This is a genomic window from Streptomyces sp. NPDC101227 (assembly GCF_044767545.1).
GTDB lineage: Bacteria > Actinomycetota > Actinomycetes > Streptomycetales > Streptomycetaceae > Streptomyces.
This window is the reverse complement of record NZ_JBIWOD010000016.1, coordinates 1-57545: the sequence shown is the minus strand read 5'-3', so window position 1 is coordinate 57545 and position 57545 is coordinate 1. Positions and strand designations below refer to the sequence as shown.

The 57545-nt window shown below is 71.5% G+C and carries 44 protein-coding genes and 1 tRNA gene (1 of these 45 running past the window's edge); 22 read left to right on the top strand and 23 right to left on the bottom strand.

Annotation, left to right across the window (positions count from 1 at the left end; all coding sequences use genetic code 11):
- Together ACIRPT_RS30500 and ACIRPT_RS30495 are read right to left on the bottom strand one after the other, a co-directional pair.
- Nucleotides 1–842: the 5' portion of an SWIM zinc finger family protein gene (locus ACIRPT_RS30500; RefSeq protein ID WP_403832868.1), read on the bottom strand. 568 nt of this gene lie to the left of the window's left edge; 842 of the gene's 1410 nt are visible here — the first part of the coding sequence; it begins with the start codon at nt 840–842; the stop codon falls past the left edge of the window.
- Entirely contained in the window at nt 839–3778 is a 2940-nt protein-coding gene (locus tag ACIRPT_RS30495; RefSeq protein ID WP_403832865.1) for a DEAD/DEAH box helicase, read from the bottom strand. Before ACIRPT_RS30495 ends, ACIRPT_RS30500 begins: the two co-directional genes overlap by 4 nt.
- Nucleotides 3779–4293: 515 nt before the next feature.
- Between ACIRPT_RS30495 and ACIRPT_RS30490 the strand changes: the two genes are divergently transcribed.
- Both ACIRPT_RS30490 and ACIRPT_RS30485 read left to right on the top strand, forming a co-directional pair.
- The gene (locus ACIRPT_RS30490) at nt 4294–5925 is read left to right on the top strand and encodes a UvrD-helicase domain-containing protein (RefSeq protein WP_403832863.1); all 1632 of its coding nucleotides are present in this window, start codon (nt 4294–4296) and stop codon (nt 5923–5925) included.
- Nucleotides 5926–5984: 59 nt separating this feature from the next.
- On the top strand, nt 5985–6299 hold the full coding sequence (locus ACIRPT_RS30485; RefSeq protein ID WP_403832860.1) for a DUF6343 family protein: 315 nt from the start codon (nt 5985–5987) through the stop codon (nt 6297–6299).
- Between the two features lie 201 nt (nt 6300–6500).
- Here the strand turns inward: ACIRPT_RS30485 and ACIRPT_RS30480 are convergent, their stop codons facing one another.
- The 4 genes from ACIRPT_RS30480 to ACIRPT_RS30465 form a co-directional block, all read right to left on the bottom strand.
- On the bottom strand, nt 6501–6926 hold the full coding sequence (locus ACIRPT_RS30480; protein WP_403832858.1) for a tetratricopeptide repeat protein: 426 nt from the start codon (nt 6924–6926) through the stop codon (nt 6501–6503).
- 152 nt (nt 6927–7078) lie between these two features.
- Complete coding sequence (locus tag ACIRPT_RS30475; RefSeq protein WP_403832856.1) at nt 7079–7525, bottom strand: cupin domain-containing protein; 447 nt, start codon at nt 7523–7525, stop codon at nt 7079–7081.
- 23 nt (nt 7526–7548) lie between these two features.
- Nucleotides 7549–8139: a dephospho-CoA kinase gene (coaE, locus tag ACIRPT_RS30470; RefSeq protein WP_403832854.1), complete on the bottom strand. Its 591-nt coding sequence runs from the start codon at nt 8137–8139 to the stop codon at nt 7549–7551.
- Nucleotides 8140–8270: 131 nt separating this feature from the next.
- The gene (locus ACIRPT_RS30465) at nt 8271–9218 is read right to left on the bottom strand and encodes a PAC2 family protein (protein WP_403507190.1); all 948 of its coding nucleotides are present in this window, start codon (nt 9216–9218) and stop codon (nt 8271–8273) included.
- Between the two features lie 532 nt (nt 9219–9750).
- Between ACIRPT_RS30465 and ACIRPT_RS30460 the strand changes: the two genes are divergently transcribed.
- A complete protein-coding gene (locus ACIRPT_RS30460; protein ID WP_403832852.1) occupies nt 9751–10752 on the top strand; it encodes a right-handed parallel beta-helix repeat-containing protein in 1002 nt (333 codons plus the stop codon).
- Between the two features lie 150 nt (nt 10753–10902).
- Here the strand turns inward: ACIRPT_RS30460 and rpsA are convergent, their stop codons facing one another.
- On the bottom strand, nt 10903–12420 hold the full coding sequence (rpsA, locus tag ACIRPT_RS30455; protein ID WP_403507186.1) for a 30S ribosomal protein S1: 1518 nt from the start codon (nt 12418–12420) through the stop codon (nt 10903–10905).
- Between the two features lie 365 nt (nt 12421–12785).
- Here rpsA and ACIRPT_RS30450 point away from each other — a divergent pair, with 365 nt between their 5' ends.
- Nucleotides 12786–13601, top strand: coding sequence for a class I SAM-dependent methyltransferase (locus ACIRPT_RS30450; RefSeq protein WP_403832850.1), 816 nt, complete (start codon nt 12786–12788; stop codon nt 13599–13601).
- On the top strand, nt 13505–16126 hold the full coding sequence (hrpB, locus tag ACIRPT_RS30445; RefSeq protein WP_403832847.1) for an ATP-dependent helicase HrpB: 2622 nt from the start codon (nt 13505–13507) through the stop codon (nt 16124–16126). Before ACIRPT_RS30450 ends, hrpB begins: the two co-directional genes overlap by 97 nt.
- 201 nt (nt 16127–16327) lie before the next feature.
- Here hrpB and ACIRPT_RS30440 read toward each other — a convergent pair whose 3' ends face one another.
- From ACIRPT_RS30440 to ACIRPT_RS30430, 3 genes are all read right to left on the bottom strand, one after another.
- On the bottom strand, nt 16328–17320 hold the full coding sequence (locus tag ACIRPT_RS30440) for a DUF3068 domain-containing protein (protein ID WP_403832844.1): 993 nt from the start codon (nt 17318–17320) through the stop codon (nt 16328–16330).
- A gap of 18 nt (nt 17321–17338) precedes the next feature.
- Nucleotides 17339–17473 (bottom strand): SPW_0924 family protein, encoded by a 135-nt coding sequence (locus tag ACIRPT_RS30435; protein WP_403507178.1) that lies wholly within the window; start codon nt 17471–17473, stop codon nt 17339–17341.
- A 164-nt stretch (nt 17474–17637) separates the two neighbouring features.
- Nucleotides 17638–19503, bottom strand: a complete 1866-nt coding sequence (locus ACIRPT_RS30430) for a lytic transglycosylase domain-containing protein (protein WP_403832842.1) — start codon at nt 19501–19503, stop codon at nt 17638–17640.
- Nucleotides 19504–19654: 151 nt separating this feature from the next.
- On the opposite strand from ACIRPT_RS30430, the gene ACIRPT_RS30425 reads away from it, so the two are divergent.
- Entirely contained in the window at nt 19655–20608 is a 954-nt protein-coding gene (locus ACIRPT_RS30425) for a DUF4184 family protein (RefSeq protein WP_403832839.1), read from the top strand.
- Nucleotides 20609–20953: 345 nt separating this feature from the next.
- Here the strand turns inward: ACIRPT_RS30425 and polA are convergent, their stop codons facing one another.
- A complete protein-coding gene (gene polA, locus ACIRPT_RS30420) occupies nt 20954–23614 on the bottom strand; it encodes a DNA polymerase I (protein ID WP_403833154.1) in 2661 nt (886 codons plus the stop codon).
- Between the two features lie 273 nt (nt 23615–23887).
- On the opposite strand from polA, the gene ACIRPT_RS30415 reads away from it, so the two are divergent.
- The 7 genes from ACIRPT_RS30415 to ACIRPT_RS30385 all read left to right on the top strand — a co-directional run bounded on the left by ACIRPT_RS30415 (nt 23888) and on the right by ACIRPT_RS30385 (nt 33083).
- Entirely contained in the window at nt 23888–26206 is a 2319-nt protein-coding gene (locus ACIRPT_RS30415; RefSeq protein ID WP_403832837.1) for an FdhF/YdeP family oxidoreductase, read from the top strand.
- A gap of 199 nt (nt 26207–26405) precedes the next feature.
- Nucleotides 26406–26879 carry a PaaI family thioesterase gene (locus ACIRPT_RS30410; RefSeq protein WP_403832834.1) on the top strand — a complete coding sequence of 158 codons (474 nt, stop codon included), beginning with the start codon at nt 26406–26408 and terminating at the stop codon, nt 26877–26879.
- Between the two features lie 535 nt (nt 26880–27414).
- The gene (locus tag ACIRPT_RS30405; protein ID WP_403833151.1) at nt 27415–28635 is read left to right on the top strand and encodes a branched-chain amino acid ABC transporter substrate-binding protein; all 1221 of its coding nucleotides are present in this window, start codon (nt 27415–27417) and stop codon (nt 28633–28635) included.
- Nucleotides 28636–28742: 107 nt separating this feature from the next.
- Nucleotides 28743–29672, top strand: coding sequence for a branched-chain amino acid ABC transporter permease (locus ACIRPT_RS30400; protein ID WP_403832831.1), 930 nt, complete (start codon nt 28743–28745; stop codon nt 29670–29672).
- A 5-nt stretch (nt 29673–29677) separates the two neighbouring features.
- Nucleotides 29678–31474 carry a branched-chain amino acid ABC transporter permease gene (locus ACIRPT_RS30395; protein ID WP_403832828.1) on the top strand — a complete coding sequence of 599 codons (1797 nt, stop codon included), beginning with the start codon at nt 29678–29680 and terminating at the stop codon, nt 31472–31474.
- 5 nt (nt 31475–31479) lie between these two features.
- Entirely contained in the window at nt 31480–32370 is an 891-nt protein-coding gene (locus tag ACIRPT_RS30390; RefSeq protein WP_403507164.1) for an ABC transporter ATP-binding protein, read from the top strand.
- Complete coding sequence (locus ACIRPT_RS30385) at nt 32367–33083, top strand: ABC transporter ATP-binding protein (RefSeq protein WP_403832826.1); 717 nt, start codon at nt 32367–32369, stop codon at nt 33081–33083. Before ACIRPT_RS30390 ends, ACIRPT_RS30385 begins: the two co-directional genes overlap by 4 nt.
- Nucleotides 33084–33163: 80 nt before the next feature.
- Here ACIRPT_RS30385 and ACIRPT_RS30380 read toward each other — a convergent pair whose 3' ends face one another.
- Nucleotides 33164–33838: an ANTAR domain-containing response regulator gene (locus tag ACIRPT_RS30380; protein ID WP_403832823.1), complete on the bottom strand. Its 675-nt coding sequence runs from the start codon at nt 33836–33838 to the stop codon at nt 33164–33166.
- 95 nt (nt 33839–33933) lie between these two features.
- Between ACIRPT_RS30380 and ACIRPT_RS30375 the strand changes: the two genes are divergently transcribed.
- Together ACIRPT_RS30375 and ACIRPT_RS30370 are read left to right on the top strand one after the other, a co-directional pair.
- Nucleotides 33934–34008: transfer RNA gene (locus tag ACIRPT_RS30375), tRNA-Leu, on the top strand.
- Nucleotides 34009–34117: 109 nt separating this feature from the next.
- Nucleotides 34118–34891 carry a transcriptional regulator gene (locus ACIRPT_RS30370; RefSeq protein WP_403832820.1) on the top strand — a complete coding sequence of 258 codons (774 nt, stop codon included), beginning with the start codon at nt 34118–34120 and terminating at the stop codon, nt 34889–34891.
- Between the two features lie 89 nt (nt 34892–34980).
- Here the strand turns inward: ACIRPT_RS30370 and pyk are convergent, their stop codons facing one another.
- From pyk to ACIRPT_RS30340, 6 genes are all read right to left on the bottom strand, one after another.
- Nucleotides 34981–36417, bottom strand: coding sequence for a pyruvate kinase (gene pyk / locus ACIRPT_RS30365; RefSeq protein WP_403832817.1), 1437 nt, complete (start codon nt 36415–36417; stop codon nt 34981–34983).
- A 145-nt stretch (nt 36418–36562) separates the two neighbouring features.
- Entirely contained in the window at nt 36563–37312 is a 750-nt protein-coding gene (locus tag ACIRPT_RS30360; protein WP_403832814.1) for an SIMPL domain-containing protein, read from the bottom strand.
- A gap of 100 nt (nt 37313–37412) precedes the next feature.
- Nucleotides 37413–38837, bottom strand: a complete 1425-nt coding sequence (locus tag ACIRPT_RS30355) for a lysine N(6)-hydroxylase/L-ornithine N(5)-oxygenase family protein (RefSeq protein WP_403832812.1) — start codon at nt 38835–38837, stop codon at nt 37413–37415.
- Nucleotides 38834–40252, bottom strand: coding sequence for a pyridoxal phosphate-dependent decarboxylase family protein (locus ACIRPT_RS30350; RefSeq protein WP_403832809.1), 1419 nt, complete (start codon nt 40250–40252; stop codon nt 38834–38836). Before ACIRPT_RS30350 ends, ACIRPT_RS30355 begins: the two co-directional genes overlap by 4 nt.
- A 250-nt stretch (nt 40253–40502) precedes the next feature.
- Nucleotides 40503–43073, bottom strand: a complete 2571-nt coding sequence (pepN, locus tag ACIRPT_RS30345) for an aminopeptidase N (RefSeq protein ID WP_403832807.1) — start codon at nt 43071–43073, stop codon at nt 40503–40505.
- Between the two features lie 76 nt (nt 43074–43149).
- Entirely contained in the window at nt 43150–44025 is an 876-nt protein-coding gene (locus ACIRPT_RS30340) for a helix-turn-helix domain-containing protein (RefSeq protein ID WP_403507146.1), read from the bottom strand.
- 133 nt (nt 44026–44158) lie between these two features.
- Here ACIRPT_RS30340 and ACIRPT_RS30335 point away from each other — a divergent pair, with 133 nt between their 5' ends.
- Entirely contained in the window at nt 44159–45985 is a 1827-nt protein-coding gene (locus ACIRPT_RS30335) for a beta-galactosidase (protein ID WP_403832805.1), read from the top strand.
- Nucleotides 45986–46022: 37 nt separating this feature from the next.
- Here the strand turns inward: ACIRPT_RS30335 and ACIRPT_RS30330 are convergent, their stop codons facing one another.
- The 3 genes from ACIRPT_RS30330 to ACIRPT_RS30320 all read right to left on the bottom strand — a co-directional run bounded on the left by ACIRPT_RS30330 (nt 46023) and on the right by ACIRPT_RS30320 (nt 50467).
- Nucleotides 46023–49094 (bottom strand): endo-alpha-N-acetylgalactosaminidase family protein, encoded by a 3072-nt coding sequence (locus ACIRPT_RS30330; protein WP_403832802.1) that lies wholly within the window; start codon nt 49092–49094, stop codon nt 46023–46025.
- A gap of 98 nt (nt 49095–49192) precedes the next feature.
- Nucleotides 49193–49570, bottom strand: a complete 378-nt coding sequence (locus ACIRPT_RS30325) for a hypothetical protein (RefSeq protein ID WP_403832800.1) — start codon at nt 49568–49570, stop codon at nt 49193–49195.
- 87 nt (nt 49571–49657) lie between these two features.
- On the bottom strand, nt 49658–50467 hold the full coding sequence (locus ACIRPT_RS30320) for a S1 family peptidase (protein ID WP_403832798.1): 810 nt from the start codon (nt 50465–50467) through the stop codon (nt 49658–49660).
- 276 nt (nt 50468–50743) lie between these two features.
- On the opposite strand from ACIRPT_RS30320, the gene ACIRPT_RS30315 reads away from it, so the two are divergent.
- The 3 genes from ACIRPT_RS30315 (at nt 50744) to ACIRPT_RS30305 (ending at nt 53399) form a co-directional block, all read left to right on the top strand.
- A complete protein-coding gene (locus ACIRPT_RS30315; RefSeq protein ID WP_403832795.1) occupies nt 50744–51643 on the top strand; it encodes a hypothetical protein in 900 nt (299 codons plus the stop codon).
- Nucleotides 51644–51999: 356 nt separating this feature from the next.
- Nucleotides 52000–52950 (top strand): hypothetical protein, encoded by a 951-nt coding sequence (locus ACIRPT_RS30310; protein ID WP_403833149.1) that lies wholly within the window; start codon nt 52000–52002, stop codon nt 52948–52950.
- Nucleotides 52947–53399, top strand: coding sequence for an ABA4-like family protein (locus tag ACIRPT_RS30305; protein WP_403832793.1), 453 nt, complete (start codon nt 52947–52949; stop codon nt 53397–53399). Before ACIRPT_RS30310 ends, ACIRPT_RS30305 begins: the two co-directional genes overlap by 4 nt.
- 100 nt (nt 53400–53499) lie before the next feature.
- On the opposite strand, the gene ACIRPT_RS30300 is transcribed toward ACIRPT_RS30305, so the two are convergent.
- A complete protein-coding gene (locus tag ACIRPT_RS30300; RefSeq protein WP_403832790.1) occupies nt 53500–54195 on the bottom strand; it encodes an alpha/beta fold hydrolase in 696 nt (231 codons plus the stop codon).
- 91 nt (nt 54196–54286) lie between these two features.
- Here ACIRPT_RS30300 and ACIRPT_RS30295 point away from each other — a divergent pair, with 91 nt between their 5' ends.
- A complete protein-coding gene (locus tag ACIRPT_RS30295; protein WP_403832787.1) occupies nt 54287–55342 on the top strand; it encodes a LacI family DNA-binding transcriptional regulator in 1056 nt (351 codons plus the stop codon).
- A gap of 207 nt (nt 55343–55549) precedes the next feature.
- Here the strand turns inward: ACIRPT_RS30295 and ACIRPT_RS30290 are convergent, their stop codons facing one another.
- Nucleotides 55550–56284, bottom strand: a complete 735-nt coding sequence (locus ACIRPT_RS30290) for an MBL fold metallo-hydrolase (RefSeq protein WP_403832785.1) — start codon at nt 56282–56284, stop codon at nt 55550–55552.
- A 126-nt stretch (nt 56285–56410) separates the two neighbouring features.
- Between ACIRPT_RS30290 and ACIRPT_RS30285 the strand changes: the two genes are divergently transcribed.
- Both ACIRPT_RS30285 and ACIRPT_RS30280 read left to right on the top strand, forming a co-directional pair.
- Complete coding sequence (locus ACIRPT_RS30285) at nt 56411–56893, top strand: hypothetical protein (RefSeq protein ID WP_403832783.1); 483 nt, start codon at nt 56411–56413, stop codon at nt 56891–56893.
- Between the two features lie 62 nt (nt 56894–56955).
- Nucleotides 56956–57429, top strand: coding sequence for a PPOX class F420-dependent oxidoreductase (locus ACIRPT_RS30280; RefSeq protein ID WP_403832780.1), 474 nt, complete (start codon nt 56956–56958; stop codon nt 57427–57429).
- The last annotated feature ends 116 nt before the right edge of the window (nt 57430–57545 follow it).

Genomic DNA, 57545 nt, shown 5'->3' with positions numbered 1-57545 from the left:
TCGAAGGGGAGACCGTCGGCATCGGGGAGGGCCGGTGGCCTGCCGGGCTGGGACGGCACCGGCAGGGGTGGCGGCAGCGGCGGCCGGAGGCGGTCGGCGAGGGCGTCCCGGGCGAGGACTCCGCGAGGGGTGGCGGGCGCGGCCGCCGCGGGCTTTCCGGGGGCGGGCGTGGCGGGGACGGGGGCGGCGGCACGGTTTTCATGGGCGGTGCGGCCGGCATGACGGCGGGAGAGCTCATCGAGCAGTTCCCGTTCGCCGCGGCCGCGCATCAGCAGCAGGACGAAGGGGTCCGCGTCCAGCAGGCGGGCCACCTGGAAGCAGAGCGCGGCAGCGTGTTTGCAGGGCCGCCCGTGATCGGGGCACGAGCAGCGGGGGTCGAGGTCGCCCGGCCCGGGGAGGAGCTGTACCTCCCCCTCGGCGAGTGCGCCGGGCAGCTTTTTGGCCAGCAGGGCGGCGAGCTGCGCGGGCTCCGCGGCGATCGCGTCGAGCAGGCCGTCCCACTCCTGGTCGGAGAGGGTCCGCAGACGGATTTCGGCGCTGTAGGGGCGGGGGCGGCTGCCGCGTACGGTGGCGACGATGCGGCCCGGCGTGACGTTGATGGTGTCGACATGGCCGTCGCGCGCGTACGTCCTGCCGCGGGCGAGCCGGGCGCTGTCGAGGGCCGTGGTCTCCAGTGCGTCCAGCCAGGCGCTGCCCCACCAGGATTCGGCGAACAGTCCGCGGGCGCCGGTGCGGGCCGGCAGCGGCGGGAACGTCCGCGAACGGTCCGCGCGCGCCAGCCGGTCGGCTGCGGCGGCCCGCCCGGATGCCACGGATCGTCCCCGGAAGCCGGAGGGGCTCATACGGACCTCCTCAGGGAGACCAGATCGGCCAGCTCGGCGTCGGACAGCTCCGTCAGAGCGGTCTCGCCACCGGAGAGCACCGCGTCGGCCAGTGCCCTCTTGGCGGTGAGGAGCTGGGCGATGTTGTCCTCGACGGTGCCTTCGGCGATCAGCCGGTGCACCTGGACCGGCTGGGTCTGGCCGATGCGGTAGGCGCGGTCGGTGGCCTGCTCCTCCACTGCCGGATTCCACCAGCGGTCGTAGTGGATGACATGTGCCGCACGGGTGAGGTTGAGCCCGGTGCCCGCCGCCTTGAGGGACAGCAGGAAGACCGGGGCGTGGCCCGACTGGAACCGGTCGACCATCTTCTCCCGCTCGGCCACCGGGGTGCCGCCGTGCAGCAGCTGGTTCGGGATGCCGCGGTTGCCGAGATGGCGCTCCAGCAGCCGCGCCATCCCCACGTACTGGGTGAAGACCAAGGTGGCGCCGCCCTCGGCCAGGATGGTGTCGAGGAGCTCGTCGAGCAGTTCCAGCTTTCCGGAGCGGGCGGCCAGGCCCGGCGCGGCCTCCTTGAGGTACTGCGCGGGGTGGTTGCAGATCTGCTTGAGGGCCGTGAGCAGCTTCATCACCAGGCCGCGCCGCGCGATGCCCTCGGAGGCCTCGATCCGGGCGAGGGCCTCGCGGACAACGGCCTGATACAGCGCGGCCTGTTCACGCCCCAGCGCCACCGGGTGGTCCGTTTCGGTCTTCGGGGGAAGCTCGGGGGCAATTCCGGGGTCGGACTTCTTACGGCGCAGGATGAACGGCCGTACCAGCCTCGCCAGCCGTTGGGCCGCCTGCGGGTCCTCGCCGCCCTCGACCTCACGGGCGTGCAGCGCGCGGAACGTCTTGAGGGACCCCAGCAGTCCCGGCGTCGTCCAGTCCAGGAGGGCCCACAGCTCGGAAAGGTTGTTCTCCACGGGCGTGCCGGTGAGGGCGATGCGGGCCGGCGCCTTGATGCCGCGCAGCGCCTTGGCCGTCGAAGAACGCGGATTCTTCACGTGCTGCGCCTCATCGGCGACGACCCAGGCCCAGCGCTGGGCGGCCAGCTGGTCGGCGCTGCTGCGCATCGTGCCGTAGGTCGTCAGGACGAATCCGCCGTCCAGGGCGTCCAGGCTGCGGCCGGTGCCGTGGAAGCGGCGTACGGGCGTGCCGGGGGCGAAGCGCTCGATCTCACGCTGCCAGTTGCCCAGGAGGGAGGCCGGGCAGACGACCAGCACGGGCGCTTGGGGCCGTCGGTGCAGGTGGAGCGCGATGATGGTGATGGTCTTGCCCAGGCCCATGTCGTCGGCGAGACAGCCGCCGAGACCGATCGATGTCATGGTGTCGAGCCAGGCCATGCCCCGTAGCTGATAGTCGCGCAGGGTCGCGCGCAGTCCGGGCGGCTGGGGCAGCGGCGGCGCCGGGGTGGTGAGGCGCCCGCGCAGCGCCGCGAGGGCCCCCAGGGGCACCACCTCGACCTCTTCTCCGTCGACCTCCGCGGTGCCGCCCAGCGTCGCGGCGAGCGCGTCGACCGGGTCCAGGTAGCCCAATTCGCGTTTGCGGGCCTTGCGTACGAGGGCGGGGTCGACCAGGACCCACTGGTCGCGCAGCCGGACGACGGGGCGGTGGGCCTCGGCGAGGGCATCCATCTCCGCCTCGCTCAGCGGCTCGCCGTCCATCGCCACTTGCCAGCGGAATTGCAGCAGTTCATCGGTGTCGAAGAAGCCGAAGCCGTCCGCGGCCGAACCGGGTGCCGGGCGCAGCACGGCCGCGGCGGTCAGCCCACGGGCCAGCTCCTTGGGCCAGTGGACGGCCACCCCGGCGGCGCTCAGCCGCGGCCCGGCCGGCCCCAGCAGGTCGTACAGCTCGTCCTCGCTGAGCGGGAGCACGTCGGGAACCGGCCGCTCCAGGAGGCGGGTGAGCGGTCCCCAGATGCGGGCCGCCCGTCGCAGTGCCAGGAGGGTGTCGACGCGGGAACGCGGCCCGAAGTGGTCGGGGCCTTCGCCCTCCCACAGATGGCGGGCATCGGCGACCAGGGTCGGGTCGGTGAGGCTGTGCACCTGGAGGACGGCGGCCGCCGCGCTGCGCTCTTCGGCGCCTCCCGCACTGTCCGCCCTGCCGTCGAAGACCTTGTGCGGCGGCAGGTCGAGGCGCAGCGAGAGCCGTACGCCCGCATCGATGCCGGCCGCGGCCTCGGCGGCCCATTCGCGGACGCCGGACAGGTGCTGCGGTGCGTACGCCGCGAAGGGGGCGCCGGCCACCAGCTCGGCTGCGGGGGTGCGGGGCAGGGCGTCGGCAACCGCGTCCACGAAGAGCCGGACCAGCGCCGCCGGCTCGGGCAGCCGGAGCGGGCGGCTGTCGGGGACGGGGACCGCATACGCCTCACCGGGCATGGCCGCGGCGATGGCCCGGAGGTGCGCGATGTCATCGGGATCCAGGGGGCCGGCGCGCCAGGCGTCGGTGTCCTCGTCGGTCAGCCCGGGGAGCAGCCTGCCGCGCGCGGCGAGGTTGAGGGCGTGCAGGGTGGCCGCACCCCAGCATGCGGCGGCCGGATGGGCAGCCGGGTCGTGCCGGGCCCCGATCAGCAGCGGCACCGCCTCGGCCAGCGGAAGCAGCAATGCTGGAACCGTACGGCTGCGGGCACCGTTGCCGTGCCGCCGGGCGACGGTCAGCTCCGCGGGCTCACCGGCTCCCTCCGGCGCACCCGCCATGGCCCGCCCCGCTGCCCCGTCCGGCAGCGGGCCGCCATCGGGCCGCCACAGGGCGATCTTCCCGGCGCGCGGCGGCCGTCCGGGCAGGAAGGTCACGGCGCAACGCGCCAGGTCAGCACCGCGGCCTGTGCCTTCACCCGTCGCGGACACGGCGGACGCCGGAGCGTCCGCCCACGGCGCTGCCCCGCCCGGCGCCCCCGCCGCCGTCTCCCACCGCCTCGCCATGCCGCGCTGTCCTCTCGCCCTGTCGCCTTGCTGCCTTGCTGCCTTGCTGCCTTGCTGCCTTGCTGCCTTGCTGCCTTGCTGCCTTGCTGCCTTGCTGCCTTGCTGCCTTGCTGCCTTGCTGCCGGTTGAGCGTTCCGCGACCAGGAGGTCGTGGCGCCTGCCCGATCGCCCCCGCCCGGCTGCCTCCCGCACGCCCAAGCCGCGCCCCGCCGATGTACTCCTCACGCTCTTCGCTGCCCCGCGAAGAACTGGTCACCGGCGGCGCTGCACCGCCGCAGTTCTGCAGGAATTCGATGGAATCACACGGCACTGACAACGCGGCCCTCCCCTGCCTCCCCTCGCAGGTCAAGGGCGTTACACACGGCCGATGCCGCGGGCCGGAAGCGCCACCGGAAGGCCACCGGACCAAAGTTGTCCACAGGCCACGAAGCGCATCCCCGCATCGCCGCGAAAGAGGCTACAGTGCGCACACATCGTCACTCTCGGTGACTATGCAAGCTGAGCGAGGAGCCGTCATGCACACCCCCACACCCGAACAGTCCGCCGCGGCCGAGGCCTTTCGCACCGGCGCGCATCTCGTCATTCAGGCCGGTGCCGGCACGGGCAAGACGACCACCCTCGCGATGCTCGCGCATGACGCGCAGCGACCGGGCCGCCTCGGCCGATATATCGCCTTCAACAGAGCCATCGCCCGCGACGCCGCCAGAACGTTCCCCGCCGAAGTGGCCTGCGGGACCGCCCATTCCCTCGCCTACAACTCAGTCGGCAGGAAGTACCAGGCCCGGATGAACGCCCCCAGGCAAGCAGGATGGCGGACGGGCGCCGCCCTCGGCATCGACGAAGGCCTATCGGTGCGCCTCGGCGCACGCAAGGTCAACAACAGGGCGCTCTCTTATTCGGCGCTGCGCACGGTCACCCGCTTCTGCCAGTCGGCCGACAAAGACATCGCACGCCACCACGTCCCGCCTTTGCGCGGCGCCGCATCGGAAGCCCTGCACGATCAGCTCTCCGACCTCGTACTGCCCTATGCCCGCAAGGCCTGGGCCGATCTTCAGCATCAGGACCGCGGCGTGGTCCGCTTCGAACACGACCACTACCTGAAGATGTGGGCACTGCAAGAGCCCGTGATCCAGGCGGATTTCCTGCTCCTCGACGAAGCCCAGGACACCAACCCCGTCGTCGAGCAGGTCTTCTCCGCCCAGCGCGACCACGCCCAGCTGGTGCTGGTCGGCGACTCGGCCCAGGCGATCTACGGCTGGCGAGGGGCACGCGATGTCATGACGGGATTCGACGGCGAACAGCTCACCCTCACCCGCTCCTTCCGCTTCGGCCGGGCATTGGCGGCGGAGGCCAACCGCTGGCTGACGATCGTCGGCGCGCCCATCCGGCTCACAGGATCACCGCAGGTGGAGACGGAGCTGACAAGGCTGGCCACGCCGGAGGCGATTCTGTGCCGGTCGAATGTCGGCGCCATGGTGGAGGTGATACGGCAGCTGGAAGCGCACCGCAGGGTCGCGCTCGCCGGGGGTGGCGAGGCGCTGAGCGCACTGGCGCGGGCCGCGCACGACCTCGAGGCCGGCCGACGGACGATGCACCCCGAGCTGATGCTCTTCGAGTCCTGGTCGGAACTGCGCGAGTACGCGGAGTACGACCCGGCCGGACGGGATCTGCTGCCGCTGGTGGAGCTCGTCGACGAGCACGGAACGGCGGCCCTCTTACATGCCCTGCACCGCCTCTCACCGGAGGAATCCGCCGAGGTCACGGTGTCCACTGCGCATCGGGCCAAGGGGCGGGAGTGGGCGAGCGTGCGCATCGCGGGCGATTTCACCGGCCCCGATGATCTCGACGAACACGGCGCGGACGGAAAACCGCTCCCTGGTCCGATCGACATCGACGAGGCACGCCTGGCGTACGTAGCAGTGACACGTGCCAGAGCCCGACTCGACATCGGCGGCCTGTCCTGGATCAACGGCCACCCGGCAGGCGATCCTGATCCAAGCCCTGCGCGCTCCACCCCCACGACAACGGATCCCGGCCCGGCACCGCCCGAAACCGCTCACGAGCAGCCACTCACCGACCGCAGAGAACACAAGATCCACGAGAGGGGACCCGCGACCGGGGACGCGGCTCCCACTTCCGCCACCTGAAGCGGATCAGTGACGGGCTCGCCATTCGGGAGGATCCTGGAGAGGGGAGATGGGCACCGATGCGTACGGGAAATGAGCCGCTTCAGGCGCGCAGCCCGCTGAAGATCCGCCTCGGGCTGGCGCTGTGGGGCATGCTGTGGGCCATCGCCGGAGCCGTCGCCTTCGTCGCGGCCGGACGGCCGGAGTGGGCAGCGGCCTGCGCCGCCCTGGCGCTGCTGGCCGCCACGGACCTGGCCATCGTGATCCGGCACATGCATCAAGGGCCGCACTATCAGCCGGGCAAGGACATACCGCCCTACGAACCTGACCGCGGCCGGAACGACGTCTTCGGCCGCCGGAACGCCAACGGCCGGAGGCGCAACCCCAGGCCGTAGAACTCACACCCGGGTGCCGGGTGGGGCTGAGCCGGCATGGCACCACTCGACTCCACGGCAGTGGGCCCTACCTGCAGCATGCCCCGGGACGGGAGGCAACCGACCAAGAGCCGAGGAAGGTGGGCGGCGTACAGGAGGGACGAGTGGTGTTTGGGGGTGGGGCGGGGCGGGGGGGGTGGGCCCCCCGGGGGGCGCTGGGCTTCACGACGCGGCATCGCCGCTCGGCCCCCGCCCTCGATCCCCATTGCCACCCTGAGTGCCACCCGCAGGTGCGAAACGGGCCGCCTCGACGAAATCCGGGCGGGGGTCCAGGGCCGCCGCCAGACGGAAGTGGCGCAGGGCCTCGTCGGTGCGGTTGGCGCGTTCCAAGGTACGGGCCAGGGCGAAATGAGCGTAGGCGTTGGCCGGCTCGCGTTCCAGGACGATCTGGAACTCCAGCTCGGCCGACCGCAGTTGAGCGGCCAGGAAGAAGGCGCGGGCGCGCAGCAGGCGGGCCGCGGTGTTCTCCGGGTGGGCGGTGATGACCGGGTCCAACAAGCGGATCGCACCGCGCGGATCGCGGGCTGCCAGCAGTTGCTCCGCGGCGCGGAAGTCGATGACATCCGTCTCGGGACTGCGCTCGGGCACGGCCGTCTCCTCTCCGTAGCCGTACGGGCGGCCCTCATCAGCCACCCGTACGCCATGACGTGCGGCACAACAACCGCGTCAGTCGCCGCATTCCCGGTCGGCGGGGCGGCGAACCGCCCCGGTGCACCCGGCACACCGCGCGCCCCGGCCCGTTACAGGCTGATGTGGTACGCCTTGCGCAACGTCTCGTGCACGGTCCACTGCGTGCGGTCGCCCTCGCGCAGAACGCAGGCGTCGCCCGGTCCCACCTCGAGCACCGAGCCGCCCTCGACGGCGATGGTGGCGCGCCCGCTGACGACCACGAAGAGTTCGTTGGCCTCGGTGTCGGTCACCACACCCGGCGTGATCTGCCAGATCCCCCGGATCTGCTTGCCGTCCGGGGACTCCCACAGCACCTTGCCCGTCACCACCGGATCACCCGAGATGATCTGTTCGGGATCCAGCGGTTCCGGCTCCAGATCGGCGTCCGCGATGCCGGGGATGTTCACGACGAAGGACGCGGGAGCCGCGCCGTCGGAGGCGGGAGAGAGGGCGGGCGAGGCAGGAGCGGCGGTCGGCTCGGCGTCGGGAGTCTCAGGGTCGAGGTGGGTTGCACTCATGGCGGCGAGGGTACCGCCCGGCCTCAGGCGCCCCGCAGCCGCTCCCATACCGCGCGGACCTGCGGTTCCAGTGCCTCGAGGGGGCCATCGTTGTCGATGACGTGATCCGCGACCGCCAGCCGCTGTTCGCGGGTCGCCTGGGCGGCCATCCGGGACTTCGCCTCGTCCTCCGTCATTCCGCGCAGCCGTACCAGCCGGTCCAGCTGGGTCTGCGGTGCGGCGTCGACGACGACGACAAGGTCGTAGAGCGGCGCCAGGCCGTTCTCCGTCAGCAGCGGCACGTCGTGGACGACAACGGCATCCGGCCCGGCCGACGCCTCGAGTTCGGCCGAGCGCGCACCCACCAGCGGGTGCACGATCGCGTTGAGCGCCTTGAGCTTCTCGGGGTCGGCGAAGACAATCCCGCCGAGTTTCGGCCGGTCCAGGGTGCCGTCCGGGGCGAGGACGCCCTCCCCGAACTCCTCGACCACCGCCGCGAGCCCGGGCGTGCCCGGCTCGACGACCTCTCGGGCGATCTTGTCCGCGTCCACGATCGCCGCGCCGTACGACGCCAGCAACCGCGAGACCTCACTCTTGCCCGCGCCGATTCCGCCCGTCAGCCCCACCTTGACCATGCGGTCACGCTATACGGTCGCACCACCGGGACGGTGCGCAGCCCCGAAACCATGCCCCGGCGACGGCTCCCCTCCCGTCCGACCCGGGCGGTCCGGAGGTTCCGGCGCACAAGGCCGGCCGGTGGCCGCGCTCAGGCTCCGCCGCCCTCGCTCTCCCGCTCCGCCAGGAAGCGCTCGAATTCCCTGCCGATCTCGTCGGCGGAGGGGAGTTCCACCGGCTCGGCGACCAAGTTCCCCCGGCTCTCCGCTCCGGCCACCGCGTCGTACTGGTGCTCCAGCCCGCTGACCAGCGCGACCAGCTCCTCGTCGCCCTGCGAGATCTGACGCTCGATCTCCTCCTGCGTCCGCAGCGCCTCCATGCGCAGCGCGTGTGCGGCGCCAGGCAGTACCAGGCCCGTGGCCGCCGTCACGGCTTCCAGGGCCGTGAGCGCGGCGTCCGGGTATGCGGAGCGGGCGATGTAGTGCGGGACGTGCGCCGCCACGCCCAGTACGTCGTGTCCGGCCTCGGCCAGCCGGAATTCGATCAGCGATTCCGCGCTGCCGGGCACCTGCGCCTCATCGAAGAAGCTGGTGTGCCCCGGCATCAGGTCGGTGCGGTTGCCGTGCGGGGTGATGCCCACGGGGCGGGTGTGCGGGACGCCCATCGGGATGCCGTGGAAGTTGACCGACAGCCGGACGCCGAGCCGCTCGACGATCTGGCGCACCGCGGCCGAGAAGCGTTCCCACTCCACATCGGGCTCGGGGCCGGAGAGCAGCAGAAAGGGTGCTCCGGTCGCGTCCTCGACGAGCCGCAGCTCGATGCCGGGGGTTTCGAAGGCGGTCCAGTGGTCCCGCTCGAAGGTGATCAGCGGCCGCCGGGCGCGATAGTCGATCAGCCGGTCGTGGTCGAACCGGGCGACCACGCGGTGCGGCAGACCCTCCAGCACCTGTTCCACGATCTGGTCGCCGGCCTCTCCGGCGTCGATATAGCCGTCGAAGTGGTACAGCAGCACCAGTCCGGCGGAGTCCGTGGCGGCGATCGCCTCGACCGCTGCGAGCCCGCTGGGCTCCCATTCGTACAACCCCTGGGGATCCAACACAGTGAGCGCTCCTCCTCATGTCCGTGTGCGACAACGTCCGAACGCGGGCTCGCATTCCCGGTCCGGCGTCCGATGCCGCACACGGCGCAAAAGGACCCCCGTACCGCACAGCGCCGGCCGGCAACCGCCCGCGCCCGCTTTCGCCGCGTACGTCACCCCCGCACGCTCGTCGCCGCACCACGCTCGCCGCGCATCCCAGCGCCACGGATGAGTTCGCGCCATTGTCACGGCCGCCACCGCAGGCCCGTACCGGACCAAGACGCCCGCCCCGCGAACTCCCCCGCGTAACCCCTCCCTTGGAATGCGGCCCCTCCGCAACATTCACGCCCTGGTCGGCCCTCACGCCCTCCGCAGCCATCGCCCAATTCATGTCCATGAACTAACAAGGCAGGTCCGGAACCCAACACCCCTCTCCCGCACAGGAGTTGCCGCCCCCGCCACCCCTTGACGCCCACGACTCACCCCTCTACTTTCACCACCACCCTCGCGATTCATACTCCAGTCCACTGTTCATATATGGAAAGGCAGTTGGATGCGCATCAGGCCCCGCCTCACCCTCCCGGCCGCCGTCCTGCTGGCGGCCGGCACCGTCCTCACCGTTACGGCCACCGCCCTCGGCACCCCGGCAGCGGCTCCGGCCGCCCGCCACTCCCCCGCCCGGGTGATCGATGTATCGACCGCGGCCCAGCTCAAGACCGCCCTCGCCGCCGCCGAGCCCGGCGACACCATTCAGCTCGCCGACGGCACGTACAACGGCAATTTCACGGCCTCCGCCGCGGGTACTGCGGCCGCCCGGATCGCCCTCGCAGGATCATCGAAGGCGGTGCTCAAGGCAGGCGGCGGCTACGGGCTGCATCTGGACGGCGCCTCGTTCTGGACCGTCAGGGGGATCTCCGTCACGGGTGGCCAGAAAGGGATCGTGACGGACGCCGCGAACGGTGTCGTCATCGACTCCGTCACCGTGCATGACCTGGACATGGAGGGCGTGCACTTCCGCACGTCCAGCAAGGACGGCGTCATCAAGAACTCCACGATCCGCGACACCGGCAAGAACGGCCGCGGTATGGGCGAGGGGATCTACGTCGGCAGCGCGGGCGGTACGGACGACAAGAGCGACAACGTCCGGATAGTCGGCAACACCATCGGGCCCGGTGTCGGCGGCGAGAACATCGACATCAAGGAGGGCACCACCGGGGCGAAGATCAGCGGCAATACGTTCGACGGCAGCGGTCTGACCGGCGCCCACTTCGACGATTCGTGGGTCGACATCAAGGGCAACAAGGTCGTCGTCGAGAACAACACGGGCAAGCACACCACCAACGACGGTTACGAGACGCACTCCCCGCAGTCGGGCTGGGGCTGCGGCACGGTCTTCCGTGGGAACAAGTCCGATCTGAGCGGCGCCACCGGATCCGGCCGTTACAGCTTCAACGTCACCCATTACGACCCGTCCGGCTGCCCGGTGACCATCACGGGCGACAACACCGTCACCGGCGGCCGCGGCATCGCCAACCCGGGAATCCCCGTCGGCTGACCCTCAGGAGCCCAAGAGCTCCCGCCCTCCTCAGGCACCCGGGCACCACATACCCCCGGACGAACGACGAAGGCCCGCTCCCCCGGAGGGGAACGGGCCTTCGCCTATCGGCTAGTGCCTAGCGGCGAGCCGCCGCCTGTCGGCAAGAGCTCAGCTCTGGCCGCCGGCCAGCTTCTCGCGGAGCGCGGCGAGCGCCTCGTCCGACGCCAGGGCGCCGGAGTTGTCCGCCGACTCCGAGGAGTACGAGCCACCGGAGACCTGGCCGCCACCGGCCTGGCCGCCACCCTGCGCCGCCGGCGCCGCAGCACCCTCGGCCGCAGCCTGCTCGTCGGCCTCGCGGGACTTGATGACCTGGGCCTGGTGCTGCTCGAAGCGCTGCTGCGCCTCGGCGTACTGGTTCTCCCACGCCTCGCGCTGGGTCTCGTAGCCCTCGAGCCAGTCGTTGGTCTCGGGGTCGAAGCCCTCGGGGTAGATGTAGTTGCCCTGGTCGTCGTACGACGCGGCCATGCCGTACAGGGTCGGGTCGAACTCGACGGCCGACGGGTCGGCGCCGAAGGACTCGTTGGCCTGCTTCAGCGACAGCGAGATCCGGCGACGCTCGAGGTCGATGTCGATGACCTTGACGAAGATCTCGTCGTTGACCTGGACAACCTGCTCCGGGATCTCGACGTGGCGCTCGGCCAGCTCGGAGATGTGGACCAGGCCCTCGATGCCCTCGTCGACGCGAACGAACGCACCGAAGGGAACGAGCTTGGTGACCTTACCCGGGACGACCTGACCGATCTGGTGGGTCCGGGCGAACTGCTGCCACGGGTCTTCCTGGGTCGCCTTGAGCGACAGGGACACGCGCTCGCGGTCCATGTCGACGTCCAGGACCTCGACCGTGACCTCCTGGCCGACCTCGACGACCTCGGACGGGTGGTCGATGTGCTTCCAGGACAGCTCGGAGACGTGGACGAGACCGTCGACGCCGCCCAGGTCCACGAAGGCACCGAAGTTGACGATGGAGGAGACGACGCCGGAGCGCACCTGACCCTTCTGGAGGGTGGTGAGGAAGGTCTGGCGGACCTCGCTCTGGGTCTGCTCCAGCCAGGCACGGCGGGACAGGACCACGTTGTTGCGGTTCTTGTCCAGCTCGATGATCTTGGCCTCGAGCTCCTTGCCCACGTAGGGCTGGAGGTCGCGAACGCGGCGCATCTCGACCAGGGAGGCCGGGAGGAAGCCACGGAGGCCGATGTCGAGGATGAGACCACCCTTGACGACCTCGATGACGGTACCGGTGACGATCCCGTCCTCTTCCTTGATCTTCTCGATCGTGCCCCAGGCACGCTCGTACTGAGCGCGCTTCTTGGACAGGATGAGGCGGCCTTCCTTGTCCTCCTTCTGGAGAACCAGGGCCTCGATCTCGTCGCCGACGGCAACGACCTCGTTGGGGTCGACGTCGTGCTTGATCGAGAGCTCGCGGCTCGGGATGACGCCTTCGGTCTTGTAACCGATGTCGAGCAGGACCTCGTCCCGGTCGACCTTCACGATGACGCCGTCGACGATGTCGCCGTCGTTGAAGTACTTGATCGTCTCGTCGATCGCGGCGAGGAAGGCTTCCTCGTTACCGATGTCGTTGACCGCAACCTGCGGGGTGGTGGCGGTGGTCTCGGTGCTGCTCGTCATGTGGGAAAGGGCTCCGGTACGGACATTGAGTCGTAGGTACTGCTACGCCGAGAGCCGGTATCGCCTCTGCATAAGCCGGACAGCGTCAAGGCGCACTCTCAGGAAGCTCCGCTCTTGGCCGGAGCACCCGAAACGCCTCAAAAACCGAGGGGTGCATACAGATGCGAGCGCGGCCTGCTCCGTCTGAGGCGCGCAAGCCCGCAGCGCAACTTGTAGCATACGGGCGCAGCCGGACACGGTCAATGCGCGAACGCGCACACCGGGGGCAGAAACCCCATAACCGGCACACGCGGTGTTCCGCGAGGTCGAACGGCCTCACAGTCCCTGCAGCTCCAAGCAGAGCGAAGACTACGACGACGGGCGCGATGAACCAAGAGCACGAGCCGGAGGCGACCCGACGTGACGCCTCGGACACGGAAAGCAGCCTGGCCAGCCGGGGCTGGTGGGACCGTAACGCCGATGAGTACCAGAGCGAGCACGGCGCGTTCCTGGGGGACGACCGGTTCGTCTGGGGTCCCGAGGGGCTGGACGAGGCGGTGGCCGGGCTGCTGGGGCCGGCGGCGGAGCTGAAGGACAAGCGGGTCCTGGAGATCGGGGCCGGCGCGGCGCAGTGCTCGCGCTGGCTGGCGGCGCAGGGGGCCCGTCCGGTGGCGCTCGACCTCTCCCACCGGCAGCTGCAGCACGCGCTGCGGATCGCCGACGGGGCGCCGGGCGAGCCTCAGCTGGTGGAGGCGGACGCCGGGGCGCTGCCGTTCCGGGACGGCTGCTTCGACCTCGCCTGTTCCGCGTACGGCGCGATTCCGTTCGTCGCCGAGCCGGTGCGCGTGTTGCGGGAGGTGCGCAGGGTGCTGCGGCCGGGTGGCCGGTTCGTGTTCTCGGTGACGCACCCCATTCGCTGGGCGTTCCCCGACGAGCCGGGGCCCGAGGGGCTGTCCGTGTCAGCCTCGTACTTCGACCGCACGCCGTATGTGGAGCAGGACGAGACCGGCCGGGCGGTGTATGTCGAGCACCACCGGACGGTGGGTGACCGGGTGCGGGACGTGGTGGCCGGCGGCTTCCGGCTGGTGGATCTGGTCGAGCCGGAATGGCCGGAATGGAACGCTCAGGAGTGGGGTGGCTGGTCCCCGCTGCGGGGGAATCTGATCCCAGGGACGGCGATCTTCGTGTGTGTGGCCGAGTGAGCGGGGACATCCGCCACGCCGCCCTGGACCGGCTGCCCGTACGGACCGCGCTGCCCGCGCTGCGGGAGGCCCTGGAAGGGGCCGGCGCGGCCGTACTGTGCGCGCCGCCGGGCACCGGGAAGACGACGTTGGTGCCGCTGGCGCTGGCCGGGCTGACCGGCGAGGGGCCCGCGCGGCGGGTGCTGGTCGCCGAGCCGCGGCGGATCGCGGCCCGTGCGGCGGCGCGGCGGATGGCCTGGCTGCTGGGTGAGCGGGTCGGCGGGACGGTGGGGTTCACGGTGCGCGGGGAGCGCCGGGTGGGGCCGCGTACGGCCGTGGAGGTGGTGACCACCGGGGTGCTGCTGCAGCGGTTGCAGCGGGACGCGGAACTGGCCGGGGTGGATGTGGTGGTGCTCGACGAGTGCCATGAGCGGCATCTGGATGCCGATACCTGCGCGGCGTTTCTGCTGGACGTACGGGAGACCCTGCGGCCCGAGCTGCGGCTGGTGGCGGCGTCGGCGACGACCGACGCCGAGGGCTGGGCCCGGTTGCTGGGCGGCGGCGGGGGCGCGGCGCCGGTGGTCGAGGCGGCCGGCGTGTCGCACCCGGTGGCGGTGGTGTGGGCGCCGCCGGAGCGGCCGGTGCGGCCGCCGCACGGGATACGGGTGGATCCCGCGCAGCTGGCGCATGTGGCCGCGGTGGTGCGGCGGGCGCTGCGGGAGCAGAGCGGCGATGTGCTGTGTTTTCTGCCCGGTGTAGGGGAGATCGGGCGGGTCGCGGGGCAGCTGGCGGGGGTGGACGCCGAGGTGCTGCAGGTGCACGGGCGGGCGTCGGCCGAGGCGCAGGACGCGGTGCTGGCGGGGAGCGATGCGGGAGGGGAGCGCAGGGTCGTGCTGGCGACGTCCGTGGCGGAGTCGAGTCTGACCGTGCCCGGGGTGCGGGTGGTGGTGGACAGCGGGCTGGCGCGGGTGCCGCGGATGGATCATGCACGGGGGCTGAGCGCGCTGGCGACCGTACGGGCCTCGCAGGCGGCGGCCCGGCAGCGGGCCGGGCGGGCCGGGCGTGAGGCGCCGGGTGTGGTCTATCGCTGCTGGTCGGAGGGGGAGGACGGGCGGCTGCCGCGGTTCCCGGACCCGGAGATCAAGGTCGCCGATCTGACGGCGTTCGCGTTGCAGGCGGCGTGCTGGGGCGATCCCCAGGCGGCCGGGCTGGCTCTGCTGGACGCGCCGCCGTCCGGTGCGCTGGCGGCGGCGCGGGAGGTCCTGACGGCGATCGGCGCGGTGGACGCGGAGGGCCGGGCGACCGGGCGTGGCGTACGGATGGCGCGGCTCGGGCTGCATCCGCGGCTGGGCCGGGCGCTGCTGGACGGCGCGCGGGAGATCGGGGTGCGGCGGGCGGCGGAGGTGGTGGCGCTGCTGAGCGAGGAGCCGCCGCGGGCCTATGGGGACGATCTGGCGGCGGCGTGGCGTACGGCCCGCCGGGGTGGCGATGCGTACGCGGCCAGGTGGCGGCAGGAGGCGCGGCGCCTGGCATCCGCGGCGGAGGGGGCGGTCGAGGCGGCCGGGACGGGTGCGGGGGACGACGCCGATGCGGGGATCGTTGCCGCGCTGGCGTTTCCGGAGCGGGTGGCGCGGGCCAGAGGCGCCGGCAGCCTTCTGATGGCGTCCGGGACCGGGGCCGAGCTCGGCGGGGAGGCCTCGCCGCTGCGGGATGCGCCGTGGCTGGCGATCGCAGTGGCGGACCGGCCGGTGGCCGCGGCGTCCGCCCGGGTGCGGCTGGCGGCCGTGATCGATGAGGGGACGGCGTGTGCCGCGGCGCGGGCGCTGTATTCCTCGGGTGAGGAGGTGCGCTGGTCGGACGGGGACGTGGTGGCCCGGAGCGTGCGCCGGCTGGGGGCGATCGAGCTGGCCGCCCGGCCGCTGGCCGCGCCGGATCCGGCGCTGCTGCGGGAGGCGGTGGTGTCGGGGCTGCGCCGGGAGGGGCCCGGTCTGCTGCGCTGGTCGGCGGGGGCGGTGTCGGTGCGTCAGCGGATGGCGTTTCTGCACCGGGTGCTGGGCGCGCCGTGGCCGGATGTGTCGGAGGCGGCGCTGCTGGAGCGGGCCGAGGAGTGGCTGGGGGTGGAGCTGGACCGGGCGCGGCGGCGGGCCGATCTGCAGCGGATAGATGCGGGGCAGGCGTTGGCCCGGCTGCTGCCGTGGGCGACGGGCGACGCGGCGCGGTTCGACGAGCTGGCGCCGGAGCGTGTCGAGGTGCCGAGCGGGTCGCGGGTGCGGGTGGATTACGGGGGCGAGCAGCCGGTGCTGGCCGTGAAGCTGCAGGAGATGTTCGGCCTTGAGGAGACGCCGCGCATCGCGGGGGTCGCGGTGCTCGTGCATCTGCTGTCCCCCGCCGGGCGGCCCGCTGCCGTGACCGCCGACCTCGCGTCGTTCTGGCGCGAGGGCTACCGGTCGGTGCGGGCGGAGCTGCGCGGCCGGTACCCGAAACATCCGTGGCCCGAGGACCCGGCGGGGGCCGTGCCGACGCGGCGTACGAACACGCGGCGCTGAGCGGGCGGATGACGAACCCATTCGTCCGCGAGCCGTCGGGTATCCGGCCGGACGCCTCGGTCGCGGCGGCGGTCGCCGACCCGTCGGTCCGGGTCAGGTCCGCCGACTCGGCCCTCCGGTGGGCCGGTACGGCATCGGGAGCGCGCAGCACAAGTGCCATGTGCCCAGGCCAGGGCCGAGCACTGACAGTGGCCTTTGGCATCAGACCCCGGCGGGCTCCGGCAGCTGCGGTGCGGCCTGATCCGGCTCGCCCGGCCTGCGGCTCCGGGCCTCCAGCCACAGGGCGAGGGCCAGCAGGGCCGCGCCCAGGGTCAGGAAGCCCCAGGGCAGATAGCTGGTGAGCAGCAGGACGAGGGTGCGCTGGGACTTCACCAGGGCGACGGTGGAGGCGACGTAGTCGTCGCGCATTTTCACATGGCCGGCGAAGGCGGTGACCTTGCCGCCGCCGGGCAGCAGATCGCCACCGCGCAGCTCCTCCTTATGGATCTCCTGGCCGTTGACCGGAGCCCCGGTGACCGGGTCGACCCAGAACATCCGCTTGGTGGAATACCAGCGGGTGGTGCCCATCTTCTCGACGGACTGGGGGGTGATGCCCTTGACCGGCATCTTCTTGGGAAGCGGGACCTTGGTCCAGGGGATGGTCTGCTCGAAGTAGTAGACCTCCAGCCCGTGGAAGGTCGTTGTCCCCTTGTAGTGGATGGGGGCGGAGGTGCGGGTCTGCGCGTCGAAGTAGGTGTAGTCGCGCTTCTCGGTGAGGAAGGGCCACTTGTACTCGATGCCCTCGCGGCGTACCGGGTCGCCGTCGACCGTCTCGCCGGTGGCGTGCACGGGTTCCTGGGAGTGGGCGTCGAAGATGTAGCGCTCGGGGACCTCGGAGACCATCTTGCCGTCGGGTCCGGCCACGTAGGACAGCGCGTCCCAGACGACGACGTCGCGGCCCGCGGTCTTCTCGATGCGGTCGGATGCGCCGACGTTGCCCTTGAGGGTCTGCACGATGGTGACCTTGGGGACGCGCCTGGCCTTCATCGTGCCGTAGTCGAGGAGGGTGGCGGGTCCGGCCTCCAGGACCATGTCCTGGTACTGACTGGGCGGGATCTTGGCGAGCCGGGGGAAGGCGTACCACCGCATCAGCGGCGACAGGGTGGTGAAGAAGACGGCGAAGGCGAGCAGTACCAGGCTGGCTTTGCGGCGCATGGCGGATTCGTCCCTCCCTCAGCGGTGTTCTGGGACGGTGGTCAGCAGCGGCTTGGGTGAGGTCGTGCCGCTGGGCGCGCCGATCGCCGTGATGGTGACGATGAGGGCGAGCGCCGCGGCCAGTCCGACGACGGCTGCTGTCAGGGCGCGCATGGCCGGCCTCCCGAAGAGCGCTGGAGCTGATACGGCGTCAGGTCGGGGCACCGTAGCAACGGGGGGCCGAGATGAGAACACGTTGCACCCGACGACACATGGCACCGCCGTCCGGCCCTGGACGGCGGGCGGGACGGCGGTGGGGCGGGGCGGCGCGGGCTGGTTCAGCCCTGGCCGGGCGGTGTGACCTCGAGTTCGACGATGAGTGAGACGCCGTCGCCGGTGATCAGCCGCAGCAGGAACGTCCCGGTGTGCGTGTCCGTGTAGATCTTCGGGAGCTGGAGCAGGCCGTTGGCGTCGGTGGTGAGGGCCGTGAGGGTGCGTACGGGCTTGTCCTTGTCGGCGCCGGTGGCCTCGGGGTCCTTGAAGTAGGGGCCCTTGTCGTTCTCCACAGGGCTCTTCGGGCTCTGGGGGTTCTTGGGGGTGGTCTGGCCCTGGGGACTCTCGGGGCTCTGGGTGTCGGGGTCCTCGGTCACCATGGTCGCGGTGACCGGCACTCCGGCGGCGGTCTTGCCCTGGCGGGTCGCCCTGACCTCGATCGCGCCCGGCGCGAATGCCTGGCCCGCGGTCACCGTCAGCTTCTTGTCCGAGGTACGGACGAGCCGGTCGGCCCGCGGCGCGGGCTTGGCCTTGACGGTGGCGTCGAAGGCCACGGCGGGCGCGCTCCTGCCGACGGCCGTCGCCCGGAGGGTGAAGGTGCCGGTCCGGTCGCCCGCGTGCAGCGTGGGCGCGGTGGCCAGGCCGTCCTTGCCGGTGGTGACGGTGACGGTGGTGGCGGCGCCGGGGAAGCGGGCGTCCGTGGTCTTGGGGAGGGTGAAGCGGATGGCGGCGCCGGCGACCGGCTTGCCCGCGGCGTCCGCGGCACGTACCCGCGGCTTCGCGGCGAAGTCCGTGCCCGCGGTGGCGCTCAGGTCGTGGTCGCCGACCCGCTGGAGGGCGGTGACTCCGGCGGGCTTGGCGGGATCGGTGGGCTTGGTGGGCGGCTTGGGGGTGGGGGTCGGGTGGGGGTTGCCGGAGGTGCCGGCGCCGCCCCGGGTGTGGCCGGTGCCGTTCGGACCGCCCGGCTCGGCGGATCCGTTCGGCTTTCCCTTGGCGGGGTGGCGGTTCTTGCCCGGCGCGCCCGCGGTGCCGTGGCCCGTACGCCCTCCGCGCCGGCCGCCGGCGCGGTCGTCGCCTCCGGTGGCACCGGCCCGGCGCACCGGGAGCACGCCCTTGCCGTCCGGCACCTCGTACGTGCCCGTGCGGTAGAACGCGTACCAGGACAGCACCGTCCGCAGATACGCCGCGGAGTCGTTGTAGCCGAGGATCGCGCGGTCGAGGTCGTCCGCCGCGGACAGGTCGCGGCCGCCGGCGCAGAGATAGCGGCCGGCGGCGAGCGCCGCGTCAAAGACGTTGTGGGGATCCTTCTTGCCGTCGCCGTTGCCGTCCGCGCCCCAACCCGCGCCGAGCGGCCCGCCGTTGGACCACGTGGAGGGGATGAACTGCATCGGGCCGACGGCGCGGTCGTAGGTGCGGTCGCCGTCCAGGCGGCCGCCGTCGGTGTCGCCGATGCGGGCGAAGCCGTGGCCGTTGAGCTGGGGGCCGAGGATCGGCGCGAGGGTGGTGCCGGTGGCGTCGACGGCGCCGCCGCGCGCTTGGCCGGATTCGACCTTGCCTATGCCGGCGAGCAGCTGCCACGGGAGTCGGCAGCCCGGTTCGGCGTCGTCGAGGCGGGCGGCGGCCTTCTTGTAGGCGGCGAGGACGGTGGCCGGGATGCCGGCCTGGGCGGGCCCGGTGGCCAGGGGGCCGCCATGGGGGCGGTGTGAACCACCGTGCGGGACGGTGCTGTTGAGGGGTGGGAGGTCCGCGTAGTAGCCCGCGCCGCCGTCGATGGGGGCGTCGGCGGGCAGCGGGCCCGGGTCCGGCTCCGTGGCGGCCGCATGCTCCAGTGCGCCCGGCGCCTGAGAGGCGGTCAGCGCGGCCAGCGCCAGCGCCACCACGGCCGTTGAGGCCGCTCCCCTGCGGTGCCGTCGCCCGAATGTGGCTGCCATACGTGCCGTCCCCTCCACGTCGACCTCCCGCGCGTACCACGCGGTGCGCGCCCCCCGCGCTCCAACTCGGGCGACACTACGACATCTCGGGCCGGGCAGCTACCGCTCTCATCGGCCGACATAATGATCCGAATCGATCGAGGAGGGGGCCATGCCGTTCACGCTCAGCCATGCCGCCGCGGTGCTTCCGGCGATCCGCCGGACGGGCGCGGGGCGCGGACCGTTGGTCGCCTCGGCTCTCGTTGCGGGCTCGTTCGCGCCGGACCTGACGTATTACGCGGACACGGTGGTGCCGGGCGCCATGGAGTTCGGGGAGGTCACGCACGGTCTGCCCGGTGTGCTGACGGTGGATGTCGCCGTTACCGCGGCGCTGGTGGGCGGCTGGCTGCTGGTGCGCGAACCGCTGCTGGCGCTGCTCCCGGGGGCGTGGCGGGGTCCGGCGTACGCAGTCGCCCGCGGCCGCCCCTGGCAGCCGCGGGGTACCCGCCAACTCGCCGCGCTGACCGGATGGTTCTATGTTTCCGCGGTGCTGGGCTGCGCGTCCCACGTCGTGTGGGACGCCTTCACCCACCCGGGCCGCTGGGGCACCCGGCTGATTCCCGGGCTGAACGAGTGGGTGGGCGGCCGGCCCGTCGCCATGTATCTGCAGTACGGCACCTCGGCGCTCGCGCTGGCGGCGATCGGCTGGTTCCTGTGGACGGCGCTACGCCACGCGCGCGCCGAGGTGCCCCCGGCCGCCGTCCCCTCTCTGAGCGTCCGGCTGCGGCTGCTGCTGACCGTGCCGCTCGCCCTGTGTGTCCTGGCCGGTGCCGCCGACCGGACCTTGCGGGCGTACGCCGTCTACGACGACACGGCCACCTGGTTCGACTACATCCCGTCCGCCCTCTTCGGCGCGGGCGCCGGGCTCGTCCCCGGGCTGGCGCTGTACGCCGTGGCCGTACGGCTGCTGCACCGCCGGATGCGCCGGAGGCACGGCGCGGATGACGGCGGCCGGGCGCCCACGGCCGATGGCGGCGACGCGCCGCTTCCGCCGACGGGGCCCGCCGACGACCGCGTGGCCGCGGGGACTTCCGTACGGGCGTCGGGGCCGCCGTCCCGGCCGTAGGCGGCGCCTCGCCGTGAGGCGGCCTCTCTCGGTGAGACGCCGCCTCACTCCGACGGGAAGCGTCTCGCCGATCGCGTGGTGAGCCGGTCGCTCACCGGGACAGCCATGAGGCGTGGGCGGCAGCGATGGCCAACCCGGGCCTTCAAGCCCGGTTGCGGGCCTTCGAGAGGACCCGCAACCGAAGGTACCGGCGAGCCCGGCCCCGTCCGAGGTAGTTGCCGGCTGCGACGGACAGACGCAGGTCAGCCGGCACTTCGGAATTCGGACGCAAGCGGCCCCGGGGGCTCGGGACAACGCCCACCCCGCCCCCGGGGCCGTCTCCACGCGGCTGCCGTACCGGCGGGCTCAGTGCGCCGCCGATTCCCAGTCCTTGCCCGAGCCGACCGAGACGTCCAGCGGGGCGCTCAGTTCGACCGCGTCGGCCATTTCGCGGCGGACCAGTTCCTCGACCTTCTTGCGTTCGCCGGGGGCCACCTCGACCACGATTTCGTCGTGGACCTGGAGCAGCAGTCGCGACTGCAGCCCGGCCTCGCGCAGGGCCGCGTCGACCTTGAGCATGGCGATCTTGACGATGTCGGCGGCGGTGCCCTGGATGGGGGCGTTCAGCGCCATCCGCTCGGCCATTTCGCGGCGCTGGCGGTTGTCGCTGTTGAGGTCGGGGAGGTAGCGGCGGCGGCCGAGGATCGTTTCCGTGTAGCCGGTGGCGCGGGCCTCCTCGACGACGCGCTGGAGGTAGTCGCGTACGCCGCCGAAGCGCTCGAAGAAGTTGTCCATCAGCTTGCGGGCCTCGTCGGGCTGGATGCCCAGCTGCTGCGAGAGGCCGAACGCCGACAGGCCGTATGCCAGCCCGTAGGACATCGCCTTGATCTTGCGGCGCATCTCCGGGTCGACCTGGTCCTTGGCGACCGAGAAGACATGGGAGGCGACGGTGGTGTGCAGGTCCTCACCGGAGGTGAAGGCCTCGATCAGGCCCTCGTCCTCGGAGAGATGGGCCATCACCCGCAGCTCGATCTGGCTGTAGTCGGCGGTCAGCAGCGACTCGAAACCCTCGCCGACGACGAAGCCGCGGCGGATGGCCCGGCCCTCGTCCGTACGGACCGGGATGTTCTGGAGGTTGGGGTCCGTGGAGGACAGCCGGCCGGTGGCGGCGACGGTCTGGTTGAAGGTGGTGTGGATGCGGCCGTCCGCGGCGATGGTCTTGATCAGGCCCTCGACCGTCGTGCGCAGCTTGGCCTGCTCGCGGTGACGGAGCATGATCACCGGGAGTTCGTTCTCGGTCTGCGCGGCCAGCCACGCCAGGGCGTCGGCGTCGGTCGTGTAACCGGTCTTGGTCTTCTTGGTCTTGGGCAGGCCCAGCTCACCGAAGAGGACCTCCTGGAGCTGCTTGGGCGAGCCGAGGTTGAACTCATGGCCCGCTGCGGCGTGCGCCTCCTGTACGGCCTGCTGGACGGCGCCCGCGAACTGCTGCTCCATCCGCTCCAGCCAGCCCCGGTCGGCGGCGATGCCGGACCGCTCCATCCGGGCCAGCAGGGCGCTGGTGGGCAGCTCGACATCGCGCAGCAGCTCCGCGGCGCCGACCTCCTGCAGCTTGGTCTCGAACGCCGTCCCCAGGTCGAGGACGGTGCGGGCGTTGCCCATCAGGGCGTCCGCCTCGGCCTCCTCGTCCGCGCCGAAGGCCAGCTGGCCGTCGCCCGCGGCGGCCGGGGCGAGATCGCGGCCCAGGTACTCGATGGACAGGGCGTCCAGGGCGAAGGAGCGGCGGCCGGGCTTGACCAGATAGGCGGCCAGGGCGGTGTCCATCGTGACGCCCTCGATGAGCCAGCCGTGCTCGCCGAAGACCCGCATCAGGCCCTTGGCGTTGTGGATCACCTTGGGCCGGGCCGGATCCGCGCTCCAGGCGGCGAAGGCCCGCTCGTCGGCCTCGTCCAGCTGGGACGGGTCGAACCAGGCGGCCGGCCCCTCGGGGGTGGCCAGCGCCACCTCGGCGACGCTGCCGCTGCCCAGGGTCCATACGTCGACGGTGGCGACGCCCACCGGGCGCGTGCCGTGTTCGGCCAGCCACGGAGCGAGCTCGCCCGCGCCCAGGACCGTGCCGTCCACCTCGATGCCGCCGGCCGGCTGCGCCTCCTCGGCGGTCTCCTCGGCGCCCGGGTCGACGGCGTGCAGCCGGTCGCGCAGACCCTGGTTGCGGATCTCCAGGGCGTTGAGGAAGACCTTGAGCGCCTCGCGGTCGTATGCCTCGCGGGTCAGCGCGTCGGGGCCGCACGGCAGCTCCACATCGCGGACCATCTCCGTCAGCCGGCGGTTGAGCTTGACCGACTCCAGGTGCTCGCGGAGGTTGGCACCCGCCTTGCCCTTGACCTCCTCGGCGCGCTCCACCAGCTCCGCGAACGAGCCGAACTGGTTGATCCACTTCGTGGCGGTCTTCTCGCCGACGCCGGGGATGCCGGGGAGGTTGTCGGACGGGTCGCCGCGCAGCGCCGCGAAGTCCGGGTACTGAGCAGGGGTCAGGCCGTACTTCTCGAAGACCTTCTCCGGGGTGAAGCGGGTCAGCTCCGAGACGCCCTTGGTGGGGTAGAGGACCGTGACATCGTCGGAGACCAGCTGGAAGGAGTCGCGGTCGCCGGTGACGATGGAGACCTCGAAGCCCTGGGCGACGGCCTGCTGGGTGAGCGTGGCGATCACGTCGTCGGCCTCGAAGCCCTCGACCGCGAACCGCTTGACATGCATGGCGTCGAGCAGCTCGCCGATCAGCTCGACCTGACCCTTGAACTCGTCGGGCGTCTTGGAGCGGTTCGCCTTGTAGTCGGGGAACTCCTCGGAGCGCCAGGTCTTGCGCGAGACGTCGAAGGCCACCGCGAAATGCGTGGGCGCCTCGTCGCGCAGGGTGTTCGCGAGCATCGACGCGAAGCCGTAGATCGCATTGGTCGGTTGTCCCGTGGCGGTGGTGAAATTCTCCACGGGCAGGGCGAAGAACGCCCGGTATGCCATGGAATGCCCGTCCATCAGGAGCAGACGGTGACGGCCGCCCGCCGCCGCCTCGGTGCCGGTCGCTTCGCTCTTCTTCGCTGCCTTTGCTGCCACGCCCCCGATCCTGCCACGCCGCACTGACAATCCCCGCCGCGGACGCCGTCCCGGCCGCCGGCAAGCCCCCGCGCTCCGGGCCTACGCCACCCGCTCCGGTCCGTGACAGGATCTGCGAGGTAACGGATGTGTACGGCAACGATCCGCCCCACCCCCGGCGGACCCGGCACAGCACACGGCTCAAGGGAGAGCGCCATGGCAGGCAAGCCGCCCGCATCGGACCCGGTCCAGGACGCACCCGAGGTCGGCCCGCCGCAGCACTCCGCCGTCGGCCTGCCGGCGATCACCCACGCCCTGCGCATCTCCCAGCAGCAGATGGGCGTCAAGCGCACCGCCCTCACCCTGCTCCGCGTGAACCAGAAGGACGGCTTCGACTGCCCCGGCTGCGCCTGGCCCGAGGGCGACAAGCGGCACGCCGCCGAATTCTGCGAGAACGGCGCCAAGGCCGTCGCGGAGGAGGCCACCCTGCGCCGGGTCACCCCGGACTTCTTCGCCGCACACTCCGTCGCCGGCCTCGCCGGCCGCAGTGGCTACTGGCTCGGCCAGCAGGGCCGCCTCACCCACCCCATGTACCTGGCCGCGGGCGCCGACCACTACGTTCCCGTCCCCTGGGAGCGGGCCTTCGACATCATCGGCGAGGAGCTGGCAGCCCTCGATTCCCCGGATGAGGCCGTCTTCTACACCTCCGGCCGCACCAGCAACGAAGCCGCCTTCCTCTACCAGCTCTTCGCCCGCGAATTCGGCACCAACAACCTCCCCGACTGCTCCAACATGTGCCACGAGTCGTCCGGCTCGGCCCTGACGGAGACCATCGGCATCGGCAAGGGCAGCGTCCTGCTGGAGGACCTCTACAAGGCCGACCTGATCATCGTCGCCGGGCAGAACCCGGGCACCAACCACCCCCGGATGCTCACCGCCCTGGAGAAGGCCAAGGCCGGCGGCACAAAGATCATCTCGATCAACCCGCTGCCCGAAGCCGGCCTGGAGCGCTTCAAGAACCCGCAGACCCCGCGCGGCCTGGCCGGCGGCGGCACCGCCCTGACCGACCTCTTCCTCCAGGTACGCCTCGGCGGCGACCAGGCACTCTTCCGCGCCCTGAACCGCGCGATCCTCGAGACGGACGGCGCCGTCGACGAGGAGTTCATCCGCGAACACACCCACGGATACGAGGAGTTCGCGCGGGCGGCCCGCGCCGACGACGACTGGGACGAAACGCTGCGCGCCACCGGCCTGGCCCGCGAGGAGATCGACCGCGCGCTGGCCATGGTCCTCGCCTCCCGGCGCACCATCGTGTGCTGGGCGATGGGCCTGACCCAGCACAAGCACTCCGTCCCCACCATCCAGGAAGTCGTCAACTTCCTGCTGCTGCGCGGCAACATCGGCCGCCCCGGCGCGGGCGTGTGCCCCGTGCGCGGCCACAGCAACGTCCAGGGCGACCGCACCATGGGCATCTTCGAGCGGCCCGCGCCCGCCTTCCTGGATGCCCTGGAGAAGGAATTCGGCTTCGCGCCGCCCCGCGAGCACGGCCTCGATGTCGTACGGGCCATCCGCGCGCTGCGCGACGGCCGGGCCAAGGTGTTCTTCGCGATGGGCGGCAACTTCGTCTCCGCCACTCCCGACACCGACGTCACCGAGGCCGCCATGCGCCGCGCCCGCCTCAGCGTCCACGTCTCCACCAAGCTCAACCGCTCCCATGTGATCACCGGCGCCCGCGCGCTGATCCTGCCCACCCTGGGCCGCACGGAGCGCGACGTCCAGGTCGGCCCGGACGGGAAGAGCGCCGCGCAGTTCGTGACCGTCGAGGACTCCATGGGCATGGTGCACGCCTCCCGAGGACGCCTGGAGCCGGCGAGCCCCCAGCTGCTGTCCGAGACGGCGATCGTCGCCCGCCTGGCCCGTCGGGTCCTGGGCGAGGCCAGCCGCACGCCCTGGGAGCAGTTCGAGCGGGACTACGCGACGATCCGCGACCGCATCGCGCACGTCATCCCCGGCTTCGAGGACTTCAACGCCAAGGTCGCCCGCCCCGACGGCTTCGCCCTGCCGCACGCCCCCCGGGACGACCGCCGCTTCCCCACCGCCACCGGGAAGGCCAACTTCACCGCCGCCCCGGTGGAGTACCCCGCCGTCCCCGAAGGACGGCTGCTGCTGCAGACGCTGCGCTCGCACGACCAGTACAACACCACCATCTACGGCCTCGACGACCGCTACCGGGGCATCAAGAACGGCCGCCGCGTGGTGCTCGTCCACCCCGACGACGCCCGCGCCCTGGGCCTGGCCGACGGCGCGTACACCGACCTGGTCAGCGAATGGACGGACGGCAGCGAGCGGCGCGCGCCCGGCTTCCGGGTGGTGCACTACCCCACGGCCCGCGGCTGCGCGGCCGCCTACTACCCCGAGACCAATGTGCTCATCCCGCTCGACCACACCGCGGACATCAGCAACACCCCCGCGGCCAAGTCCGTGGTGATCCGTCTGGAGAACGCCGAGAGCTCCCCGCAGGACACCCCGGGCTGAGCGCTTGCTCAGGAGCCTGATAGGAACAGGCACGGTCGATGACGGTCACGGCCGACGCCGATCACCACCAACGACGGTCACGACCGGCGCCGGTACGAACGACGCCGGTCACGACCACCAACCGGCCACGACCAACGACGGCCACAACCGACAACGATCACGGGCGCGACGATCACGGGCAGCGAACGGAGCCGCAGGCATGGGTGAGCAGAACACGACCAAGTTTCCGCAGGAGATCCTGGAGCAGTGGGCGGGCCTCGGCCTCGACCTGCCCGCCCTGTTCTCCGCCGGCCACCTCGGCGAGCGGATGAGCGTGCAGGTCCTCGAGGCCGCACCGGAGCGGGTCGTGGGCGTCATGCCCGTCGAGGGCAACACCCAGCCCTACGGGCTCCTGCACGGCGGCGCCTCCGCCGTGCTCGCCGAGACCCTCGGCTCGGTCGGCTCCATGCTGCACGGCGGCCCCACCAAGCTCGCCGTCGGCGTCGACCTCAACTGCACCCACCACCGGGGCGCCCGCTCGGGCCTCGTCACCGGCGTCGCCACCCCCGTACACCGCGGCCGCTCCACCGCCACCTACGAGATCGTCATCACCGACGAGCAGGACAAGCGGGTCTGCACCGCACGGCTGACCTGCATGCTGCGCGAGGTGGAAGCAGACGCCTACCGCAGCTGAACCACCCCGCCACGACGGCCCCGCCCCCGGCCCCAGGGAGCGGGGCCGTCCGCATGCCCCGGCCCCGGGACCGCACCTCCCGGCCTTCCGGACCGCAGACGTCACGCAGACGCCCCCGTACACATTTTCGTAACGCTGCGTAACACGCGCACCATTCCGCAACGGCCCCATCCCCCCTCCCCCGCACCGCCGTTGACGCCCCCGCGCCCACCCCATCCGGTATGCGGACGCCGTACCGACACCTCGGCCCACATTCCCCCGCGGAAGTGCAACTTCACCTTCCGTACCGCGTCCGCCCCCGAGGTGTAAGGACCATGACGGCATAACGCTCATCGCAGGTCATAACAAGAGCGTCACATCCTGCTCAGCGCCTCTGCCGGGGGACGAAACACCGCTCTAGAGTTCACCGCCAGTCACCGCGCTGACGGGCGCGCTGCAAGCACGGCCCCTGTGCCACCCCGTACAGACCGCGCGAAACGGCCATGCGACAACCGTGGCCGCGCCAGGGAAAGGACTGATCGTGCGTCACCGTTCCTTGCTCATCCTCACCACCGCGGTCGCCACCGGCGCCCTCACGCTCTCCGCGTGCGGCTCCCGGGGCGACGACAAGAGCGGCGACGGCTCCAAGACCACCGTCGTCATCGGCCTCGACGCCCCCACCACCGGCGAGCTCTCCGCCCTCGGCCTGGGCATCCGCAACTCCGCCCAGCTCGCCATCGACAACGCCAACAAAGCCGGCGAGGTCAAGGGCATCACCTTCAAACTCGAAGCCCTCGACGACAAGGCCCTGCCCAACGTCGGCCAGCAGAACACCACCAAGCTCGCCGGCGACAAGGACGTCCTCGGCATCGTCGGACCGCTCAACTCCGGCGTCGCCCAGTCCATGCAGCAGGTCTCCAAGCAGAACAACCTCACCCTGATCTCCCCGGCGAACACCACGCCCGACCTCACCCAGGGCAAGGATTGGCGCCAGGACAAACGCGCCCGCCAGTTCCCCACCTACTTCCGCACCGCCACCACCGACGAGGTGCAGGGCGCCTTCGACGGCCAGTACGCCTTCGAAAAGATGAAGGCCAAGAAGGCCTATGTCATCGACGACCAGAAGACCTACGGCGTCGGCCTGGCCTCCTCCTTCAAGGACCAGTTCACCAAGCTCGGCGGCAAGGTCGTCGGCACCGAACACATCAGCCCCGACGACCGCGACTTCAAAGCCGTCGTCTCCAAGGTCAAGGCCAAGAGCCCCGACCTGGTCTTCTACGGCGGCGAATACCCCGCCTCCGGCCCGCTGAGCCAGCAGCTCAAGGACGGCGGCGTCACCGTGCCCCTCATGGGCGGCGACGGCATGTACAGCGCCGACTACATCAAGCTCAACAAGAAGGCCCAGGGCGACTACGCCTCCTCCGTCGGCAAGCCCGTCGAACAGCTCGCCTCCGCCAAGAAATTCATCGCCGACTACAAGGCGGCCGGCTTCAAGGAGGCCTACGAGGCCTACGGCGGCTCCACCTACGACGCCACCTGGGCCCTCATCCAGGCCGTCAAGGCCGTCGTCGGCGACAACGGCGGCAAGCTCCCCGACGACGCCCGCACCAAGGTCGTCGACGCCATGAACAAGGTCAAGTTCGACGGCGTCACCGGCAGCATCGCCTTCGACAAATACGGCGACACCACCAACACCATGATCACCGCTTACCAGGTCGACAAGGGCGCCTGGAAGTCCCGCTTCAGCGCCGAATTCAAGAAGTTCGACAAGAGCTGACGCACCCGCACGGCCGGCCAACCGGGCCGCGCCAGGACACCCGCACACCCTGGCGCGGCCCGCGGCACACCAATGCCACCCCACTCCCACACAACGGAGGCCCTGCGGTGAACGAACTGCCGCAACAGCTGGCCAACGGACTCATCCTCGGCGCGATGTACGGTCTCATCGCGATCGGCTACACGATGGTCTACGGAATCGTCCAGCTCATCAACTTCGCCCACGGCGAGATCTTCATGGTCGGCGGCTTCGGGGCACTCAGCGTCTACCTCGCCCTCCCCACCGGCACCTCGCTCGCCCTCGCCCTGCCCGTCATGCTCATAGGCGGCATCGCCGTATCCGTCCTCGTCGGCGTCGCAGCGGAACGATTCGCCTACCGCCCACTGCGCGGCGCCCCCCGCCTCGCCCCCCTCATCACCGCCATCGGACTGTCCATCGCCCTCCAGCAAGCCATCTGGAAGTGGTACCCCGACGGCAAACAGGCCCGCGTCTTCCCCCAGTTCAAGGGCCACTCCTTCGACATCCTCGGCGCCACCGTCCAACGCGGCGACCTCTTCGTCCTCATCGCCGCCCCCGCCTGCATGATCGCCCTCGGCTTCTTCGTGTCGAAAACCCGCAGCGGCCGCGCCATGCAGGCCACCGCCCAGGACCCCGACACCGCCAAACTCATGGGCATCAACACGGACCGCATCATCGTCCTCGCCTTCGCCATCGGCGCCGCCTTCGCCGGCGTCGCCGCCGTCGCCTACGGCCTGCGCACCGGCGAGGTGCAGTTCCGGATGGGCTTCATCATGGGCCTCAAGGCCTTCACCGCAGCCGTCCTCGGCGGCATCGGCAACATCTACGGCGCCATGCTCGGCGGCGTCGTCCTGGGCATCGCCGAAGCCCTCGCCACCGCCTACATCGAGGAAATCCCCGGCATGCAGCAATTCGGCGGCGGAGCCTGGAAGGACGTCTGGGCGTTCGTCCTCCTCATCCTCGTACTCCTCCTGCGGCCACAAGGCCTGCTGGGCGAACGCGTCGCGGATCGGGCGTGATAGCGATGACCACACACACCACCACGGACACCGCCCGGAGCGTGCTCCCCCTCCCCGAGCGCACCGCCCGCATCACCACCGCCGCGGCCGCCCTCGCCACCGCCCTCACCACCGGCCTCGCCTGGACCTGGAGCAACGACTTCCCCGGCGAACTCACCTACTACGGATCCCCCGCCGGCCTCCAGCTCATCACCCTCGTCGGCGGCATCCTCACCCTCCTCCTCGCCGCGGCAGGACTCGGCATCCGCGGCCTCCAATGGCTCACCCCCGGCGGCCGCAACGCCCCCGTACTCCTCGCCGCCCTCGCCACCTTCGCCGCCACGTGGTTCACCCTCATCGCGATCGCCATCCAGCTCGGCGGCCTCGTCAACCTCGAACCAGGCGGCTTCCTCGCCGGCGTGACCTCCCTCGTCACCCTCGCCGCGGCCCTCGGCCTCCCCGCCGACCACACCCCGGACACACCACCCACCGGCGCCTGGCAACGCTTCACCACCAGCCTCGCCGCCACCCCCGTCGCACGCCGCACCCGCGAACTCCCCGGCTGGGCCGAAATCCTCATCATCGCGGCCGCCTTCGCCACCGGACTCCTCGCCTTCACCTACGGCATCGACACCGACGACGGCGCCCCCTTCGTCGGCTACCTCCTCTTCGTCGTGATCGCCCTCCCCGCCCTCAACCGGGCAGGACTCATCAAGCGGCTCACCGAACTCACCCACAAACACCGCGGACCGGCCCTCGCAGCCGCCCTCATCGCCGCCGCCAGCTTCCCCTTCACCCAGGACACCGACCAATACACGATCATCGGGGCCAACATCCTGATCTTCGCCACCGTCGCCCTGGGCCTCAACGTCGTCGTCGGCCTCGCCGGCCTCCTCGACCTCGGCTACGTCGCCTTCCTCGGCGTCGGCGCCTACGCAGCCGCCCTGGTCTCCGGCTCCCCCGAATCCGCCCTCGGCCTCCACTTCCCCTTCTGGGCCGCCCTCCTGACCGGCGCCGCCGCCTCCCTCGTCTTCGGCGTCCTCATCGGGGCCCCCACCCTCCGCCTGCGCGGCGACTACCTCGCCATCGTCACCCTCGGCTTCGGTGAGATCTTCCGCATCGCCATGCTCAACCTCAACGGCACCACCGGCCCCGACGTCACCAACGGCGCCATGGGCATCCCCAACATCCCCAACCTCGAAATCTTCGGCTTCAACTTCGGCGAACCGCACCACATCCTCGGCATCCCCGTCGCCACCTACGGCAACTACTACCTGCTGATGATCCTCGTCACCGCGTTCGTCGTCCTCGTCTTCCGCCGCGCCGCCGCCTCCCGCATCGGCCGCGCCTGGATCGCCATCCGCGAAGACGAAACCGCCGCCATCGCCATGGGCATCAACTCCTTCCGGCTGCGCCTGCTCGCCTTCGCCCTCGGCGCCTCCCTCGCAGGACTCGCCGGAACCGTCCATGCACACGTAGTCACCACCGCAACCCCCGAACAATTCCAGTTCGCCGGACCCCAGCCCCCCAACTCCGCCTTCCTCCTCGCCGCCGTCATCCTCGGCGGCATGGGAACCCTCAGCGGACCCCTGGTCGGCGCGGCCCTGCTCTTCCTCATCCCCGCCAAGCTCGACTTCCTCCAGGACTACCAGCTGCTGCTCTTCGGCATCGCCCTCGTCCTGCTCATGCGCTTCCGGCCCGAAGGCCTCATCCCCGACCGCCGCAAGCAGCTCGAATTCCACGAAACCGGGCAGCTCGACGTCCCCGACCAACGCCTCCCCGACACCGACGCCACCCTCGGCGCCACCCAGGCAAAGGCGTGACGACCATGACCACACCCACCATCGCCACCACAGCGGCCACCGGCGCCACCGTCCTGGAAGCCGCCGGCGTCACCATGCGCTTCGGCGGACTCACCGCCGTACGCGGCGTCGACCTCACCGTCGGCACCGGCGAAATCGTCGGCCTCATCGGCCCCAACGGCGCAGGCAAAACCACCTTCTTCAACTGCCTCACCGGGCTCTACGTCCCCACCGAAGGCACCGTCAGCTACCAAGGCACCCGCCTCTCCCGCAAACCCCACCTCGTCACCCAGGCCGGCGTCGCCCGCACCTTCCAGAACATCCGCCTCTTCGCCAACATGACCGTCCTCGAGAACGTCCTCGTAGGCCGCCACACCCGCACCAAAGAAGGCCTCTGGTCCGCCCTCCTCCGCGGCCCCGGCTTCAAAAAAGCCGAACGCGCCTCCGAACAACGCGCCATGGAACTCCTCGAATTCACCGGCCTCGCCCACAAACGCGACCACCTCGCCCGCAACCTCCCCTACGGCGAACAACGCAAGCTCGAAATCGCCCGCGCCCTCGCCAGCGACCCCGGCCTCCTCCTCCTGGACGAACCCACCGCCGGCATGAACCCCCAGGAAACCCGCGCCACCCAGGACCTCGTCCTCGCCATCCGCGACCAGGGCACCGCCGTCCTCGTCATCGAGCACGACATGCGCTTCATCTTCAACCTCTGCGACCGCGTCGCCGTCCTCGTCCAGGGCCAAAAACTCATCGAAGGCACCGCCGACGTCGTCCAGGCCGACGAACGCGTCGTCGCCGCCTACCTCGGCACCCCCATGGACGACACCGCACCCACCCCGGAAAAAACGGCAACCCCCGACGAACCGGACCCGGCCGACCCACCCGCCGGCGCAGACACCGGAGACACCCCATGACCGCACTGCTCGAGGTCGAGGACCTCCGCGTCGCCTACGGAAAAATCGAAGCCGTCAAAGGCATCTCGTTCTCCGTCGAAGCAGGCCAGGCCGTCACCCTCATCGGCACCAACGGCGCCGGCAAAACCACCACCCTGCGCACCCTCTCCGGCCTCCTCAAACCCCTCGCCGGAAAGATCACCTTCGACGGAGACCCCCTCAACGGCGTCCCCGCCCACAAAATCGTCGAACGCGGCCTCGCCCACTCCCCCGAAGGCCGCCGCCTCTTCCCCCGCCTCACCATCGAGGAAAACCTCCAGCTAGGAGCCTTCCTCCGCAAAGACACCCCGGGCATCGAAAAGGACATCCAGCGCGCCTACGACCTCTTCCCCATCCTCGGCGAACGCAGAAAACAAGCCTCCGGCACCCTCTCCGGCGGCGAACAGCAAATGCTCGCCATGGGACGGGCCTTGATGTCCCGCCCCAAACTCCTCATGCTCGACGAACCCTCCATGGGTCTCTCCCCGATCATGATGCAAAAGATCATGGAGACCATCCGCGAACTCCGCTCTCAAGGCACCACCATCCTCCTCGTCGAGCAGAACGCCCAAGCCGCGCTCTCCCTCGCCGACCAGGGCCACGTCATGGAAATCGGCCGCATCGTCCTCTCCGGAAGCGGCGAACACCTCCTGCACGACGAATCCGTCCGCAAGGCCTACCTGGGCGAGGACTGAACCACCCCACCCACCCCGCAACAAAGCGGCCCCGTACCGATCACCATCGGTACGGGGCCGCTCACACGCTCCGGCGGACGCTAGTCCTTCTCCTGCTGCTTCTCCTGCTGCTTCTGCTGCTTCTTCTCCTCGGCGTCCTCGATGACCGCCTCGGCGACCTGCTGCATCGACAGCCGCCGGTCCATCGACGTCTTCTGAATCCACCGGAACGCCGCCGGCTCGGTCAGCCCGTACTGCGTCTGCAGAATGCTCTTCGCCCGGTCCACGAGCTTGCGCGTCTCCAGCCGCTGGGTGAGGTCGGCGACCTCCTTCTCCAGCGTCTTCAGCTCCGTGAACCGGCTCACGGCCATCTCGATCGCCGGCACCACATCGCTCTTGGAGAACGGCTTCACCAGATACGCCATCGCACCCGCGTCCCGCGCCCGCTCCACCAGCTCACGCTGCGAGAAAGCGGTGAGCATCAGCACCGGGGCGATGCTGTCCTCGGCGATCTTCTCGGCCGCGGAGATCCCGTCCAGGACCGGCATCTTCACATCGAGGATCACCAGATCGGGCCGGTGCTCCCGGGCCAGGTCGACGGCCGTCTGACCGTCTCCGGCCTCACCGACGACGGTGTAGCCCTCTTCTTCCAGCATCTCTTTGAGGTCGAGACGGATGAGGGCCTCGTCCTCGGCGATCACCACGCGGGTGGTCAGCGGGGGGACGTGCGACTGGTCGTCGTCGGCGACAGGCTGGTCGGGCTCGGCGGCGCTCACGGGTCTCCTCTTGCTGGCAGGTGGTGCCCCATGAGCCTACCTATCTCCTGTAGGGTGGTCCCACAGCAGGTCAGCATTAACCTTGGATTCCACTGGCCCCGGTAGCCCAATTGGCAGCAGGCAATGGATTCAAAACCCATACAGTGTCGGTTCGAGTCCGACCCGGGGCACTTCACCTTCAGTTCCAAGGTTGCCTGAGATTCGAAAATGTTCACCCAATGAGGCGAACATTAGCTCGAATGGGCTCTCGGGGGTTGCATCCCGGCAAAAATCACATGCATGTACGATCATGCAACGCGTGAGTGTGCTCTTGCCCTCGTCGCCCAAGGCCGCAGCCTCAACTCCGTAAGCAAGCAGACCGGGATCTCCCGGTACGCCATCCGTTCGTGGCAGACCCGGATCGAGCCGCTCTCCCGTAAGACGGAATGCACGAGGTGCGAGCCGATGCCGCGACCACCCGCGGCGGCCACGGCATACGCCTACTTACTCGGCCTCTACCTCGGCGACGGCTGCATCAGCAGACAGCCTCGCAGGCGTGGACATGTGCTCCGAATCGCGTGTGCGGACGCATGGCCGGGCCTGATCGTGGCGTGCCGCGACGCGATGAAGGCGGTCCGCCCGATGAACAGCGTGTGTGTCATCCAACGCCAGGGCTGCGTGATGGTGACGAGCTACAGCCATCACTGGCCCTGCCTCTTCCCCCAACACGGCCCCGGCAGAAAGCATGAGCGGCCGATCGTCCTCGAACCCTGGCAGCGGCAGATCGTGGACGAGCACCCCTGGGAGTTCATCCGCGGGCTGGTCCATTCCGACGGTTGCCGGATCACCAACTGGACGACGCGAATGGCCGGCGGGGAGCGCAAGCGCTACGAATACCCGCGGTACTTCTTCACCAATATGTCCACCGACATCATCCGTCTCTACACCGACACCCTCGACAAGGTCGGCGTCGAGTGGAAGCCGGCGCGGCAATCCCGTCAGGCGGAGAACATCTCCGTCGCCCGCAGAGCCTCCGTGGCGCTCATGGACCAACACATCGGGCCGAAGTACTGACAGGGACGGCAGTCAGATACCTCGGCCCAGCGCATACGGGGCGCAACTTCGGGTTACTGCGTATTTCGCGGGTTACGCGGATGCTCGGGTTACTTCGGGGAGTCGTCCTCGCCGATGTGGTGGACGCGGACGAGGTTGGTGGAGCCGGGGACTCCGGGCGGGGAGCCGGCGGTGATGATGACGATGTCGCCCTTCTGGCAGCGGCCGAGCTTCAGCAGCTGTTCGTCGACCTGGGCGACCATCTCGTCGGTGGAGTTGACGGTCGGGCCGAGGAACGTCTCGACGCCCCAGCTGACGTTGAGCTGGGAGCGGGTGGCCGGGTCGGGGGTGAAGGCCAGGAGGGGGATCGGCGAGCGGTAGCGGGAGAGGCGGCGGACGGTGTCGCCGGACTGGGTGAAGGCGACGAGGAACTTGGCGCCGAGGAAGTCGCCCATGTCGGCGGCGGCGCGGGCGACGGCGCCGCCCTGGGTGCGGGGCTTGTTGGCTTCGGTGAGCGGCGGGAGGCCCCTGGCGAGGAGGTCTTCCTCGGCGGCTTCGACGATGCGGCTCATCGTTTTGACGGTTTCGGTGGGGTATTTGCCGACGCTGGTCTCGCCGGAGAGCATGACGGCGTCGGTGCCGTCGATGACGGCGTTGGCGACGTCGGAGGCCTCGGCGCGGGTGGGGCGGGAGTTGTCGATCATCGAGTCGAGCATCTGGGTGGCGACGATGACCGGTTTGGCGTTGCGCTTGGCGAGTTTGATGGCGCGCTTCTGGACGATCGGGACGGCTTCCAGGGGCATTTCGACGCCGAGGTCGCCGCGGGCGACCATGATGCCGTCGAAGGCGGCGACGATGTCGTCGATGTGCTCGACGGCCTGGGGCTTTTCGACCTTGGCGATGACGGGGAGGAAGCGGTCTTCTTCGCGCATGATGCGGTGGACGTCTTCGATGTCGCGGCCGCTGCGGACGAAGGAGAGGGCGATGATGTCGGCGCCGGTGCGCAGGGCCCAGCGGAGGTCGTCCTGGTCTTTTTCGGAGAGGGCGGGGACGGATACGGCGACGCCGGGGAGGTTGAGGCCTTTGTGGTCGGAGACCATGCCGCCTTCGATGACCTTGGTGCGGACGCGGGGCCCGTCGACGCCGGTGACTTCGAGGGTGACCTTGCCGTCGTCGACGAGGATGCGTTCGCCGGGGGTGACGTCGTCGGCGAGGCCGTCGTAGGTGGTGCCGCAGAGCTGGCGGTCGCCTTCGATGGACGGCTCTACGGTGATGGTGAACTCGTCGTCGCGTTCGAGAAGTACGGGTCCTTCGCGGAATCGGCCGAGGCGGATCTTCGGACCTTGAAGGTCGGCGAGGATTCCGACGCTGCGGCGGGTTTCTTCTGATGCTTTGCGGACCCGTTCGTAGCGCGCTTCGTGGTCGGCGTAGGTGCCGTGGCTGAGGTTGAAGCGGGCGATGTCCATTCCGGCGTCGACGAGGGCTTTGATCTGCTCGTACGAGTCGGTGGCGGGTCCTAGGGTGCAGACGATTTTTGCTCGGCGCATGTTTCGACCCTATGACCTACCGGGCGGTAGGGAACTGTAAAGAGGTGACTGCCCAACGGCCGTTTGATGAAGGGCTGTTGACAAGTATTGGAATGGGCGTAAGGGCGCTCCGATGAGCGGAAATTCGCCTTCTCAGGGCGTCGTCTCATAGTGCGGGACGGGTCATCGTGAAGCGTGCGTTGACGGCGGCGTGGACGGTCTGGCGCTGGGGCTGGAGGTCGAGGGCGGGGGCGTGGCCGGGTGCGCCGCCGGGCTCGGGCGGGAGCGGGGGCAGGCCGTAGCCGTGCATGGCGGTGGGGGGTGCGGATATGGGGGTGTTTTCGGCGCCGAGGTCGGCGAGCTCGACGATGGCGTCGAGATGGGCGCCGAGGGCCTCGGCGTATTCGCGGGCGCGCTGGACGGCTTCGCGGACGGCTTGGGTGCGGGCGGCGCGGTGGGCGGGCGAGTCGGGGCGCAGGGCCCATCGGGGGCCGGCGACGTGGGTGAGTTCGAGGTCGCCGAGGCGGGTGGTGAGCTCGCCGAGGGTGGTGAAGTCGTTGAGGGTGGCGTTGAGGGTGACGCTGCCGTGGTAGGCGCGGATGCGTTCGTTGCGGCCGTTGTAGGTGAGCTGGGGGTTGATGCTGAATGCGCCGGTTTCGAGGTGTTCGACGGCGTTTCCGTAGGTTTTGATGAGGGTGAGGGCTTCGTCGTTGCGGCGGGCGAGGTCGGTGAGGGCGGTGTTGCGGTCGGTGCCGCGAGCGCTGACGGTGACGTGGATGTGGGCGATTTCGGGGTCGACTTCGAGGCGGGCTTCGCCCCGTACGGCGAGGCGGGGGGTGTCGGGGGTGCCGTAGGGGAGGGTGGGCTGGGGGTGGTGGGGTTCGGCGTCTGTGGGGCCGGTGAGGGGGTCGGTCATGGGGGCTCCCGGTGTGCGGTGGTGGGTGTGTGGGTGTTGAAGGGTCGCATGCCGGGGTGGTGTGGCCGGTGGCGGTGGCGCCGCCACCGTGGGGCGGTGGTCAGCGGCGGGGTACGAGGGTGGAGCCCTGTCGGGGGACCGTTCCGGTGGGGTTGGGGGTGGGTTGTTGGAGGCCGAAGGTGGTGAAGGCGGTGCGGGTGGGGAGGGGGTAGGCGGGGGTGTCGGTGAGGGAGTTGAGGATGGTGGCGCTGCGCCAGGCGGCGAGGCCGAGGTCGGGGGTGCCGACGCCGTGGGTGTGGGTTTCGGCGTTCTGGACGTAGATGGCGCCGGTGATGGAGGGGTCGAGGTCGAGGCGGTGGTGCTGGTCGATGCGGGGGCGGCCGGCGCGGTCTCGGCGTAGGTGGGGGTCGAGGGCGGCGAGGAGGGTGTCGAGGGATCGTTCGCGGTAGCCGGTGGCGAGGATGACGGCGTCGGTGGTGAGGCGGGAGCGGGTGCCTTGCTGGGTGTGGTCGAGGTGGAGCTCGATTTTGGTGGTGCCTACGCGGCCGGCGGTGCGTACGGAGACGCCTGGGGTGAGGGTGGTGTCGGGCCAGCCGCCGTGGAGGGTGCGGCGGTAGAGCTCGTCGTGGATGGCGGTGAGGGTGTCGTGGTCGATGCCTTTGTGGAGCTGCCATTGGCCGGGGAGGAGTGCGTCGCGTACGGGTTCGGTGAGGGCGTGGAAGTAGCGGGTGTAGTCGGGGGTGAAGTGTTCGAGGCCGAGTTTGCTGTATTCCATGGGGGCGAAGGCGGGGGTGCGGGCGAGCCAGTGGAGGCCTTCGCGGCCGGTGGGGCGGGTGCGGAGCAGGTCGAGGAAGATTTCGGCGCCCGATTGGCCGGCGCCGATGACGGTGATGTGGTCGGCGGCCAGGAGGCGTTCGCGGTGGTCGAGGTAGTGGGCGGAGTGGATGACGGGGACGGCGGGGGCGTCGGCGAGGGGGCGTAGGGGTTCGGGGATGTGGGGGGTGGTGCCGATGCCGAGGGCGAGGTTGCGGGCGTGGGTGCGGCCGAGGGCTTGGGCTTCGCCGTCGGCGTTGAGCTGGGTGAAGTCGACTTCGAAGTGGGCGCGTTCGGGGTTCCAGCGGATGGCGTCGATTTGGTGGCCGAAGTGGAGTCCGGTGAGGTTTTCGCTGACCCAGCGGCAGTAGGCGTCGTATTCGGCGCGGTGGATGTGGAAGCGCTCGGCGAAGTAGAAGGGGTAGAGGCGTTCGCGGGTGCGGAGGTAGTTGAGGAAGGTCCAGGGGCTGGTGGGGTCGGTGAGGGTGACGAGGTCGGCGAGGAAGGGGACTTGGAGGGTGGCGCCGTCGATGAGGAGGCCGGGGTGCCAGTGGAAGGCGGGGCGCTGGTCGTAGAAGGCGGTGCTGAGGTGGGTGAGGGGGTGGGCGAGGGCGGCGAGGGAGAGGTTGAAGGGGCCGATGCCGATGCCGGCGAGGTCTAGGGGGGTGTCGGGGCCGGTGGTTTCGGGGCCGGTGGTTTCGGGAGGGGTCATCGGGGGGTGTGGCCTTCCACGAGCTTGAGGAGGGTGGTGAGGTCTCCGGGTTGGGTGTGGGGGTTGAGGAGGGTGGCTTTGAGCCAGAGGCCGGTGGGGGTGGTGGCGCGGCCGAGGACGGCGTGTCCGTCGGTGAGGAGGGTGCGGCGGATGGTGGCGAGGGTGGTGTGGTCGGCGCCGGTGGGTCGGAAGAGGACGGTGGAGAGGGTGGGGCGGGAGTGGAGTTCGTAGCGGGGGTGGGCCTCGATGAGGTCGGCGAGGGTCTGGGCGGCGGCGAGGGTGCGGTCGATGAGTTCGCCGAGGCCCGTGCGGCCGAGCGCTTTGAGGGTGACGGCGATCTTGAGGATGTCGGGGCGGCGGGTGGTGCGCAGTGAGCGGCCGAGGAGGTCGGGCAGGCCGGCTTCGGTGTCGTCGTCGGCGTTGAGGTAGTCGGCCTGGTGGGCGAGGGGGCTGAGGGTGGCGGGGCCGGGGACGGCGAGGAGGCCGGCGGCGACCGGCTGCCAGCCGAGTTTGTGGAGGTCGAGGGTGACGGTGTGGGCGCGGTCGAGGCCTCGGAGGGCGGTGTGGTGGGTGGTGCTGAAGAGGAGGGGGCCGGCGTAGGAGGCGTCGATGTGGAAGCGGGCGCCGTGTTGCTGGGCGAGGTCGGCGAGGGCTGGGAGGGGGTCGATGGCGCCGGAGTCGGTGGTGCCGGCGGTGGCGACGAGGAGGAGGGGGCCGGTTCGTCCGGTGAGGGTGGTGAGGCAGGTGTGGACGGTGTCGGGGGTGAGGGTGCCGTCGGGGGTGGGGAGGGTGAGGGGTTCGGGGAGGCCGAGGAGCCAGGCGGCGCGGTGGAGGGAGTGGTGGGCGTTGGCGCCGCAGATGATCCGGAGGGGGGTGCCGGGTCCGTGGGCTTCGGTGGCGGAGCTGTGGGGGGCGGCTTCGCGGGCGAGGAGGACGGCCAGTTGGTTGGATTCGGTGCCGCCGGTGGTGACGAGGGCATCGGGGGCGGTGGCGTCGGGGTAGACGAGGGTGGCGAGTTCCCGGCAGGTGAGGGCCTCGAGTTCGGAGGCGGCGGGGGCCTGGTCCCAGGAGTCCATGGAGGGGTTGAGGGCGCTGGCGGCGAGGTCGGCGGCGGTGGCCAGGGCCAGCGGGGGGCAGTGCAGGTGGGCGGCGCAGCGCGGGTCGGCGGGGTCGGCGGCGCCGGCGGCGAGGGTGTGGACGAGGGTGCGCAGGGCTTGGTGTGCTCCGGTGCCGTGTTCGGGGAGCAGGGGGTGGCAGGCGGTGCGTACGGCGTGGGCGACGGCGTCGGGTCCGCCGGGCGGGAGGGGGCCGGCGCGGTGTTCGGCGCCGGTGGTGAGGGCGTCGAGGACGGTGTCGAGGAGGGGGCGGAGCGCGGCGGGGCCTGCGGTTCCTCCGGCGAGGAGCGGGGTGCTCATGCGACTGACCTCCGGGTGCGCGGTGCGGGCACTACCAGCCTGGCCGGGGCCTGGCTGGTAGTGCCCGCTGAGCACAACGAGATCAGCCCGAAAGTGTTATCGCCTTACGGGGAAACCCAGTTGGGGCGCCGGCACCTGGTATGCGGGGGTCTGGGCGCGGGTGGGGGGTTGGGTTGCCGTTCCGCGGTTCGCCGTTCCGCGGTTCGCCGCCTGCGGGGGAACGGATTCCCGCAGGCGGCGGTGGCGTTCTTCAGTTGCGGACGTGCAACGCGCGGCGGAGGTCGTCGAGTTGGTCGATGAGCTTGCGGCGCAGGGCGGGGGTGGGGGCGGCTTCGGTGAGGCAGGTTTCGCCGAGGTGGAGGGTGGTGGCTTCGATGAAGGTGGCGGGGAAGGCGTAGCGGCCTGCGGCTTCGGCGAGGGCGGGGCCGCGGTGGGCGGCTAGGGCGGGGGCGTCGGTGAAGTAGCGGGCTACGTAGGGGCGGAGCAGGTCGTGTTGTTCGGGGGCCCAGAAGCCGGTGGCGGTGGCGGTGAAGAGGTAGTTGGAGGAGAGGGCGGCCCGGTCGTCGGTGGTGAACAGGGCGTCCCAGGCGGCTTCTTTGGCGGCGGGGTCGGGGAGGGCGGCTCGGCAGCGGGCGGCGCCTTGTTGTCCGGTGGCGCTGGGGTCGCGGGTGAGTTCGGCGTCGATGGCTTCGCGGAGGTCGGCGAGGGGGGCGGCGCCGAGGGTGGCGAGCCGGCCGAGGATGCGCCAGCGCAGTTCGGGGTCGAGGTCGGGGCCGCCGGGGACGCTGCCGTCGTCGAGCCATTCCTGGAGGGTGTCAGGGGTGGTGGCGCTGTCGATGAAGGCGCGTACGGCGGTCAGGCGCAGGCCGGTGGCGGTGCCGTGGGCGGCGCCTTCGGTGCGGCGCAGGATGTCGCGGCTGAGGGCGGTGAGGGTGGTCAGGGCGGTGTGGCGGGCGGACGGGGGGAGGTAGCGGTCGGCGATCTGGGTGCGGGCGAAGGCGAGGACGCCCTGGGCGATGGCGAGGTCGGTTTCGTGCGGGAGGTGGGCTCGGGCGGCGTCGAGATAGGCGGTGGGGGCGAGTTCGCCGTCGCGGACCATGTCGCGGGCGGCGTTCCAGACGACGGCGCGGGTGAGGGCGTGGGGCAGGGCGGACAGGGCGCGCAGGGCGGTGTCCCAGGAGGTGGGGTCGAGGCGGACCTTGGCGTAGGTGAGGTCCTGGTCGTTGAGGAGGAGCAGGGCGGGGCGGGGGCCGGGGGTGGTGCGGGGGGCGAGGGCGGCGGCTCCCTGTTCGGGCGGGGCCGAGGGCTGGGGGGAAGGGAGGTCCCGGGACAGCGGCGGGCGGGGGATGAGGCGGGTGGGGGTGGTGGGGTCCTGGTCGTAGAGGCCGATGGTGAGGCGGTGGGGGCGGGTGCCGTCGGTGCTGCCGGTCTGCTCGATGTCCAGGGTCCAGCCGTCCTCGGTTTCGCCGACGACGGGGGTGAGGGTGTCGACGCCGGTGGTGCGCAGCCAGCGGGCGGCCCAGGCGTGGACGTCGCGGTCGGTGGCGCGGGCGAGGGAGTCGATGAAGTCGGCGAGGGTGGCGTTGGCGAAGCGGTGCCGGGCGAAGTGGTCGTTGATGCCGGCGAGGAAGTCCTTCTCCCCCATCCAGACGACGAGCTGGCGCAGTGCGGAGGCGCCCTTGGCGTAGGAGATGCCGTCGAAGTTGAGGAGGGCGGAGGCGGTGTCGGGGACGTCGTCGGGGGCGGGTGCCACGGGGTGGGTGGAGGGGCGCTGGTCGGCGTCGTAGCCCCAGCCTTTGCGGGTGACGGCGAAGTCGGTCCAGGTTTCGGTGAAGCGGGTGGCTTCGGAGAGGACCTGGTAGCCCATGTATTCGGCGAAGGATTCGTTGAGCCAGATGTCGTCCCACCATTGGAGGGTGACGAGGTCGCCGAACCACATGTGGGCCATTTCGTGGGAGATGACCATGCCGCGGGTCTGGCGTTCGGTGTCGGTGACGGCGGAGCGGTAGATGAATTCGTCGCGGAAGGTGACCAGGCCCGGGTTTTCCATGGCGCCGGCGTTGAATTCGGGGACGAATGCCTGGTCGTAGGAGTCGAAGGGGTAGGGCTCGTCGAAGATCTGGTGGTAGCGGTCGTAGCAGCGGCGGGTGATGTCGAGGATTTCGTCGGCGTCGGCGTCGAGGTGGGGGGCGAGGGAGCGGCGGCAGTGGATGCCGAAGGGCAGTCCGGCGTGTTCGGTGCGTACGGAGTGCCAGGGGCCGGCGGCGACGGCGACGAGGTAGGTGGAGATGAGGGGGGTGGGGGCGGCCTGCCAGGTGCCGTTGCCGAGGTGTTCGGTGATGCCGTTGGCCAGGACGGTCCAGTCTTCGGAGGCCTTGAGGGTCAGTTGGAAGACGGCTTTGAGGTCGGGCTGGTCGAAGGCGCCGAAGACGCGCTGGACGTCTTCCATGAACAGCTGGGTGTAGACGTAGGTTTCGCCGTCGGCGGGGTCGGTGAAGCGGTGCATGCCTTCGCCGGTGCGGGAGTAGCGCATGCGTGCGTCGAGGCGGAGTTCGTGGTCGCCCGCGGCCAGGCCCGTCAGCGGGAGGCGGTTGTCGTCGAGGGAGGCGGGGTCGAGGGGGTGGCCGTCGAGGGTGGCGGTGTGCAGCTCGGCGGGTTTGATGTCGACGAAGGTGTCGCCGGGTTCGTGTGCGCTGAAGTGGATGACCGTACGGGATCCGAAGTGTTCCTCGCCTTGGGTGAGGTCGAGGTCGATCTCGTAGCGGTGGACGTCGATGAGCCGGGCTCGGGTCTGCGCCTCGTCGCGCTGCAGTGCGGGCATGGGGTCATGCTGCCACCGGGTACTTGGGGGCGCACGGGTGTTTGGCGGGCGGCGGCGCGGGGGGCGTGGCCGCAGCTCAGCGGATCAGCGGGGGGTTGTCGGGGTCCGGGATCCGGGTGGACCAGCCGCCGGGGACGCTGCGGGCCTGTCGGTCGCGGAAGCGTACGGGGGCGGTGCCGACGCGGCGGGTGAACAGGCGGCTGAAGTAGGCGGGGTCGTCGTAGCCGACGCGGCGGGCGACCGCGGCGACGGGGAGGTCGGTGGCGACCAGGAGTTCCTTGGCCCGGCCGAGCCGGATGCCGAGGAGGTAGTCCTTGGGGCTGCAGCCGGCGCCGCGGCGTACGAGGGTGCGGAGTTCGGCGGGGGTCATGCCGTGCCGGGCGGCGTGCTCGGTGACGGAGAGGGGGAGGAAGGCGTCGCGGGCCAGGGCCTGGAGGACGGGGTCGCCGTCGGCGTCGGTGTCGGCGCGGGCGCGGCGCAGTGTGACGAGGAGTTCGTGCACCGCCGCGGCGGTCTCGACCTCCAGCAGCGGATTGCCGCGCCGCGCCGCGCGGGCGATGCGGCCGACGGCGGTGCGGGCGGGTCCGGTGTCGGTGAGCGGTACGACGGGCCGGTCCGGTTCGATGTAGCCGAGTTCGGTGTAGGTGGTGGTGGCGGTGCCGGTGAAGTCGACGAAGCTCTCGTCCCAGCCGGTGTCCGGGTCGGCGGCGTAGTGGTGCGGTACGCCCGGGATGATCCACAGCAGGGCGGGGGCGGTGACGGTGTGCCGCCGTCCGTCCGGGGTGGTGAACCAGCCGCGGCCCGCGTTGATCACTATGGCGACGTGGTGGTCGAGGGTGCGCGGGCCGACCGTCGGAAGTGCGCCGTGCTGGAGTCCGACGCCGAGGCACACCAGGCCGAGCCGGTGGTGGACCGGGCTCGGGGTGAAGTAGCGCATCCAGGTGTGGTACATGCCCGGACCTCCCGTTGCGTGCCTGCCGCCCGTCCGTCCAATCGGCCCCGATCTTTGTCCATGGACCGCCGCACCGCCAGAGGGCGAGGGTGATCGGTGACCGAGGACCGTGACGAGGCGAGGGCGGGGCGACGTGACGCAGTTCGAGGTGGGCGAGCGGGACTTCCTGGTGGACGGGCGGCCGGTGCGGCTGCTGTCGGGCGCGCTGCATTACTTCCGGGTGCACGAGGCGCAGTGGGGGCACCGGCTGGCGATGCTGCGGGCGATGGGCCTGAACTGCGTGGAGACGTATGTGCCGTGGAATCTGCACGAGCCGCGGCCGGGTGAGTTCCGGGATGTGGCGGCGGTGGGGCGGTTCCTGGACGCGGTGCGGGCGGCGGGGCTGTGGGCGATCGTCCGGCCGGGCCCGTACATCTGCGCGGAGTGGGAGAACGGCGGGCTGCCGCAGTGGCTGACGGGGTCGCTGGGGCGGCGGGTGCGGACCCGGGACGCGGAGTATCTGGCGGCCGTGGATGCCTGGTTCGCGCGGCTGCTGCCGGGGGTGGTGGCGCGGCAGTGCACGGTGGCGTCGGGGGCCGGCGGGCCGGGCGGCGGTCCGGTGGTCATGGTGCAGGCGGAGAACGAGTACGGCTCGTACGGCAGCGATTCCGGGTACCTGGCGCATCTCGCGGACCGGCTGCGGGAGCTGGGTGTGCGGGTGCCGCTGTGCACCTCGGACGGGCCCGAGGATCACATGCTGAGCGGTGGGGCGGTTCCGGGGGTGCTCGCCACGGTCAATTTCGGGTCGGGGGCCCGGGAGGCGTTCGCGGCGCTGCGCCGGCACCGGGCGGACGGGCCGCTGATGTGCATGGAGTTCTGGTGCGGCTGGTTCGCGCACTGGGGACAGCCGGCGGAGCCGCGTTCGGCGCGGGATGCGGCGGCGGCGCTGCGCGAGATCCTGGAGTGCGGCGCTTCGGTCAATCTCTACATGGCGCACGGCGGCACCAGCTTCGGTGGCTGGGCGGGCGCCAATCGCGCCGGTGAGCTGCACGACGGGGCGCTGCTGCCGACGGTGACGTCGTACGACTACGAGGCGCCGGTCGACGAACGGGGCCGCCCGACGGAGAAGTTCTGGCGTTTCCGTGAGGTGTTGGCGGACTGTGCGGACGGTCCGCTTCCGGAGCCTCCGGAGCCGCCGCGGGCGCTGTCGGCCCCGGTGCGGGCGGCGGTCGGGAAGTGGGCGCCGGCGGGCGCGGTGATGGATGCGCTGGGCGGTGATGAGGTGGAGGCGGGCGGTCCGGTGACGTTCGAGGATCTGGGGGTGGACCGGGGTGTGGTGCGCTACCGGGTGGCGGTGCCGGGGCCGCGCGGGCCGTATCCGCTGCGGGTGACGGGGCTGCGGGACCGGGCGACCGTGTATGTCGACGGGGTGCGGGTGGCGGTGCTGGAGGACGAGGACGCGCTGGTCGGGGAGGTTGCGGGGCCCGCGGCGGTGGAGCTGTGGGTGGAGTCGCTGGGGCGGGTCAATTACGGGCCGCGGCTGGGCGAGTGCAAGGGGATCACCGGGGGGCTGCTGCACGAGCGGCAGTATCTGCACGGTGTACGGGCGCGGGGCCTGCGGCTGGATGCCCTGGAGGCGCCGGACGCCCTGCGGAAGGTCCCGTTCCGCCCTCTGGAGGGGCCGGGCGGCCCCGGCCTGTACCGCGGCACCCTCACCCTGTCCGCCCGCCCCGGCGACGCCGACCTCGCGCTCCCCGGCTGGACCCGCGGCTTCGCCTGGATCAACGGCTTCTGCCTGGGCCGCTATTGGGACGTGGGCCCGCAACGGACCCTGTTCGTACCGGGGCCGGTCCTGCGGGAGGGCGACAACGACCTGCTGCTGTGGGAGCTGGCGGGCGCCCCGCCCCTGGTGGGGACGGGGGCGCCGGTTCTGTATCCGTGCGGGGACGATGCGCACGGGGAGGCGGAAGGGAAGGGGTGACGGATCCCGGGCCGTGGGGGAGGCCGTGGGTGGTGAGTCAGAGCTCGCGCACCTCGAACGCGTCCAGTACGAACTCCGCGGTCCCGTCGTCCGCCACCTTCCGCAGCCCCACCCAGGCCTCTCCGTCGGCGGGTGCGGTGAACTCGTAGGTGTGGGAGGCCGGCTGGGTGGCGACGGGCAGTGGGGTGCGGGTCAGCTCGCGGGGCTCGGGCTCGTCGACGGCGGTGATCCAGGCGTACTGGTCCGGCTTCTCGTTCTCGTAGCGGAAGGTGACTCGGTAGCGGCGGCCGGGGGTGAAGCGGACGGTGCCCGGGACGGTGCGGTAGACCAGGCCGGTGTTCTCGCCGCGTGATTTGAGGGATTGGCCGCCGTCGATGACGTCGTCGACGGCCTTGCCGTTCCAGCCGCGCTGGGTGAACGGGGCGTGCCGCTGGGCGATGTGGGTGCGGGGGTCGGTGATGCCGCCGGCGTCGCCCTTGACGAAGGGGCCCCAGCCCTGGGGGACGTGCTCGAAGTCCTCGTGGACGAGGGTGCCCTTCTTGGCGGTGGGCGTGGTGGGTACGACGCGTACGTTGTCGAAGCGGACGCGGGCCCGGCCCGCCGCCGCGGTCAGGGCGAGGGTGAGGGGGCCGCCGCCTTCGGGGACGGTGAAGTGGGTGAACAGGCGCTGGAAGCGGGTGCCGGACTTGCGGTCGGCGGCGACGTAGTTGGCGGCGGTGGAGGTGTCGGTCCAGTTGGCGGCGGTGACGCCGTCGGCGGTGCGGATCTCCAGGGCGGCCCGGCGCCGCTCCCCCGCGGTGGCGCCGACCTCGATCTGTACGGAGGCGGCGTAGTGGCCGGGGGCGAGCCGGGTGAGTTTCTGGGCGGCGGTGGCGGCCGCGCCCGCGCCGATGACCAGTTCGTGGTCGCCCTTGTCGCTGCGCCGTACGGCGGCGGGGCCGGTGACCTGCCAGCCGTCCAGGGTCCCGGAGTGGAAGCCGGGGTCGGTCAGGGGCGTGCCCTCGCCCCAGCCGGGGTCTGCCGGTGCGGGGGCCTTGCTCCGGTGGACGACATAGGCGGTGCCGGCTTGGGCGGTGAGGGTGATCCGGCCGCCACTGACCGGGATGCGGGTCTCGTCGGCGCGGCCCTGGTCGGTGAGCCGGTACGCGTGGACCGCGGCCGCGCCGGACCAGCCGCGCGGCAGGTCCCAACTGGTTTTACCGCCGCGGGAGTTGTAGTGGTAGAGCTTGTCCGGGTCGGTGGCGCGGCGGGGCTCCCAGGGCAGCAGGTAGGCCCCGTCGTCGTAGACCAGGCGGCCGTCGGTGGTGATCTTCCGGGTGCCCCCGGCGTCGCTGACGGCGGTCCTGGTGGGGCCCTCGAAGGTGATCTCGTGCGCGTCCCAGGTCTTGATCGGATAGGCCTGGAGGTATTTGGCGGGCAGCGCGTCGGTCCAGATGATCCGGTAGAAGGCGGGCCAGTCGGTCTTGCCGGTCCAGCCCTCGAAGTTGCCCATCCGTCCGGCGCCCAGCAGCGTCGGCCATTTGTCGGCGAAGACGTCCTTGTGGTGGTTGCGCAGGAAGCGGATCAGCCGGGAGTTGATGCCGCGGGAGGTGTCGGGGCCGTAGTCGGTCTCGTTCGCCCAGTGCGACCAGAGGGAGGAGCGTTCCAGGCCGTGGCCCCATTCGCTGGTGACCTGCCAGCCCTGGTCGCGCAGATGGCGCTGGAGGCGGTCGGAGTTCCAGCCGGATTCGCGGAAGACGTCGATATAGACCGTGGTCAGGGCGGGGTCGGTCTCGGCGCGCAGCTGCGCGAAGCGGCGGGCGATGTCACCGGAGACCAGATCGCGGCGGGCGTCGATGCGGTAGGACTGGTCGAGCCAGTCCCACTGCTTGTTGCTTTTGTCGACGAGCGTCTCGGAGAAGGCGTGCGCGACCGGGTAGGACTCGGTGGCGTTGACGTGGACGGCGAAGTCGCTGCCCCATTTCTTTCCGGCGCGCAGCAGGGTGTTGAGGTCGGCGAGGCCGCCGGCGCGGGCGTTGTAGTTGCCGCCGTAGTCGGGGTGGGCGGAGTCGTGGCCTTCGGACTGGTAGCCCTTGAGGAGGGTGAACTGCCGCAGCCCGTCGGTGGCCAGACTGATCCGCTTGACGTCGTCGAGGGTGGCGAGGAACGGGTTGGTGGCCTGGCTGGCGAAGTTGAACGGGATGTGCGGGACGACCCGTAGATGCTGTTCGTCGGCGCCGAGCGGCATGACCATGATGTCGCGCAGCGCGATGGCGGCGTCCTGCCAGTCGGTGCGGCCGTCGCCGTTGCGGTCGCCGGTGACGATGACGGTGGCGTAGGGCAGCGGGTCGGTGGCGGTGGGGGTGGGCTGTCCGGCCGCCCGGTGGGTCCACTGGCCGGGGACCAGCTGGGCCTTGACGAAGCCGTCGCCGCGCAGGGTCTGCCGCCACAGCCGGCCGTTCTCCCAGGTGGTGGCGCCGGTCGGCTTGTCGTAGACGGTGTTGGTCTCGATTCCGGCGGCCAGCTGGTCGGTGGCGACGACGGCGTAGGCGCAGCCGGTGGGCGCCGCGTCCGCGGGGGTGTCCGCGGTGACCTGCACCAGGGTGTCGCCGCTCTTGGCCTTGTCCAGGTCGATGCGGGCGGCCAGCAGGGTGGCGCCGGGCTGGTCGCTGCGGACGCTCAGCAGCGCCAGCCCGGGGATCTGGAGGGTGCCGATGCGCAGCGCGGCGGTGTCGGTGATGCCGGTGACCCGCCAGGTGACCTGCCGGCCTTCGACGGCTATCTCGGCGGTGATGCGGGTGCCGCCGTCGAAGGCGAGGGTGTAGGCGGCGCGGTCGGCGCGGGCCCGGTGGGTGACGTGGGGGGTGTGGGCGGTGCCGTCGATGAGGACCTGGGTGACGGGGGTTTCCTGGCCGTGCAGGACGTGGCCGGTGCCGCGGTCGGTGTAGGAGACGATGCGGGGGAAGGCGGTGTCGACGCGGACCTCGAGGGCGTCGGAGCGCAGTACGGCGTCGGCGGGGCGGGGTGCGGCGGTGGCCGGGGCCGCCCCGAGGGGAAGGGCGGTGGCGGCCCCGGCGAGCGCGGTGGCGGCGACGACCGTTCTGCGGCTGACCCCTGGCTGTTCGTTCACGCGCGCTGTCCTCCTTCGCACCGGCACTGCCTGTCGCGGGACAGCGTGCTGCGCGGGCGGGGCGGGCGCCTATGGACAAAGGGGGGAGAGGTGTTGGACTAACGGGCGGGTGTGTCAGGGGCCCGGTCGGTGAGCCCGGCCAGGCCGAAGCGGCCGTCGGCGGAGGTTGTGGGGAGGCGGGCGGGGGTGCCGCCGCCGTTGGCGATGCGCAGTTCGACGCCGTCGGGGACGGCGCGCAGCCGGATGCGTACGGCGGTGGCGTCCGCGGCGTGCTTGCGGACGTTGGTCAGGGCCTCCCGCGCGATGCGGTAGCCGGCCGCGGCCGGCTCGGCGGGCAGCGCGTCGCGCAGGCCCCGTTCGATGGTGAGGGAGACGGGCGGCGGCGACCACGCTGATCGGCATGGCCTCGTCCGACCTGCGGTGCGGTCGGCCCGCAACCGAGCGGTGACGGACGGACCAACGGGGGGCGTGGGCATGGCTCACGGAGCTGCTGACGGAACGGCTGGCGGAACGGCGCAGGGCCCGGGGAGCGGCGTCCCCGGGCCCTGCGATGGTGCGTGTGGTCAGCCGCCGAGCTTGTCGGCGCCGGCCTTGATGTCCTTGGCGAAGGTGCTCACCTCGCTGTAGACACCGGGCTTGCCGGGCCGTGCGCAGCCCTCGCCCCAGGAGACGATGCCGACCTGGAGCCACTCGCCGGCGTCGTCCTTGCGGAACATCGGGCCGCCGGAGTCGCCCTGGCAGGTGTCGACGCCGCCGGTGTCCAGCTTGCCGGCGCAGATCTCGTCGCCGGGCGTCAGCTGGTCGCCGTAGGCCTTCTTGCAGGCGGCGTCGTCGACGAACGGGACGGTCGCCTTGAGGAGGTAACGCTGCTGGTCGCCGCCTTCCTTGTCGGCGCCCCAGCCGGCGATGGTGAAGTCGCCGTTGTTGAGCTTGTCGTCCTGGGCGATCTTCAGGGTGGGCAGGTCTATCGCCTTGTCGAGCTTGATGAGCGCCCAGTCCTTGCCCTTGCCGTTGTAGCCGGGGGCCTGGAGGACCTCGGTGGACTTGGCCGTGATCGCCTTCGAGTCCTGCAGGTCGACCACGCCGGCGGTGGCGGTGATGGAGGTGTTGGGGCCGCTGCCGTCGACGCAGTGCGCGGCGGTGAGCACGATGTTCTTGGTGTAGAGCGCGCCGCCGCAGCCCATCGAGAGGCGGACCATGAAGGGGAATTCGCCCTGGTCGGCCTTGGTGCCGCCGACGACCTTGGTGTGGCTGCCGCTGGGCTGGGGGGTGGGTCCTGCGGCGGAGGCGGAGGCGGGCTGGAGGCTGAAGGCGGCGAGGGCGACCGCGCCGACGGCGGTGGTTCTCTTGAGGTGCTTCAGGTGGGTGCGCAACGGGCTTCCTTTCGTGGGGGGTTGCACGTCGATGACGAGCCCATGCCAACCACCGGAGCCGGACGTGGCCGCCGCGGAACATACGCGGGAGAAGACGGCACGCCGCTAGGCGTCCGGACCCAGTGGGGGATGAGTCCGCAAAGCGCCCTGTGATTATGTGGAGAGTGGGATCCGAGGACAAGGGTGCGCATCCGGCCACTTTCCGGCCAACTCCCGTACTGCACATGCCTCGTTCGGCCCATACCGGACGAACCCGGTCGCCCGTACAGTGGCCGGGTGACAGCGGGCGGCAGCGAGATCAAGCATGGATTTCCGCATCTCGACACGGTGCGCTCGGCCGTCACGGCGCTGTTCAGGCGCCTTTCGTACGACACCGTCAGCACCTTCGACACCAGCGTGCTGCCCGTCGACGTCGCCTTCGACGATGCCGAGGACATTCACCTGGGAGCGCAACGGGTGGCCCGCGCCATGGTCCGTCAGCTCCACCTCCCCGACGCCCGGGTCATCGTCTCCTTCCGCGAGATGGAACACGCCGCGAACGTCGAACTCACCGCCGGGCCCGAGTACTTCATCGAGCTCAACGAACGCTTCAAGACGCACCGCACGGACATCGGCGCCGCCCTCGCCCACGAGGTGATGCATGTCGCCCTGCACCGCCTGGACCTCTCCTTCCCCGGCACCCGCGACAACGAGATCCTCACCGACACCGCCACCACCTACCTCGGCGCGGGCTGGCTGCTGCTGGACGCGTACCGCGAGCACGGCCCGTTCTCCCAGAAGCTCGGCTATCTGACGCCTGAGGAGTTCGGCTACGTCCTCGCCAAGCGGGCGGAGTTCTTCGGCGAGGACCCCGCGCCGTGGTTCACCAGCCCGCAGGCGTACGACGCCTACACCGCGGGCGCGGCGCGGGCCCGCCAGGACGCCCGCCGCCCGCCCCTGGCCGCCGCCGGCCGGCTCGCCCGCCTCCGCTACGCCAAGGACCGCCGCCTGGCCCGGGCCGCCGACCGCCCCGGCCCGGGCCGCGAGTCTCCCGACGGCTACCTCTTCGAGGGCCCCGCCCCGCTCCGGGTGTCGTTCCCCTGCCCCGCCTGCCACCAGCGCATCCGCGTCCCGGTGCGCGGCCGGCTCCAGGCGCGGTGCGGGCTGTGCAAGACGCTGCTGGACTGCGACACCTGAGAGGGCGTCGGGCAAACGCCCGTCCGGGTCCGCCTCGCGCCGGATCGGCGGCTCGTCGCCGGCTGTCAATCTGCGCCACGGCCGCGGACGCCCGGCGGGCCTGATCCGCGGGAGCGCCGCGAACTGCGCGTCCACGCCCACGAGTTCCCCGGCCGGTTCCCCTGCCCGCCGGCCTGCGCGGTGCGCCGGCGCGCGGTCCGTCCCTGCCTGCTTCCGGCCTTGCCAGACCACCCCTCCATGATGGATAGTCCAACTATCGGATAGCGACACGCGCTGCTATCCATACTTCCGCTATCCATTCCGTGTGGGGGACCCGTATGTCCAGATATCGCTCGCTGCTCGCTTTCTCCTGGGCGATGGCCGCGCTCGCCGTCGTCGCGGCGATCGGCCTGATCGTCGACGACCGGGTCCTGGTGGGCGCGCCGATCTGGTTCAAGCCGTTCAAGTTCGCGGTCTCGTTCGCCGCCTACGGGCTGACGCTCGCCTGGATGCTGGCCCGGCGCGCGACCCCGAGCCGGGTCGGTATGTGGGCCTCCCACACCGTCGTGGCGGCCGGAGTCGTCGAGATGGCGGTCATCACCGGACAGACCATCCGCGGCCGGCGCAGCCACTTCAACATCGAAACCCCGATGGACCGGGCCCTGTTCGTCGTCATGGGGCTGACCATCGTGGTCCTGTGGGTGGGCACCCTGGTCATCGCGCTCCTGCTGTTCCGCGCCCACCTCGGCGACCGGGCCGCGACCTGGGCGATCCGCCTGGGGCTGCTGCTCGCGCTGGTCGGGCTGCTGCTCGGCGGGCTGATGCTGTCGCCCACCCCGGAGCAGCAGGCAGCGGGCGCGCTGCGCACGGCCATCGGCGCGCACAGCGTCGGCGTTCCCGACGGCGGCCCGTCCATGCCGCTGACCGGCTGGAACACCACCGGCGGCGATCTGCGCATCCCGCACTTCGTCGGCATGCACGCCCTCCAGGCGCTGCCCCTGTTCCTGTACGGGATCGAGGCGCTGGCCGGCCGGCTCCCCCGGCTGCGGAGCGAGCGGGTGCGGCTGCGCCTGGTGCTGGTCGTGGCCGGCTTCACGGCTGCGCTGGTGGCGCTGGTGACCTGGCAGGCGCTGCGCGGCCAGGCGCTGATCCACCCGGACGGGGCGACGCTCGGCGCGCTGGGCGTCATCGTCGCGGCCACCACCGTCGGCACCTTCGCGGCGCTGCGACGCCCGGCCGGCGACGCCCCCGGCGGCCCGCCCGCTCCCCCGCACACGAGCGACCCCGCCCCGTCCCCCGCCACCACCGCACCGGAGTTCACGGCATGAGCCACAGCACCCTCTTCGAGCTGGCCTTCTACCTCGCGGCACCGTTCTGGGCGCTGCTGATCCTGGCGCCGGGGTGGCGCTGGACCGACCGGATCGCGGCCTCGCCGCTCCCGATGGTGCCGGTCATCGCGGTCTATCTCGCCCTGGCCGTACCGGTGTTCCCCCAGCTGTGGGCCGCCGTCAGCCACCCCGATCTGGCGGGGTTCCAGGAACTGCTGCGGCTCGACGGCGGGGCGGGCGCGATCTGGGCCCAGGTGATCGCCTGGGATCTGTTCCTGGGGCAGTGGATGTACCGCGAGGCCCGCGCGCTGAAGATCCATCCGCTGGTGATGGGGCCGCTGCTGGTGCTGACCATACTGCTCTCCCCCATCGGCGTGCTGGTCTTCCTCGCCCTCCGCGCGGCCGTCCGGCTCCGGGCCCGCCGCGGGCCGCGCGTCGGCACACCGTGACGGGCCCGGCGAGCGGTTGACCGCCGCGAAGAAGCGGCCGACGGGCCGGCGGCGGGGCGGCCCCCCCCCCCCCCCCGGCCCGCACGCCCCGACCGAGCGCCTAGAGCCAGCCCTCCAGCCCCGCCATGAACCCCTCGAAGTCATCGCGGTGGATGGTGTGGCCGGCGCCCGTGACCGTACGGACCTCGAAGCCGCGGGTGCGCAGTTCCTTGGCGGCTTCCTCGGTGAAGAGGAAGCCCTCCCCCGCGATCTGCACCAGGGACGGCACGACGGGGCGTTCGGGGGTGCGGTCCACCAGGTGGGCGCCGGAGAGGGCGAGGGCGGTGCCGGCGTCCCAGGCGGCGACCGTGGCCAGCTCGAGGTCGATGTCGGCGTCGTCCCAGCGGGGGTTGAAGCCGCGTACCGTCTCGCGGGTGGCGCGTTTGAAGCTCAGGAAGACGGCGGGGTCCACGACCTGTCCGGTGCCGCCCAGCGACCAGGCCGGATCGCTGTAGACCGCGCGCCGCGGCCGCAGCCGCTCGGCCGCCAGGGACAGCGCGAGCCCGCCCAGCGAATGCCCGATGGCGAGCTCCACTCCGGCCGGGAGGGTGTCCACCAGGTCCTCGGCGAACAGCTCCGCGCCGTAGTCGCCGCGCGGACTGCGGCCGTGGCCGCGCAGATCGACGCCGATGACGCGATAGCCCAGGTCCGCGAGGGCCGGACCGACCCGGCGCCAGGTGCGGTGATCCGACATCATTCCGTGCACCAGCACCGCGGTCCGGTCACCGGTACCCCACTCCTGAGTGTGCAGCAGCATGCGTCGAGGTTACACGTGTAAGGGAATTCCTTGTACGTCCTGGGGGCGCGCCGCGCCGTACACAAACCCCTGTGCGAGGATGCCCAGCAGCATGACTGACGCAGCCGGAACCCAGGCCGACCCCGCCGCCCCAACGCCCCCGACCAGTGCGGCCGTTGCCCGCCGCGCCGGGGTGTCCCGCGCGACGGTCTCCTACGTCCTCAACGGCCAGGCCGCCGGCCGCGTCGGCGCCCGTACCCAGGCCAGGGTCCGGGCCGCCGCCGAGGAGCTGGGATACGTCCCGCACGCCGCCGCCCGCAGCCTGCGCGCCGGCCGGGGCAGCATCGTCCTCCTGGCCGCCCCCGCCGACACGGTCCCCGCCTTCGGCTCCCTCTTCACCTCTTTCCTGGCCGGCTTCCAGAGCGCGCTGCACGACCTCGGCTACACCGGCGTCCTGCACGGCGCCCCCGCCGCCTCCCCCCTGGCGGCCGCCCGCGCCTGGGCCGAACTCCGGCCCGCCGCCGTACTGACCTTGCACGGCCCGCCGCTGGACGCCGCCGCCGTCACGCTGCTGCGCCGCTCCGGCACCGCCGCCGTCCTCACCCACGGCCCGTCCCTCACCCCCGGCGCCCACACCCTCCTGCTGGACCAGCACGAGGCGGGCCTGCAGGCGGGCGCCCATCTGCTCGCCCGCGGCCGCCGCCGAATCGGCGTGATCCGCCCCGCCGAGCCCGGCCTCGCGCGCTTCGCCGACCCCCGTCTGGCGGGCGTACGCGCCGCGGCCGCGGCCTGCCCCGGCACCGAGGTGCGCCCCTTCGAACTGGCCCTCACCGAAGAGTCCGCCGCCCAACTCGCCGCACAGTGGCCCGACTTGGGGCTGGACGCGGTGTTCGCGTACAACGACGAGTACGCGATGCTGCTGATGCGCGCCCTTCAGGACGCGGGCCACGCCATCGGCGCCGACGACCCCGGGGCCATCGCCGTGATCGGGGCCGACGATCTGCTGCTGGGGCGGCTGCTGCGGCCCCGGCTGACGACCGTACGGACCGAGATCATCCCGCCGGGACGGATCGCCGAGCTGGTCGACCGGCTGATCCGGGAACCGGACACCGAGCCCGCCAGGCACCGGCTCGGCGGCTTTCAGGTGGTGGCGCGCGAGTCGGGGTGACGGCGGGGCCGTCACGGCTCCTCGTGCGTCGCGTGCACCACGCCTCAGGGCACGGGAGGCGCCTGCGCACGCCCGGTGAGGGCGCGCAGACCACGAGGGGGTCCGTCCCGCCGCGCCGGGCCCGCGCGCCAACTGCCGTGCGACGTACGGTCAGCGCCACGTCGACGGCGGGTCGCCCCGCGCGGATGCCCGCTGAAATCCGGTCCGTCACAGCCAGTCCGTCTCCGGCGTGGCCGCCCCCAGCACCGCCCGCGCATCGCCGACGATCGGCCCCCCGTGCGGTACGCACACCGTGTCGACGTCCTCCAGGGCGGCCAGCCGGCGGAACGAGGCGATGGCCGTCTCCCGGTCGACGTTGAACGGGCCCAGGACCGCCCGTCGGCCGTCCGGGTCGGCGCCGATGGTGTCTCCGGGGAAGAGCAGGCGGCTTTGCGGGAGGTGGAGGGCGATGCTGCCGGGGGTGTGGCCGGGGACGTGCAGGACGTGGACCGGTTCGGGCCATTCGGGGAGGGTGTCGCCGTCGTGGAGTTCGGTGTCCACCCGGACCGGGGGCGGGAGCTGGACCCCGTCGGCGGCCAAGCGGGCCATGTTGCCGTCGTGCAGGGGGCGTTCGGCCGGGGTGAGGACGGGGCGGGGTTCGCGGGCGGTGCCGCGGATGTACGGGGCGTCCAAGGCGCCGGCCAGGACGCGGGCGCCGGTGGCGGCGACGAGGTCGGCCGCCGAGCCGGTGTGGTCCAGATGGGAGTGGGTGAGCACGATCTCCCGCAGATCGCGCGGGCGGCCGCCGAGCCGCGCGAGTGCGTCGAGGACGGCGGGGGCGGATCCGAGGATGCCCGTATCGACCAGTGCGTAGCCGTCGTCGGGGAGGGCCACGATGTGCACGTGCCCGACGGGGAAGGGGAGTTGCCAGACGTGCGAGGCGATTTCGCGCAGTGGGTCCATGCCGGCGACGCTAACCACCCGGCCGCCGCCCGCCGCCCTGTTTGCGCTGTGGGCGGATTGCGCGCACGGCTGACGGAACCCGGCTCCCGCCCGCCACGTCACAGGCGTGACCCGAGGAGGCATGTCATGCGAGGAACGATCACCCCACGCCGTACGCTCGCCGCCGCGCTCGCGATGGCGGCGGCCGCTGCCGTCGCGCTGACCGGCTGCGGCAAGGACACCCAACGAGTGGCGGCGGACCCGCCGAAGAAGCGGGACGCCTTCGAGACGCGGGCGGACCGGATAGTGCGGGACTGGCCGAAGGTCGCGCCGGTCAAGGGCCGGCACGAGGCGGTGCTGCCGCTGGTCTCCGCCGAGCACGCCAAGGACGGCGGGGCGCGGGAGATCACCGTGACCGTCGGGCACAGCGCCTGCGATGTCCGCTTCGGTGCGCGGAAGTACGAGTCGAAGGGGCTCGTGGTGGTCTCCGGCTGGGGCAAGAAGAAGAGCGCCAAGGGAATGTGCACGGAACAGCTGGCCACCGACAAGGTGAAGCTGACGCTGGACCGGGCACTGGGCGGCCGCAAGGTGGTCGACGCGGCCACCGGCAAGGAGCTGCCGGCCGGGTGAGCGGGCCGGCGCCGGCACCGGGATTCGCCCCGGAGCGCGCTGCACGGCCTACGCTCGCCCGTATGAGCCCTTCCATCGCCTCCACCACCCGTGTCGAGCTGCCCGAGTTGCTGGAGTTCGTCCGCCCCCGCCACCGCGCGATCCTGCTCACCCGCCGCTCCGACGGCAGCCCGCAGGGCTCGCCGCTGACCTGCGGGGTGGACGACTCCGGGCGGCTGGTGATGTCGACGTATCCGGAGCGCGCCAAGGTCCGTAACGCCCGGCGGGTGTCGTCGGTCAGTGTCATCGTGCTGAGCGACGAGTGGAACGGCCCGTGGGTGCAGATCGACGGGGAGGCCGAGGTCATCGATGCGCCGGATTCGGTCGAGCCGCTGGTGGAGTACTACCGCAATATCGCCGGTGAGCATCCGGACTGGGACGAGTACCGGGCGGCGATGCGCAAGCAGGGCAAGTCGCTGATCCGGGTCACCCCGCTGCGGTGGGGGCCCCTCGCCAAGGGCGGTTTCCCGGCCCGGCTCGCGGAGGATGACGCGTAGGGCCTGACCCATCGGACAGGCCCTAGGTGTGCTGTCCCGGCACGTTGGTGACACGCGCGCTGGGTGCTTGAACGAGGTGAGGGCCTTCTGGCTCGGTGGGGATTGCGACATCTACC

Bases quoted from the DNA above. Each gene is read 5' to 3' on its own strand.
- ACIRPT_RS30495 (WP_403832865.1), bottom strand. From the start codon at position 3,778: ATGGCGAGGCGGTGGGAGACGGCGGCGGGGGCGCCGGGCGGGGCAGCG.
- ACIRPT_RS30310 (WP_403833149.1), top strand. From the start codon at position 52,000: ATGGCCGCGCTCGCCGTCGTCGCGGCGATCGGCCTGATCGTCGACGAC.
- ACIRPT_RS30440 (WP_403832844.1), bottom strand. From the start codon at position 17,320: ATGCGCCGCAAAGCCAGCCTGGTACTGCTCGCCTTCGCCGTCTTCTTC.
- ACIRPT_RS30485 (WP_403832860.1), top strand. From the start codon at position 5,985: ATGCGTACGGGAAATGAGCCGCTTCAGGCGCGCAGCCCGCTGAAGATC.
- ACIRPT_RS30410 (WP_403832834.1), top strand. From the start codon at position 26,406: ATGGGTGAGCAGAACACGACCAAGTTTCCGCAGGAGATCCTGGAGCAG.
- polA (WP_403833154.1), bottom strand. From the start codon at position 23,614: ATGGACGGGCATTCCATGGCATACCGGGCGTTCTTCGCCCTGCCCGTG.
- ACIRPT_RS30430 (WP_403832842.1), bottom strand. From the start codon at position 19,503: ATGGCAGCCACATTCGGGCGACGGCACCGCAGGGGAGCGGCCTCAACG.
- ACIRPT_RS30295 (WP_403832787.1), top strand. From the start codon at position 54,287: ATGACTGACGCAGCCGGAACCCAGGCCGACCCCGCCGCCCCAACGCCC.
- coaE (WP_403832854.1), bottom strand. From the start codon at position 8,139: ATGGTCAAGGTGGGGCTGACGGGCGGAATCGGCGCGGGCAAGAGTGAG.
- ACIRPT_RS30475 (WP_403832856.1), bottom strand. From the start codon at position 7,525: ATGAGTGCAACCCACCTCGACCCTGAGACTCCCGACGCCGAGCCGACC.
- ACIRPT_RS30370 (WP_403832820.1), top strand. From the start codon at position 34,118: ATGTACGATCATGCAACGCGTGAGTGTGCTCTTGCCCTCGTCGCCCAA.
- ACIRPT_RS30460 (WP_403832852.1), top strand. From the start codon at position 9,751: ATGCGCATCAGGCCCCGCCTCACCCTCCCGGCCGCCGTCCTGCTGGCG.
- ACIRPT_RS30360 (WP_403832814.1), bottom strand. From the start codon at position 37,312: ATGACCGACCCCCTCACCGGCCCCACAGACGCCGAACCCCACCACCCC.
- ACIRPT_RS30280 (WP_403832780.1), top strand. From the start codon at position 56,956: ATGAGCCCTTCCATCGCCTCCACCACCCGTGTCGAGCTGCCCGAGTTG.
- ACIRPT_RS30300 (WP_403832790.1), bottom strand. From the start codon at position 54,195: ATGCTGCTGCACACTCAGGAGTGGGGTACCGGTGACCGGACCGCGGTG.
- pepN (WP_403832807.1), bottom strand. From the start codon at position 43,073: ATGCCCGCACTGCAGCGCGACGAGGCGCAGACCCGAGCCCGGCTCATC.
- ACIRPT_RS30450 (WP_403832850.1), top strand. From the start codon at position 12,786: ATGAACCAAGAGCACGAGCCGGAGGCGACCCGACGTGACGCCTCGGAC.
- ACIRPT_RS30285 (WP_403832783.1), top strand. From the start codon at position 56,411: ATGCGAGGAACGATCACCCCACGCCGTACGCTCGCCGCCGCGCTCGCG.
- ACIRPT_RS30395 (WP_403832828.1), top strand. From the start codon at position 29,678: ATGACCACACACACCACCACGGACACCGCCCGGAGCGTGCTCCCCCTC.
- ACIRPT_RS30325 (WP_403832800.1), bottom strand. From the start codon at position 49,570: ATGCCCACGCCCCCCGTTGGTCCGTCCGTCACCGCTCGGTTGCGGGCC.
- ACIRPT_RS30390 (WP_403507164.1), top strand. From the start codon at position 31,480: ATGACCACACCCACCATCGCCACCACAGCGGCCACCGGCGCCACCGTC.
- rpsA (WP_403507186.1), bottom strand. From the start codon at position 12,420: ATGACGAGCAGCACCGAGACCACCGCCACCACCCCGCAGGTTGCGGTC.
- hrpB (WP_403832847.1), top strand. From the start codon at position 13,505: ATGGCCGGAATGGAACGCTCAGGAGTGGGGTGGCTGGTCCCCGCTGCG.
- ACIRPT_RS30340 (WP_403507146.1), bottom strand. From the start codon at position 44,025: ATGTACCACACCTGGATGCGCTACTTCACCCCGAGCCCGGTCCACCAC.
- ACIRPT_RS30385 (WP_403832826.1), top strand. From the start codon at position 32,367: ATGACCGCACTGCTCGAGGTCGAGGACCTCCGCGTCGCCTACGGAAAA.
- ACIRPT_RS30355 (WP_403832812.1), bottom strand. From the start codon at position 38,837: ATGACCCCTCCCGAAACCACCGGCCCCGAAACCACCGGCCCCGACACC.
- ACIRPT_RS30350 (WP_403832809.1), bottom strand. From the start codon at position 40,252: ATGAGCACCCCGCTCCTCGCCGGAGGAACCGCAGGCCCCGCCGCGCTC.
- ACIRPT_RS30490 (WP_403832863.1), top strand. From the start codon at position 4,294: ATGCACACCCCCACACCCGAACAGTCCGCCGCGGCCGAGGCCTTTCGC.
- ACIRPT_RS30305 (WP_403832793.1), top strand. From the start codon at position 52,947: ATGAGCCACAGCACCCTCTTCGAGCTGGCCTTCTACCTCGCGGCACCG.
- ACIRPT_RS30290 (WP_403832785.1), bottom strand. From the start codon at position 56,284: ATGGACCCACTGCGCGAAATCGCCTCGCACGTCTGGCAACTCCCCTTC.
- ACIRPT_RS30425 (WP_403832839.1), top strand. From the start codon at position 19,655: ATGCCGTTCACGCTCAGCCATGCCGCCGCGGTGCTTCCGGCGATCCGC.
- pyk (WP_403832817.1), bottom strand. From the start codon at position 36,417: ATGCGCCGAGCAAAAATCGTCTGCACCCTAGGACCCGCCACCGACTCG.
- ACIRPT_RS30415 (WP_403832837.1), top strand. From the start codon at position 23,888: ATGGCAGGCAAGCCGCCCGCATCGGACCCGGTCCAGGACGCACCCGAG.
- ACIRPT_RS30435 (WP_403507178.1), bottom strand. From the start codon at position 17,473: ATGCGCGCCCTGACAGCAGCCGTCGTCGGACTGGCCGCGGCGCTCGCC.